The sequence below is a fragment of the Methylobacterium sp. WL12 genome (assembly GCF_008039475.1).
GTDB lineage: Bacteria > Pseudomonadota > Alphaproteobacteria > Rhizobiales > Beijerinckiaceae > Methylobacterium > Methylobacterium cerastii.
On the sequence record NZ_VRUW01000014.1, the window covers coordinates 1 to 55,968 of the forward strand.

The following is a 55,968-nucleotide window of genomic DNA, read 5'->3' on the forward strand; positions in this document are numbered from 1 at the left end:
GCCCCACCCAAGGAGAACGACCATGGACCAGCAGAACACCACCACCGCCACCGAAACCGCCGCCGAGAAGAAGGCCGGCCTCGCCCGCCTCTGGGCGTTCCTCATCGCGATGTACGAGGCGCTCCGTGCATTCGTGCGGGCGATGCTCGGCCTCGGCGCCGAGGCCGTCGGCGAGCTGAAGGGCGATGCCGTCGCCGTCGCCCGTGGCGCCCGACGCGGCGTCGAGGCGACCGGCCGCGTCGTCGGCCTCGGCCTCGGCGGCCCCGCCCGCGTGCTGGATGCCACCGCGAGCGCCGTCGGCTCCACGCTCGGTGCCTTGCTCCCCCGTGAGCCCGTGACCGCCGCCGCCGTCGCCCGCGGCGCCGTCGCCCGGGACGACCGTCGCGAGACCACCGCCGGCTACGCGCCCGTCGAGGCCGTCGAGGTCCCGTCCCCCGCTCCCCCGCTGACGACACCGCTCCTCGTCAAGGCCCACGCCGACGCGGCGCTGGATGGGACCGGCCATAGGACGCGGGGACTGCCCCCCATCGACGCGGAGCTCGCCACGTGGATCCGGACCCTGCCCAAGGGCCAGCTCCTGAAAGTCGCGGTCGCCACCCCGGAAGCCATCGCTCGGCACCTCTCCGCGCCGAACAACGATCAGCGCATCCCGGGCGTGCTGCCCGTCCCAACGCCCGCGGCCCTTCGAGCAGCCAAGACGCGTGTCGACGCGGCCATGGCCATCCTGAAATCCCTGCCCACGCGGCCGGATCTCAGCGCCGCCGACGCGTTCCGCGCCCTCGGCGTGAACGACGACCAGCCCGAGGACGAGCCGGTCGCCCGCTTCGGTCGCTGACGGGCCCAGCGCCCTCCCGACACGACAAGGCCCGCCGGATCGCTCCGGCGGGCCTTTCTTATGGGGCGCCCTCAGCGTGCGAGGTGAGCCGCGGCGGTGAGGACTGCCTGCTCCAGCCGGGCGATGCGATCCTGCGCCTCGGCGAGGGCGGCCTGGTGGACGGAGAGGGTTTCGCGGAGACGGGCGTTCTCGTTGGAGAGGGACGACGCCGCCGCCCACGCCTCGTCCTCGGAGGCGCGGGCTTCCTGCAGGCGGGCGGCGAGGTCGGTGACGGCGTCGACACCGGCGCGGCGGTGGGCCTCGATGTGACGGCGACGCTGGTGGAGGCCGTACTGAAGGGCGGTCCCGAGGAGGGCGCCGTGGCGGGCGACGTCGAGGGAGAGATCGCCGGCGATGCGGGTGGCGTGCTGGGACATCGGGGCCGTCTCCTCGGGGTCGTTCGATGACCCCAAGGTGTGCCTGGCCGGAGTCCCCCGTCAAGAATCCCGCGATCCATTTCAGACGGTATCCCTGGCCGAACGTTAAAACTCGGCCCGAGTGCTCCTCCCGTTACTCCTATGGACTGTAACGGCGTCGTCGAACATCGTAACGCGGAACCCAAAGTGACGTCGTCACGCGGGGATCTTCAGCCGGGCCTTCATCGCCTCGACGACGAGAGCCGGATCGTACGTGATGCCGGCCTTGCCGGCTTTCACGCGCCGGCGCTGCCGGGCACGCAGCTGGCGGCGGGTCTCTTCGAGCAGGGCGCGCAAGGTGATCGGTCGGGACAGGCTCTCCGAGGTTGAGTTGAGCATGACACGCAGGGCATCGCCCAGCGCCCGGTCGATCGCCCCGGCATCGGGCCGGCCGGCCTCGGCCTCGCGGGCGCGCTGGCGGGCCTTGCGAGTGCGGGCGCCCTCGCGGACGGCGGCGATCGGCTGCCTGGAACGGGTGCGGCGGGGGGTGGTGACGGCGTCGAGCATGGGGTTCCTCCTTGGACTACCCCCAGGATCACACTCCGCGACGCATAGAACCAGGACATGTCACGCCCCTGATGGGGCCCAAAAACTGGTAACGAGGAAACCAAAAATCAGGCCCTCAGGAAAACCGGTGTTTTCCTCCGCGATTATAACGACTTACGAGGAAGTGAATACAAAATACGCCGTAGCACATCTTAGCACGACGCTGTGCTCACAAGTGCCGACGTCGGGTCAGGACGTGCTGACGTACGGTCAGGCCGGCTCGAAGGAGACGATCGCCCGCATCCCGGGGGGCACGAGCGCGACGTAAACTCCCTGGTCGAGGGACGCGGCGACGGCGCAGAGACGCTCCCAACCCCACGAGGCGATATCCCCGGCGCGAAGATCGGTCCGCACGTGGGAGTCCCGCACGCCGACCGGGTAGGCCGGCTTCGCCATCCGGCTCGGCTTGGCCCAGGGACGGCCGCCTTGACCCAGCGGCAGAACGAATTGAGGTCCCCGCCGTGGGCGGAGGCGATCTCGGCGGCGAACCCATTGCGATTTTTGCTTGGGGGCCATGAATAATGACGAAGATTGCTTTTTGTGAATCCCAGATGTCGACGATGACATCCATGGGGGAGCCAGCGGAACGTCGCATGAACCTCATTCTGAATCATGCGCGCATCAAGGCTGGCGTGAATTTCCGTCCTGTCTGGCTGCGTGCATTGCGAGCACCGAACCTGATGGGACTGGCTCGGTGACAATGCCCCGGGTCGCCTCGCCCCGTCGCGAGTGTAGGGACAGCCACAGGCCATCCGGGAAGGGAAGGCGTCCTACAATACATAGCAAGAAGCCCGGCAGGTGATGAGTCGACTCACGCACGATGGATGCAATGCTCGTCAAATCCTTGCTTGAAGGGCTTGGCCGGTCCTCCGGATGGGTGTGCCAGTCGCCGAGATATTCGAGGCCACGGGCGTGAAAGGAATGGATGTCTCGTTGTTCGGAAGCCCGATCAGGCCAGAAGCCGTAGAGGCCACGTTGATCGCTCTTACGTGGCCCGGTCGCTTCGAGGATCGTCCAGTTCGACGGACGGATCGATCCGAACAGTTGGCCACCAGCTTCCCGGTGATAGCATCGCTTTTGGCGATGCCCGGCGAACGTAGCCAGGGCCTCGGCGGAAATGCGTACCCGGATGTCGCCCGCCTGCAGGGTTAGCGCGCTCATTAGGCCTGCCACCAGGGGCCCGCTGCCATTCCGCCCAGCGGGTCCGGGGTCCCGCGCGTCGCAAGCCACATCAGCGTCCACGAGCCCTCGGCGTCATCGAGGGTCGACGCATCGACGAGCCAGGATCGCCAGGCGCTCTCGGTCTGCCTGCCCCTGAGGAAATCCAGTGCGAGGCGGCTGGTGAGTGCCTCGGCTTGGGCAAGCTCGATCGCGCCGAACGGGGATGTCAGCGCGCCGCATTCGACCGGCGGAGGTTTTTTGCTTTTGGAGGCGACCATGCGGGCGTTGCCCGCAGCGTCGTATCCGGCGGCGAACGAGGTGCCGGGCATGAGCAATGCCGCATGGGACGCAAGCGCATGGGCTTCCATCCATCCGTACATCGCGGGAATACCGTTCCCCGGGGACGACAGGTGATGATCGAGGAAGGCGTTCGCCGCCCATGAACCCGTGCAGGCAATGACGAGGTCGAGGTCCGCCAAGGCCGTTGGATTGGACGCCAGAAGGGCCTGCAGGGTCGTATCGAATGCCTTGATCGAGCCGATGTCGGGATTCTCGCGAACGAGCGTCCGAGCGAGAGCTGAGGCCTTCGCGCGGTGGACGTCACCGGCCCCCAATTGATGGCGCCGGATGTTTTCCCAACCCAGCGTTTCGGGATCGACAAGGACGAGATGGCCGACGCCGGACTTGGCGATGAGCCGTGCGACACCCGACCCGAGGGCCCCGCATCCGATAATGCCGACGCGCTTACCCGTCAGGATATCGAGCTTCGCGTAGGGCAGCCGGGTATTGGCCGCATCGAGGGCTTGGCACCTAAGACGCCTCAGATCGTAGCGTGAGCAGAGAACGGAAGCCGGAACCTGACCGCGAGGGTAATCCCGTTCCATGACCTTGCGGTGCACCGTCGGTCGCTTCGGGTCGGGGGTGCGCGACAGCATGACGGCAACCGCATGACGTCTGCCGGACGGGGCCGCGCCGGTCAGCACGAGCGGAAGCGCCTTGGGCATCTGAAGGAGCAGTTCGCCCAACATCTCGCATCCCGTGTCGGAACGCTGCTCGACGAGGCTCCAGAGCTCCGCGCCGCTCGTCGGGTATCGATCGGGGCGAGGCAGGGTCGTCAGCTCTATGGTAGCCGTCCGACGGAGATGGACCGGGTCTGCGCCGTGCCGATGCCGCCACCACCTCCGCGCCTCGCCTCCCGATGCGAAGACGTAGGTCGTCACCCCGTTTCCGGTCCATGACGCGGAGGCGGTGCCATGCCCGGGCGGCAGCAGGATCGCAGCCGCGTGATCCGCGACGGCATCCTGCGCCCAGTACAGACCGAAATCTTCCTCGAAGTCGTCTCGCTCGCCACCGGCCGCGACGTCACGGAGCAGCTGCCGGGCTTCGCCCAGGGCCGAGGCCACCGCCATGACGGGATCGGATGGCACTTCCGGGTTGCGCAGGCAAAGCTTCCCGTCGCGTTCGACGTGCGGCATGCGCTCGGTCTCGCCGGCCAGGTGCACCGTCGGCTTCGAGTATGGAAAGTGGCGGTCGACCACCACAACGATTTCAAGGCCGAGGGTGCGGAGGCGCCAGCCCGCGGAGCCGGCGTCGCCGCGGAGGATCGGGTCGTCGGGCCGCACGCGACCGAGATAGTGACGCCCCAACCCCCGGAACCAGGCATCGATGGCGTCGTGGGGCTCGGTCACGACCGGGGGAACATGTACCGTCACGCGTAGCCATGCCCGCCGGATTTGATGACCGCAGGCCCGCTGGTTTTCCCGTCGAGGTCCTTCTCGTCGTCGGGATCGGGTTGAAGACCGAAGAAGTCGGAACGGAAGAACCTATCCCAGGCTCTCATCGCCTCTTGATGGGTACAATCGGAATCGTCGAGGATGCCGAGGTGGGCGAGCTTCTCGGTGATCTTCTTGCGCAGGAACTCCGTCTTGGCGTCCCCGGCCTCGACGATGCGTTCGTTCAGCGTCGGATGGTCGACCGCGCTGTTCCAGGCAAGCCGATCGCGAATGGCGACGAGAACGTCCCTGAGGGCTTCGTCGTCCCGGTTGGGACGCTCAATGAAATGATCGCTCACCAAGCGTGAGAGCGCGAAGCCGCTGGCGATCTTTCCCTTCCAATGCGGCCGGCTGCGGGCAAAGGCCTTGACCAACCGCACCACCCTGACGAACTGCCCACGATCGCCGTTCGTCGAGGAATCGCCGCACGCTTCGTTGTTGCGCCGCTTGAACCATTTTGTGACGTTGAGCGCGTCTGACGGCTTCCAGTCCGCGCCGGCAAGTTCGAAGGTTTCGGTAACGACGCCGGTCCATTGATCCTTCGTGCGGGTCCGACGGTAGACAGGGACGTCCACGTGATAGCCGCCGCTGTAGTAGACGCGGACGCAGTTCGTCCGCACCTCCGGCTTGTCGTTGAAGAAATCGTCCTGCAGGGCCGCGCAGACCATCTTGCGGACGTCCAGCGCGGATCTGTCGGCACCGCGATCGCCGACGAGCGCCGCCTTATCGAAGTAGGCTCCGTCGTCGATGTCGAAGTCCCCGTCCCCATCCTGGATCATGGTCCGCATGGCGTAGGAGCCCTGGGTTTGCGAACCGAACGGCGCCGGCTCGCCATCGCGGATCAGGCCGCGACGGAGGCGCTTACGATTGGTCTTGGCCTTGGACAGGATGTCCGAACGGCCGTCGTCGTCCATCCGCACCCGCTCCTTGTGGAAGCCGCGGACCTCTGCGTTGGCGTTCATCATCGCGTGCTCTCCCAAGTCAGGCCGTCCACCGGCATCGTCGGCAAATCCATCATGAGCGACCGGACCATCTGACCGTCGGGGTTGCGGGGATCGTCGCAGGAGCTTTTCGTGATGTCCGCATCCGAGCAGGCCTGCTGAACAAGCCGTGCGATGGCTCCCTTCCGCGTGTCGTCCAAGGCGAGGAACGGCATCATCTCGGCGGGGACGTCCTTCTTCGGGAAGCGAAGCGTGCGCACCGGCCTGCCCAGGTCTGTGAGTACGTTCGAGAGGAGCCTCGCCATATTGTCGTAGGCGAATTCCTGCGCGGAGATACTCAACGGGGCCACGTCCGCGCCAAGCTTCCATCCGAGGATGGATCGATGGGCATGCGCGCCGTCTATGTGCTCTCCCTCGGGCCTGGAGCAGGTTCCAAGGGAGAAGATCTCGATCGGCTGGTCCCGCTCGGCTACCATGAGCGCGTCGAGTAGGCCGACCAGGATCGGGTTGTTGGCCCAGAGTCCGCCGTCGGCGAAGACCTGCTTCAGTCCATGCGTCGCCATCGGATCGTCGATGCTCGCGAGGGAGCGATAGATCGGGGCGGCGCTCGAAGCGAGGCAGACGTCGGCCAGGGGGTATTTGTCGTCGCGAACGCCGCTTTTCGGCGTCTTCTTGAAGACCCAGGCGCGATGCGTCTTCATCAGCACGCTGGGGATCGAGAGCGAGATGCCGCGACGCTCGAAGACGTCGAGCATGGTGACGTCCCCCAGGACATCATGAAGGGCATTCCTGAGGGCGCGGTCCCCGGCGCGGACGAAGGTCCGTCCCCTGAGGGCCCGGTAGATCGCGCTGCCCGTTCCCTTGATCCGGTGCGGGAATATGGCCGCCCCGTGCTTCTCGTATAGGGCCATCACGTCGCTGAGCGGCTTTCCGATGGCCAGGGCGCACGCGACGATGGCGCCGGTGCTCGTTCCCGTGATGAGATCGAACCCCCCGCCGAGGTCGAGGGCATCCTTTTTTCGCGTAAGCGCGAAATGCGTGACCAGGCGATCGAGGAACGCGGCGGTATAAATGCCGCGCATGCCCCCGCCGTCGAGGCTGAGGACCCTGTACGGCCTCGGTCCATCTCCCTGCGGTTTGTCATCCTCGATCATGCCACATCCCTGCGAATCAGCTAATACGCTAATCAGCATATTTTGCTTTCGCCGAGAGTCAAGGAGACCGTGCGGGCATCAGCCGAACAGCGTCGGCTCCACGGGTCGAGCGGTCAGGTATCGTAGCTGGAGCAACCGAACGCGGGCGGCATCGCGCGAGACCTGGAAGGTCCGCATCACCACGTCCATCAGCGATGTCGCCGCCGCATCCGTGACGTGGAACGGGGGAAGCGCAGCGATCGCATCGAGACGTGGACGAAGGAGGTCCCGTAATGCGGTGCGGGGCATGAGATAGGCGCCCGAGGCATAGCCGGCCTGCCACTCCATCCAATCCGTGACGGGGGCATCGAGGATGCCGTCGCGCTTGCAGACGATCCGAAGTTCGGCCGCGGCTGGAAGGAGGTCGCCGGACGAGAAATGGGACTGAAACAGCCTATCATGCAGGCGGACGTGGCCGAGCTCGTGTGCCAAAGTCGTCCGATACCGGTTTGCGCGTCGATCCTCGGTGGACAGGCTTTCGGTGATCTCGATGATCGGGGACTTGCCGATGTGGATGCGGGTGACGCCTTCGACGTCCGTCCCATCCGCGGAGAGATCCGAATAGACGTCGAGATGCATGACATGCTGCTCGATCAGGAGGCAAAGATCCTCGGTCGCGAGCGGGTACGCGATCTTGCCGCGATGCTTGAGGAGAAAGGCCGCTGTCAGCGCCTCACTCTCGCGATCGATTTCCATGGGTTCGAAATGGGGGCGTCTAGGAAACCGTTTCGTGGCATCGGGCACCCACTGAACCATTGCTACCTCGTCGACTTACGGAAGGCGTTGAATAACTGAACGACATCGTCCTGCTTGGCACCGGCCGAGCGGATGTCTTCAGGAAATGTTCCGGCAAGATAGAAAAGATATTCGGATCTTACATTGAGCGCTTTTGCAAATTGCTCAATTATATGGTCCGAGGTCGGATTGCGACGGTTTCTCTCTATATCATTGAGATATTGAGGTGAGATTGGCTTGCCATCTTCTTCTCTCAATATCATCGCCGCCAGTTCCTTTTGACTTATTCCCTTTTCCTTTCGTGTCCCCAAAATAAAGGATCCGAACGTCTCTGGCATGCCCGTGCTCCCTTCGAGCTGATATGCTGATCAGCGTAGCACGCGGAGGATTCGGTGTCCGTTGCGAACATGTCGCGAATTGAAACTCGGTAAGTGCCCCCCGATCGGTAGCGTTGGCTGAGGACTTGCGAACAATGTCCGCTCTGAGGGCTCCGACGAAGCTCTGAACAAGCGCGCGGATCTCTCGAATTCTCTCGAACGACAGAAGGAGCACGTGCGGACGGTGAAGGCGCGGGGTTTCTGGCGACGGGTCATCCAGGACATGCGGGAGATCCTGCCAGAGCAAGAGGCGCTGCACGTGAGCGACATCACCCTGCGGATCGGCGCGGATCTTGTCCAAGAGGCCGGCGAGCACGTGCAGGTCTGGATCGTCGAGACGGTCAGGGGTGCGATCGACGAGCGGATGTACCGCAATCGCTACTTCGTGACCGAGGGCGGGGACCGCTACCGGAAGCGCAGGGCGGAGGATGGCGGGGTCGCGGGGTGACCCCGTCGCGCCCGGGTCGAGACTTTCCGGGGTCCCGGAAGGTGGGCTTCGTCACGGACGAGGTCCGCGGTGCCCCTCGCATCGTTTCATCGTGGGCGACGTTGACCTTGTCCTGAAGCATCCGATGCGGCGGAAAGCCTTGCGTCGCCCAAGAGCGGCCGGATGCGGGAACGGAAGGAAACGGTATGCCGACGCCCATGTTCGACGAGAGCAACATCACCTGGCGGACGCTCGATTGGCTGCCGCACATCGCGTTCTTCGTCTACAAGGTCGACGAGGAGAACCGCATCGTCGACGTGGTGTTCAAGTTCGCGGCGAACCAGAAGGTGATGCTGCACCGGCATAAGAGCCCGTACGTGACGCTCGTGATGCAGGGCGAGCTCCGGTTCTATCGCCCGGACGGGACGCACAAGGAGACCCGCCCGACAGGCAGCTATGTCTCGGGCGTCGCGAACGGCGAACCGCACCTGGAGGGCGGCGGCGACGAGGATGCCATCGTGTTCTTCAGCAACCGCAACATCGAGGACGCGCTCTACGAGTTCCTCGACCACGCGGGCAATCCGGTGCAGGTCCTCGGCATCGCGGACTTCAAGGCGCAGCTCGAAGAGCAGGTCGCGACGGGGACATACGAGAAGGTCACCGCCAGGGCCGCATGAAGGCGCGGCAACGCCAGGGATGTGGCAATCATCCCCGGCGTTCGTAGGCGACCGATCTAATTAGCTCGTACGGACCCGGACCGGTCCCCGGCCTCAGAGGCGTGTGGTGAGGTTGGTGAGCCAAGCCGGTGAGGCGTTGACCAAGGCGGTCTCGGCGGCCTTGTCGTAGCCCGAGGCGATCATCAGGCCGGTGGCGACGAGGATCAGGCCCAACGCCGCCTTCAGCCCCTTGCCCAGCCCCATCATGCGGTCGCGCCATCGCATCAGCACCTCGCGCGACAGGGTGCCGAGCAGGAGGAGCGGCAGGGCCGCACCGAGGCCGAACAGGAGCATGGTCAGGGCGACGATGCCGAGATCCCGGCCCTGCGAGGCGAGCAACGAGGCCGCCCCGAGGGTCGGTCCGACACAGGGGCTCCACACCGCACCGAGCAGCATCCCCACGCCGAACTGGCCGAGAAGGCCGGCGGTCGAGAAGCCGCCGAACCGGCTCTCGGTCCAGTTGTTCACCGGACCGGCGGCCACGGCCAGCCGCGTCTGGGCCGCCGGGACCATCAGAACCAACCCGATCAGGATCAGCATGATGGCCGCGCCGGTCCGGAAGATGCCGGCGTCGAGGCCGATAGCGAAGCCGAGCGTCGCCACGAACAGGCCGATGATCACGAACGACAGGGCCAGGCCGGCGGCGAGGGCCGCCGGTCCGAGCCTGTGCTCCGACGCCGCCGCGCCGAGCACCAGCGGCAGCAACGGCAGCACGCAGGGGGACAGCACCGAGAGGATGCCGGCGAGGAAGGCGAGGCCCAGGCTCGTGACCATGGCGTGGCCTCAGATCGCTTTGTCGAGGAGCGAGGATATCGCCTCGGGCTTGGTCTCGCCGGCCGAGCGCCCGGTCTCCTTCTCACCCTTGTAGGTGATGAGCGTGCTCTGCATCGTCGCGCCGAACTTCTTGACCACGTCCTTGCGGCTGTCGAAGTCGACGTCGAACACCTGCAGGTCCTTGAACTTCGGGTCGGCCTCCAGCTTCGACAGGATCGGCTTCTGGGCGGCGCAGGTGGTGCACCACGGGGCGGTGATGTGCACCAGGATCGGCTTGCCGGCCTTCTGGGCCGCCTCGAACGCGCCGGGGGTGTAGGCGCTCTCGGCGGCGCCGGCGGCGGTGCCGAACAGCATGGGGGCGACGGCGAAGGCGGCGAGCAGGATGCGGCGGGTGGTCATGGATGTCTTTCCTTCGTGGATCGGTCGAGGTGAAAGAGGGCTCAGTTCGAAACCTCGGTGATGGCGCGGTCGACGTTCACGCGGGCCGACCAGTCCTTGGCGCTGTCCTGGCCCTTGAGATCGATGAGACGGGCGGCGGTGACGTCGACGTTCTTAAAGTCGGCCCCGGCGACGGTCGCGCCGGTGAGGTTGGCCCCCGACAGGTCGGAACCCATCAGGATCACGTCGGTCAGGTCGGCGTCGGTCAGGTCGGCGTATTCGAGGCGCGAGCGCCCGAGGTTCGCCCCCTTCAGGTTGGCGCCCTTGAGGTTCACCGAGACGAACACGGCCCGCATCAGGCCCATGGACTGGTTCTTGATGTCAGCGCCGCCCTTGAGGTCGACCAGCGTCGCCCCGGCCATTTTCGCGCCCTTGAAGTCGCCGATGGGCATCGACCGGCTGAGGTCGGCCCCGCTGAGGTTCGCATCCCGAGCGGTGATGCCGAACATCTTGGCGCCGACGAGCTTGGCGCCCGAGAGGTCGGCCTTGATGAACCAGGCTTGCTCCAGGTTCGCGCCGGATAGGTCGGCGCCTCGCAGGTTGGCCTTGTTCAGCCGGGCGGTGCGCAGGTTCGCGCCCTTCAGGTTCAGGCCCGACAGGTCGAGGCCAGCGAGCGCCTTGTCTGAAAGGTCAATGGGCTTGCCGTCGGCCTTGGCGATCAGCGCCTCGACGTCGGCCCGGGTCATCTCGGCCTTGGTCATCGCCGCCGAGCCCATGTCGGCGCCCAGGAGCAGGTCCTGCTCGGCATGGGCGGGGGCGGCCAGGAGCACGGAGGCGAGCAGAAGGGGGACGAGGCGTCGCATGGTTTCTCCCGATTTTCCGCCTTGGCCCATCGAAAGCCTGCGCTTCCTTACGGACTTGCCGGACGGTTTTTTGTTCAGTGACCACAGTGGTATGGAGCGCCGACGCAAACGTCTGTGACCCAGGTCACCGAAACCTGCAGATTCCGGATCTATAACGCTTGGGTCATGGGCATGGCGGCATCCAACGACCGCCGGCCTCGGGAGGACGACCATGCAGACCGCCCATCAGATCGAACGCTGGATCGAGCGCTTTCCACTGGTCCGGAACTTCAGTGCGAGCCATCTCCAGATCGCGCGCGGCAACGTGCATTTCCCCGTGCTTGAGTCCGGTGCGATTGCCTACGAACTCCAGGGTGCGTGTGCGAATTACCTCATGTGCATCGATGGGAGGACCCGGGTGTTCCGGATGTCCGAGACCGGCCGGGAGATGCTCATTTACAAGGTCGGCGCAGGCGGGACCTGCGTCCTCACCACCCAGTGCCTCCTGTCGGGCGGCGGCTTCCCGGCGCAGAGCGTCGCCGAGGCCCGGACGGAGCTTGCCGCATTGCCGGCCGACACCTTCCGGCAGCTGATGCGGGAGAGCGACGAGTTTCGGGACTTCGTCCTCGACGACTACACCAAGCTCCTGACCGCCGTGTTCGACCTCGTCGAGGAGGTGGCCTTCGCACCGCTGGAACAGAGGCTTGCGCGACGCCTGCTGGTCGAGGCCGATGCGGACGGCATCGTCTGGAAGACGCACCAGCAACTCGCGTCCGACGTCGGCAGCGTCCGCGAGGTCGTCAGCCGCCTGCTCGGTGAATGGGCCGATACCGGTCTGGTCGAGATCCGCCGCGGGCAGGTCCAGGTCATGGACCGGGCCGGCATAGCCGCCGGAAGATTGAACTGACGGTTCTCCGAGCGCAGGCATCGACGGCACTACGGAGGTCGACGTTCACCCAGTGAATAGGACTTGGTCGTCGCTGCAGACGGCCAGGAGCGTCGTGACGACATCGTTGGCGGACCGGCACCACCAGTATCCCTCCTCGGCGTTGAAGCCGTGGATCGGGAACGTCGCGACGAACTCCTCGACGTGACCGGCGGCCTCCTCGCGGCTCGCGAAGCCACCCTTGTGGACGCCCGCCCAAGAGACGGGCTGTCCGGGTCCCAGCGGTCGCTCAAAACGATGCACGCACGCCATCGGTCATCTCCGCGTTCCGGGCGAGCCCGACCGTAGCCGATCCCCGTATCGTCGCCAGGGACCGAGCGAGGCATCTCAAGTGCCATCCACCGAGACAATGCCCCGCGCCGCGCACCGCCCCTGCCGCTTCCTGATGCCGGCCACGAGCGCATCGTGGCCGGGCCGGCCCCGCCGTTGCAGGCGACCCGCGATGTGGTCGAGGATCAGGATGAGGTCTCCCCTCCGGACGACGGCGGCCTCCAACCGATCCAGGACGAGGTCGAACCTGTCCGCATGGCCGGGCGTGTTCGGCGTGAGGCGTTCGAGCGCGTCCGCCCAGACTTCAACCGTCGTATCCATCGAGGCTCCCTGGATGACGGGCCCGGCCGGCTTCTCACGACCTGGACCTCGTGGCGCCTCGATTGTGGTGCCGAGGCACTACGGGCAACGGGTGAGCACGCGGTCCTACGGATGGACGTAGGTGAAGCCCATTCCCTGGAGCCGGACCAACTCGGCGACCCCGCTCGGGACGATGTCCTCCTCCGTCACGCCGTGCAGATCGTGCCAGTCGATCTTCCTCTGGATCAGGGTGTTCTTGCAAATCAGGAACTTGACGCCATCGGCTTTCAGGGCGTCGATTTGGCCTGCGAGCTTGGGGTCGTTCGAGGCCGTCTTGAACAAGTCGACGCCATCGCCGAAGTCGACCACCTGAACCTGGATGTGGTCCTTGCCCACGGCCTCGATATGGTTCTTCATGTTGCCGAGAATGTGCTTGAAGTAGGTGGCGTTGTCCGGCGCGCCGCCGTCGTTCTGGTAGACGACCTTCTGGTCGGAATAGTACCCCGCGGGTACCTCGCTTGCCGCCATGGCCGGGACCACCATCAAGGCGAGAAGGGACAGGGCCGCGGTGAACGTCCGGCGTCTCATGGGCATCTTCCTTCCGATGGTCGTGGTGTGGTGGGGGATCAGGCGGCGGCCTTCGGCTTGGCCATCCACTCCCGGCCCTTGAGTATCCGGTTCCCAGAAGCGGACGGGCAGAAACCACCCAACTTTGTCACTCACGGGTGTCCGGAAGACGATGGGCAAACGGACGTTTCCGTTCACGATCCAACCCATCCGCAAGAAGCGCTGTCGTCGTTCCCCCGAAGCAGACGTTCGTCGGCCGTCCGGCAACTTCAGCTTGGGGTGGGAAGCGGAAGTTGGCTCAATGCCCGGGAGCGGACCTTTGGCTTCGCGCGCTTTCCAGCCGCACGCCTCGGGCCAGGGAAAGGGTGTGAAGGTCGATGCAGCGGGGAATAGGAACCGCAGGCATCGGCTTATGGACTGCTCATAACCCCCCGTAGGCGATTGGTAATTTTAACATATGTCGGTAGGCTGATCGCGTCATCAGCATGCTCGTTCCAGTGCTAACGCTCCGGAAGCGCCTGCTTACGCGCTCAGGAGGGCGCAGCCTTATGGCCTCGGTAGAAAGCAAAACTGCACCTGGGCTGCTCGTGCGTCGCCTGGAACGTATCGGCCACCTCTCGGATGAGGAAAGAAGGGCTGTCGAAAATCTACCAATGAAAATTCAGCCGCTTCGAGCTCGGCAGGATATCGTCCTCGACAAAGAGAAGCCCGAGCACAGTTGCCTGATCGTGGAAGGCTGGGCGTACCGCTACAAGCTTCTCGGTGAGGGCCGCCGCCAGATCCTGTCGTTCCACGTGCCCGGCGACGTGCCGGATCTGCATAGCCTGCACATCGAAACGATGGATCACAGCCTCGGGGCTTTGACAGCGGCCACGATCGCCTTCATCTCGCACGAGGTCCTGCTAGACGTTACCCGGCGCTTTCCCGGTCTCGCGGGCATCATGTGGCGTGAGACCCTGATCGATGCAGCGATCTTCCGTCAGTGGATCGCCGGCATGGGGCAGCGCGACGGGTTCGGGCGCTTGGCGCATCTGATCTGCGAACTCTACTGCAAGCTGGAAGCCATCGGCCTTGCGGCCGAGCACCGTTGCACGCTGCCGATCACACAAAGTGAACTTGGCGATGCGCTTGGCCTTTCCAGCGTCCACACCAACCGCGTCTTACAGGAGATGCGGGCTCAGGGTCTTATCGAGCACCGCACGCGGGCGCTCAATATCATAAATTGGAACGGGCTCGTGCAGGTCGCGGAATTTGACCCTTCCTACCTGCAACTCGGCTAATAGGCTGGAGACGAACCGCTCCAGCATTTGGCGGCCTCACAAACACACGTTGTTGCCAGCATCGGTCGAGCTACCTACCGTTGATGCATCGTGGGTCTCGACACCGGCCGCCCGCGCTTGTGAGACACTTGTGCTCCCGGCCATGCAGCGTCGAGAGCTTTATGCCCCGCTACTTCTTCGACATCCATGATGGCATCAACAAGCGCGATGAGGTGGGCACCGTCTGTGACGACATCCAGGCGGCTGCGCTCGAAGCCAAGCGCCTGCTACCATCAATCGCCAGTGACGAGATCCCGAAGGACGGTGAGCGCCAGACCATCACCGTCGTGGTGACGGATGAGAACGGACACGCCGTCTACTCAGCGGCTTTGACCTACGTCGGCACGTGGCTGCTTCGGTAGCGACAAGTCGACGTTCGAGCCGCCTTCGACTTTTCAACTTCGAAAACGGAAGTGGCGGTCCTGCTTGTGGGGACAAAGGCAGGACCGCCGCAGCGGTTCGGGGGGAACAGCCGGCTGCTTAGGCAGCATCGATGAGAATGTACCAGACAGGTTGCTGAAGAATGAGCAACGGCCAGCATTTCGTAGCAGTCTCATCAGACTGGATCAGTCTCAGCCACGGTTCCGCGTGCAGCCTCCGACTCTACAAATGCGATGCAGAGAGGTGGTTCGGTTTGTCTGAACAGCGACCTGGACTTGGATAAGTGGAGTCCTGCCAGTTTCAGGCGGCCGCGGGATGCGGCAGCCTGTCGAAGTAGGCCTGGTCGGGTGTCTGCCGGCCGAGGCTCGAATGAGGCCTGCGCCCATTGTAGAAGGCGAGATATCGGCCGATCGAGGCACGGGCCGTGCTGACGGTATCGTAGGCGTGCAGATAGATCTCCTCGTATTTGACCGACCGCCATAGCCGCTCGATGAAGACGTTGTCGCGCCACGCGCCCCTGCCGTCCATGCTGACGGCGATATCGGCCTCCAGCAGTACGCTGGTGAAGGCGTGGCTCGTGAACTGCGAGCCCTGATCGCTATTGAAGATTTCCGGCTTGCCGTGCCGGGTCATCGCTTCCTCTAGAGCCTCGACGCAGAACTCAGCCTCCATCGTGATCGAGAGGCGCCAGGACAGCACTCGGCGGCTGAACCAATCAATCACGGCAGCAAGGTAGACGAAGCCGCGGGCCATCGGCACGTAGGTGATGTCCATGGCCCAAACCTGATTGGGTCGATCGATCGTCAGCCCGCGTAAGAGATACGGGTAGATCTTGTGCCCCGGCGCAGGCTTCGAGGTGTTCGGTTTGCGGTAGAGCGCTTCAATCCGCAGGCGCTTCATCAGCGTCACGACATGGCAGCGTCCGATCGCGATACCCTCCTTGTTCAGGAGATCCCGCAGCATCCGGCTTCCCGCGAAGGGAAGCTCAAGATGCAGCTCGTCCATCCGCCGCATCACGGCGAGATCGGCTACCGGGATCGGACGTGGCAGATAATAGACGCTGCCCCGGCTGATCCCGAGCGCCTTGACCTGACCGGCGATGGGGAGATCGTGACCGCGATCGATCATCGCTTTGCGCTCAGCAGACCGGCCTTTCCGAGCGCACCGGACAAAAAATCGTTGGTCAGCGTCAACTCGCCGATCTTGGCATGCAGCGTCTTCACGTCGATGGCCGGGGCCGCCTCCGGCCGGGCCTCTGATCCGAACACCCCGGCAGCCCCATCGAGCAGCTGGGCTTTCCAGGCCGTGATCTGGTTGGGATGGACATCGAACTGCTGGGCCAACTCGGCCAGGGTCTTCTCACCCTTCAGAGCGGCCAGAGCCACCTTCGCCTTGAAAGCCGGAAGGTGATTCCGGCGCTGTCGCTTGCTCATCGTCGCTCCTGATCCGCGGCCATCCTGGCCGCCGTCAGGCAGAAATTCCACTCAGCCCCCTGTGCAGATTCCCCGAGCCACCTCTGCAGTGAGCGCGAGACTGAGGGTTCGCAATGGTGTCAAAGGCTTGCACAAGCGCGAGCGTCTCGGCTTCCCGGAGAGCCGAACCACCCTCGCCAAAGAGAGCGGTCACAGGTTGGTTCAGAGCGCGAGCGATGCGCTCCAAATTATCGCGCACTATGGCCGGGTCGCGCGGTGTTTTTGACATGGATCATATATAGGGTTTGGCATACCAAAGTCCCGCTTAACTTAACGGCATGCCGGCCGCCTTCGGCCCGATCTCGCTAGCTAGGTGTGTCCCTATGATTTTGAGCGCCTTACCAATCGTCTCGATGTCAGTATCATCACCCGTTGCACAAGCTTCTAAGTAAGCAGCAATCAAATTATCAACGAGGTGGCTGATTGCCTCGTCATCCATTGCGAGTAGAGGGTTTTGGACAATTTCCTGTTCTGCGCCGTCTATTGAACGCTCGGGAAGTGATCTTAGTAACGTACGAGATTTGCGGATCGCCTCCCGGGATGCATCGATGATCGAGCGAGACGATTGCAGAACGCCCCAAGAGTGGTTCAGTCGCTTGCGCGAATGTTTAAGTTCGCTCTGAACAACTTGATCAATGAATACATGCTTAGGCATAAGCGATTTGTCCGCTGCTAGACTAGCAACATTCTAAGGCGCGTTGCTCTAGAGAGCCGCACCACAGTCAACATTATGGTTTTTGCCTTGTTCCCTCGCCTTTTGGATAAAGATCGGCAATGGGACCGGTAACTTAGTACAAGCGGTTATCCGGATCAGGCGAGGTCATGTTCCGCGCCAGCAGCCTCCCTGCCGTCATCAGCGGGATTACGAGCGACGAGCCTGCTCCTTTGCCGCCCTCGATCATGGAGCGGATGCGCGCGGCCATGTTGTCCATCGCGAACGGCTTCGTCAGCACCGCCATGCCCGGCGGAAGCGTCCCATTCCCGAGGATCGCGTTCTCCGCATAGCCGGTGATGAACAGCACCTTAAGGTCAGGGCGATGGTTCCGCGCCGCGTCCGCCATCTGCCGCCCGTTCATGCCGCCAGGTAGGCCCACGTCCGTCACCAGCAGGTCGATGCGCACATCCGATTGCAGAACCTTGAGACCCGTCGCGCTGTCACCCGCCTCGATGGCCACGTAGCCGAGATCTTCGAGGATGTCGGTGACGAACATGCGCACGGTGGGCTCGTCGTCCACGATCAGCACGGTCTCGCCGGCCTGCGAGCGCGGGAATTCCACCATCCGCTCGCCCACCGTCTCGTCCTCGACCGCTCCGTAGTGCCGGGGCAGGTAGATGCAGACGGTCGTGCCCTGGCCGACCTCGGAGTAGATGCGGAACTGCCCGCCCGACTGCTGGGCGAAGCCGTAGATCATCGACAGCCCTAGCCCCGTGCCCTCGCCGATGGGCTTGGTTGTGAAGAACGGCTCGAACACCCGTGCGACCACCTCCGGCGGCATGCCGGTGCCGGTGTCGGTCAAACTGAGGGCGAGATACTGCCCTTCCGGCATGCCGTGCTGGCTCGCCGCCCGCTCGTCCATCCACTTGTTGGCCGTCTCGACCGTGATGCGGCCGCCTTCCGGCATCGCATCCGGTCAAGCCTTCGCATGGTAGACCGCGAGAAAGATCCGGACCGCCTCGTCGACATGGCCTTGCATGCGCTCGGTGCCGACATCGTCCCTATGGGGAATGAACAGGCGCACCGGGACGATATTTCCGATGATCAGTCCGATGAACATATTCGCTGCGAGTTCTGGGTCGTCCCCGATGAACGTGCTGCGGGCCTGGGCGTCCTTCAGGTATTCTGTCAGCTTGTGCAGCGTACGACCGGGGCACATGGCGTAGAAGGCTTCACCCAGGGCGGGATTACGCGAGACCTCGGCGACGATGATGCGTGCAAGCGCCGACATTTCCGGCATGACCATCGATTCGTAGAGGTTCGTCCCGACAGCCTTGAGGACGGTTGGCAGCGGCCCGGTACTTTCGAGGTCGGTATCGATCCGCTGTCGGAGTTCGAGCGTACGATTGCCCACCACCTCGATGAACAGGTCATCCTTCGAACCGAAGTGGCGGTAAACCGTCTCGGTCGAAGCGCCGGCTTCGACCGCCACCAGCCGCATCGTGGTTTCGGTAAAACCGTGCTTGAGGAACACCTGTTCCGCGACCGCCGCGATCTCCGCACGACGCCGATCGCCGCGTGGAACACGAACTCGCGAGCGCTTTTCCGAACCGACCGTTTCGCTTGACATAACCACCTGTTTCTAGATTAGAAACGAAACGTTCGGTTCAGATGTTCCTATCGGCTTCGGATGGGCGCGTCCACATCATCTCGCTGAGAGCTTAGCGAGGGCAAAGGCTTACGTTCCCCGCCATGCGCGAAGACGATGTAGACGACTTCCGATCGCCGACGCGGTCCGCAAGCCGACGGGACATGCTTGATGTCGGCTCGATGCGGCGCGCAGGGGCCCGGTACGACGACAGCCATCCCGACGCCGTCGACGGGCGGCGGCGCCCCTCCGACGAAGGTGCGCGTCCGAACCGGGATAGGTCCGCTCGGGACGACGACGACCGATCTGCGGCTGACCGCCGTGACGACGAACGGCCCCACCGCAGCCGCGACGAGCAGGACCGTCGCGACCAGAGGTCGGACGCCGGACGTGACCGAGGCCGGAGCGAGGATGCCGACAAGCGAGAAGCCAAAAAGAAGTCGGACGCAGACAAGGGCGACGACGAGAAGGAGGACAAAAAGAAGTCGGACGACGACGAGGACGACCAGCGGGCTCGGAAGAAACGCCGGCCGCTGGTGATCGGGATCGCCGCCGTGGTCCTGCTGCTGCTGGCCGGGGGCGGTCTGTACTACTGGCTGTCCACCCGCGGGAAGATCAGCACCGACGACGCCTACACCGACGGCAACATCGTCAACGTCGCCCCGCAGGTCGCCGGACAGGTCATCGCCCTCGACGTCACCGACAACCAGTTCGTGCACAAGGGCGATCCGCTCTTCCGCATCGACCCGAGGCAGTTCGTCTTCAGCCGCGAGCAGGCCCAGGGCCAGCTCGACGCGAGCAACGCCCAGATCGCCAGTCAGAAACTGGGCGTCGAAATCGCCAAGAAGAACTTCCCCGCCTCACTTCAGCTTGCGCAGGCCAACCTCGATTCGGCCAAGGCCAACCTCGCGCTTCAGCAGGCCAACTACGACCGGCAGAAAAGCCTTCCGAAGCTCGCAACGACGCAGCAGGAGGTCGACACCACGGCGTCGAACTACCAACAGGCCAAGGCGCAGGTCGAGCAGGCCCAGGCCCGCCTCGTCCAGGCGATGCCGGTGCAGCAGAACATCGGCCAGTCCGAGCAGCAGGTCGACCAGCTGAAGGGCCAGGCCGAGCAGGCGAAGGCTCAGGTCGACCAGGCCAACCTCAACATCGAGTGGAGTGTGGTGCGCGCGTCCCAGGACGGCTGGGTCACGAAGCGCAACGTCAACGCTGGCGACTACCTCACCGCCGGGCAGCAGGTCATGTCGCTGGTCACCACCGACGTCTGGGTCACGGCCAACTACAAGGAGACCGAGCTCGACGGCATGCGCCCCGGGCAGCGGGTCAAGGTCACCATCGACGCCTACCCTGACCTCGACCTCCAGGGGCACGTCGAGTCGATCCAGCGCGGGTCGGGCTCGAAATTCTCCGCTTTCCCCGCCGAGAACGCCACCGGCAACTTCATCAAGATCGTCCAGCGCGTGCCGGTGAAGATCGTCATCGACAGTGGTCTGCGGAAGGACGAGCCACTGCCGCTTGGCGTCAGCGTCGAGCCCACGGTGTTGCTGAAGTGAGCGGTGCATCCGACGGTTGGAAGCCCGCCCACAACCCCTGGCTCATCGCCATCGCGGTGACGCTGGCGGCGTTCATGGAGGTGCTCGACACCACCATCGTCAACGTGGCCCTGCCCTACATCGCCGGGTCGTTGGCGGCCTCCAACGACGAGGCGACCTACACCCTGACGGCCTACCTCGTGGCCAACGGCATCGTCCTGACCATCGCGGGCTGGCTGTCCGACACCATCGGGCGCAAGCGCTACTTCCTGATCTGCATCGGCATGTTCACGGTCTCGTCGTTCCTCTGCGGGCTGTCGCAGAGCCTCGGCCAGATCATCATGTTCCGGTTGATGCAGGGCTTCTTCGGCGGCGGCCTTCAGCCGAGCCAGCAATCGATCATCCTCGACACCTTCCCGCCGGCCAAGCGCGGGGCCGCCTTCGGGGTGACGGCGGTGGCGACCGTCGTCGCACCCGTGCTCGGGCCGACGCTGGGCGGCTACCTCGTCGAGCATTCGACCTGGCGCTGGATCTTCTTCATCAACGTGCCGGTCGGGATCTTCACCCTCTTCGCCAACGCCTACCTCGTCCAGGATCCCCCATCCGAGAAGGAGAAGCGCTCACGCGGCCTAGATTACGTCGGCCTCGGGCTGATCATCCTCGGCATCGGCTGCATGCAGATCATGATCGACCGCGGCGAGGACGACGGCTGGTTCGGCTCGCCGTTCATCCGGACCATGGCGGTCCTCGCCTTCCTCGGGATCTTCGGCGCCATCTGCTGGCTGCTCACCGCGAAGAAGCCGATCATCGACCTGGGGGTGTTCAAGGACAGGAACTTCGCCGTCGGCTGCCTGCTCATCGGCGCCGTCGGGGCACTGCTCTACGCAGGGTCCGTGCTGATCCCGCAGTTCGCCCAGCAGGTGCTGGGTTACACCGCCCTCGATTCGGGCTTCATCCTGTCCCCGGGGGGCGTCGCGGTCATCGTGCTGATCCCCATCGTCGGCATCGCGATGAAGTTCGTTCAGACCCGCTACATCATCATGTTCGGGTTCGCCTTCATGGGCTGCGCGATGTTCTATTCGAGCCGGATCGCGCCCGACATCGACTTCCGAACACTGGTCCTGATGCGCACCTTGCAGACGGCGGCGCTCGCCTTCCTGTTCGTGCCGATCTCCACCGTTGCCTACCTGACGCTTCCCCAGAAGTACCGCAGCGACGGATCCGCCCTGTTCTCGATGTTCCGAAACGTGTTCGGCTCGATCGGGATTTCGCTTTCCACCGCCGCGGTGACGGAGCGGACGCAGTCCGATCAGGCCCACCTCTCGGCGTTCATGACGCCGCTACGTCAAGGCTACAACACGCTCATCCAGGAGAGCGAGCACACGCTCAGGTCGCTCGGACGCGCGGCCTCCGTGGTGCATCAGCAGGCCGTGGCGCACACCTACCAGACCTACATCAAGCAGGCTCAGGTGCTGGCCTACAGCAACGTGTACCAATACACGGCGCTGCTGGCGTTCCTCGTCGTGCCGCTGTGCCTGCTGATATCGGCCAAGACCGCGCAAGGCGGCGGCGGAGGACATTGAGATGACGCTTCGCCGATACCCTGAACGACGCACCTATGCGGCGCTCGTCGCCTCCGTGCTCGGCCTCGCCGGCTGCACGGTGGGCCCGGACTTCGCCACCCCGACGACCCCGCTCGCGGAGTCGAGCGACTACCTCGACACCGGACTTCCGGTCCGTCGGGCGGGACGTCTCCTGTCGCGCACGACCGAGGCCGAGCCTGACGTGGCGTGGTGGCAGGCCTTCCGGGACCCGGTCCTGTCCCAGCTTGAGGACCGCGTCGCCGCGCAGAACCTCGACGTGCAGACCGCGACCGCCCGCCTGTTCGAGAGCCGGGCCCAGCTCGGGAGCGCCGCCGCCGCCGGGCTGCCGACAATCAATGGCCAGGGCAGCGCGTATCGCCAGCAGTTCAGCAAGAACGGAACGATCGGCCTCCTGTCGAACTCGCTCGGAAGTCTTGGCGGTGGCACCGGCGGCAGCAATCCGACGGCGCCGCTGACCAACGGGTTCGAGAGCTACACCCTCGGCTTCGACGCATCGTGGGAGCTCGACCTATGGGGCAAGGTCCGCCGCTCGGTGGAGTCCGCTCAGGCGCAGGCGGACGCATCGGCCGAGCAGCGCCGCGATGCGCTGGTATCCAGCCAGGCCGAGCTGGCACGCGACTACGTTCAGCTGCGCGGGACCCAGGAGCTGATCCGGATCGACCTCGCCAACATCCGGGTCAACGAGCAGATCCTCGACGTCGTCCGGGTGCGTCAGCAGAAGGGTCTGGTCACCGGCCTCGACACGTCCAACGCCGCCCAGCAGGTCGAGGCGATCAAGGCGCAACTGCCGCAACTCCAGCAGCAGGAGATCCAGCAGATCAACGCGATCTCGCTGCTGCTTGGCGAGCCGCCGCTCGCCCTGTCCCAGGAACTCGTGGCTGGCCGGGCGATCCCGCCGGTGCCGCCGCGCGTGCCGGTTGGGGTGCCGTCGAGCCTGGTCCTGCGCCGCCCCGACATCCGTCGTGCGGAGGCCAACCTGCATTCGGCGGTGGCGGAAATCGGCGTGGCCGAGGCGCAGTTCTTCCCGAGCGTCACGCTCACCGGCAGCCCGACCGTGAACTCGGTCGATCCGGGCAAGCTGTTCCGGGGCTCGTCGCTGCAGTACATGAACATCGGACCGTCGATCTCGATACCGCTGTTCGAAGGCGGGCGACTGAAATCGAACCTCGTCCTCCAGCGCGCCCGCCAGCAGGAAGCGGCGATCGCCTACCAGAAGGCGGTGCTTCAGGGCTGGCACGACGTCGTCAACGCCTTGGCTTCCCTGCGCGGCGACGAGGCGCGCCGGGGCCGCCTAGCCAGGCAGGTCGCCGATGCGCGCCAGGCGCTGTCCCTGTCGCGGGCGCGCTACACCCAGGGCGTCGAGATCTTCACCACGGTGCTGCAGGCGTCGCAGACGGTGCTTCAGGCGGAGACCAACCTGTCCCAGGCGACGGCGGCGATCTCCACCGACTTCGTCGCCCTATCCAAGGCGCTCGGCGGCGGCTGGGAGACCACGTTCCCGAGTGGCCGGACGCCTCCGCTTTCCCTGGCGAAGGTGGGGATCCCCGTCTCGGATGTCGTACACGGCACGCCCTTCGACCAATGAGCGGATGCCAGGCGAAAGCGAGCGGGATGCACGCGCGGGACGGCCCGGGGCACCCGAGATGATGCCGTAGGCGTCACGCTTGAGGGGGCGGGACCATACGAGGCAAACATATCATGTCCTTCCGTCTAGCTACCCCGATCTTACTCGCCGTGACCCTGGCGAGCCCGTCCCTGGCACAACCAGGATCTTCGTCTTCCCGACCGACCATGTTGATCCACGGCAACTATTGTGGTCCGGGCAACAAAAGTCCCCTGGCTCCCATCGACGTCCTGGACGCCGCCTGCGCCCGTCACGACGCCTGCACACCGGACGATGCCCTGCCGTCAAAGGCCTGCAACCGTCGCCTTCAGGTCGAGGCGGAGCGGATTGCGGACGACCCGGGCCAGCCGACCGAACTCCGAATGGTTGCCGGTGTCGTCGCCGCCGGTGCCGCCATGATGCCCTTCGCCGAGGCGGGACGGATGACACACCGCGCCGTCACGGGCGGAGGCGGCGACTGACCGGCGGCGATGCCCCGAGGCGATTGAAGCGTATCGCACCTGATGCTCCTCGTCATCCAGTCAGACCCTCGATGGCGCTCCCCCGCCGGATCCCGAGACTCCTCCACCCGCCACGACCGGGATCTCGTCGAGCCGGGTCGTGTATCGTGGTGAGCGTATCTCGCATTTCGTGGACCACCCCCGCGTAGGAGCGAACCCTGCGGCGGCCGGAACGATCGATCCGCGCCCGAAGCGTCGGTTGCAGACGTCGAGCGCGGCCATCAGCGCGGCACCCTGCTCGCAGGCGATCTTGCCGAGGCCTGGCATCGCCCGCTGGGAGGCGTGGAGCGGCAGGAGGTCGGTCGTGACCACGCCGGCCTTGGAGTAGCGGAAGCCGCTCCGCCAGGTCCGCCGGACGCCGTGCAGTGCGGCCTTCACCAGAACCAGCGTGTCGTTGCTGGCTTCGTGCAGGGTCCTCACCGTCGAGACCGAGCGTTGCGGTCGGGTCCGGTCGTGCTCCGAGGTGTGTGAGCAGACCGTGACGTGGTCCGTCCCAAGCCCCCCGGCGCAGCTTCTCTCCGAGCCGGCTCGCGTGGGTTGCGATCGCCTGCTCCATGGTGGCGAGATCCTCGACCCGGTCCGAAAAGCTGCGGGTGACGGCGCACCCCTTGCGGGTGGCGGTTACCTCCTCAAGGTCGAGACAGGCGACGCCGTGCAGCTCCTGCACGAGGCGCTCGCCCATCACCGCCATGGCCTTGCGCACCACCCGGGTATCGAGGTCGCCCACGTCGGCGGCGCTCTCACATCCAAGCGCTTCCAGCTTGCGGGCGTTCGCAGGGCCGATAGGCGCCCCCATGCGCGACGCCGTCCAGGCTCCGCTTAACTTAGCGACCCGCAAGCGGACGTTCCCAGGTCCCGCTAAGGGTCGTGAACGGGCGCGGCGGCAACGTCTGCTCACGTACGTTGCCGTCCGAAAGCGGACCGGCGGAAATCCACCCATCCCGGTCGTAGAGCGGACGCACGGGTCGCGACCCAACGCGTCGGCTCAGTCCGTTTCCATGTCTGCCTGTAAGCGGGCGTTGTTTTGCATCCTGCTGTTTGGGTAGGATCAGTGGAGTGCCGCCCAATCGACCTTCGACAACGGATGTACCGCAAGTGGTATTTCGTCGGCGAAGGCAGGGGGCGCTATAGGAGGCGAAGAGCAGAACCGAGGGCATGGGTAATGAGCGTCTTCATGCAAAATATGGTCGTAATCTGTGCTTTTCTCCTGACGGAAAATAACCTGCCAGGGGATGATCCAGCGACAAAAGATCAACTTCGAGCTTTTGGAGCTTTAATTAGATCTGAAACTTACTCTTGCCCAATAGCAACGAGGGCGACCTTCCTGGGCAAGAGTGGAAATGGATACGCCGTGAGGGTGACTTGTTCTGATACGACCGTCGGAGCATTTTACGTTCCGACCGAGTATGTATTAATCATAGACCAGGATTTTAATGTCGCGATACGTCCGATGAAATAATATTAGAGGGCGAAACCCTTTGCTCTTAGATCGGTAAATGAGCGTATGGGCCGCTTCCCGAATGCGAAATCCTCAGGCATACGATCGACCGGATCGTCCCCTTCTAAATCAAATCCATCCAACCGGTAGCGACGCGCATCCAAACCTTGGTCGCCGGTCACGGCAACGCGTTGCGAGCCCTCGTAATGGTGCTGGAGGCCTTGGGCCGAGCCAGGTCGAGGCCATGGAGATCCCAACCGGATCGGTCCGGATGTACGGCTTCGGGTCCGACACGACCATCGCCTCGCGTAGGGTGATCGGCTGGTATCCGACCGGGTCCTAGACCTCTCCTCCGACCGTCGGACCATGCACCCAGGCCCCCCTGACGCTTCGGTGGATTTCGCCAGCAACCGGTTATATGAAGCGTCATACGCACAAAGAATCAAAACGATGCAACAATAGCTTTCCCAAGATCAATGCCCCCCCGACGGCGAAGGTCGCCCCAGGTTCATCGTGAGTACCGATGCGCTCGACCATCGTTGCCATCGCCTCGTTCATGCCGACGACGTCGACGGTGATCCCGTGGTGGCGGAGCTTGAGGACGACCCGGTCGAGGGCATTGATGGCCGAGATGTCCCAGAAGTGCGCCGCCGAGAGGTCGATCACGACGCCCTTCAGAGCTTCCTCGCGGAAGTCTGGATCGCCCTGATCTCAACCCCAAATCTCAATTCGCAAACCCGTTACTCGGACGGGCTACTAGCCTTCAAGGATAGGCGTGCCGCCGGTTCCGTTCGAAGGCCTGCTCGCAGGCCTGATCGAACAGGGCGCAGGGAGGCCTCTCGCCGTTGGGCTCCGTCAGCATCGGTTGACCGCCAATGTCGCCCAGGGAATGTTCCTGCGAATAGCGGGAGCGCGGATCGAAATATGGATCGCTCGTGTAACTGCTCATGAAGGCACCGCCTGCTGGCTGTTCGTTCCGGGCCAGAGCAGAAGTGGCCCATGGCGAAAGGATCGCCAGAGCCGCGAGGACGCGGATGGGCTGTCTCGACATCGGGAACTCCGAACGCGCAAGCCTGCCAAGCCGGCGCCGACGGAGAATGGTGGCTCACAAACTCTGATCAGGCAATCGAATAAACATTTGATCGCTGAAGTAAAATAGCTGTTTTTAATTTTTATTTATAAATTAAATTTTTGACTATTTTGCGCTTGAGCTGTCCCTTCGCCTCACGGGCTAGTTGCTTCCCACCTTTTAAAGGCTGCGTGGCGATTTTCTGTTTCAAAATATTTTTAAAAAATCAATCTCGAATTCATTCGTAAGACCTTTCGTCTAGCTCTATCTAGCGGTCGACTTACTTCGCTTCGTTCAAAGACCTCCAAATAGCGCCTTTCCTCTGTTCGTCCGAGCGCGCTTCAGGCGCTGGCCGCATGGTGGGTTGTGCCGGGAAGCCCGATTTATCGATGAATCTTGTTCGGTTCGCACTGAAATTCCGCAAGAGCTTCTACGTTTTGGCGATTTTGATGGCGTTGGGCGGCGTCGGCGCAATCGCCGTAGCGCCGAAGGACGTGCTGCCCTCGGTCGACATTCCCGTCGTTGTCGTGGTGTGGACCTATAGCGGTCTCGACGCCACCGACATGGTTCAGCGCATCACGAACTACAGCGAGTTCTCGCTGTCCAGCAACGTGAACAACATCAAGCGAATCGAGTCGACGTCCATCCAGGGGACCGTGACCGAGCGGATCTATTTCGATTCCGCCGTAAGCATCGACCTCGCCATGACGCAGGTCGATTCCGCCATGAACGCCATCCGCTCGCGCATGCCGCCGGGCGTGCAGCCGCCGGTGATCATGCGCTTCTCGGCCTCCTCAGTGCCGGTGATCCAGCTTGCGCTGTCCTCGGGCACGCTGCCGCTGACCAAAGTGTTCGATTACGCCCAGTACCGCACCCGCCAGCGCCTCGCCCAGGTGCCGGGCTCGACCTTGCCGTCGCCCTATGGCGGCGCCCCGCGCCAGGTGATGGTCGATCTCGACCTCGCCGAGCTCCGCGCCGTGGGCATGACGCCGCTCGACGTCACCAACGCGGTCCTCAAGCAGAACCTCGTCGTCCCCTCGGGCCTCGCGAAGATCGGTCGCCAACAATACACCGTGCGGCTCAATTCGAGCCCCCAGCTCGTCGATCAGCTTAACCGCATCCCGATCAAGGTCGTGAACGACCAGCCGGTGCTCCTGCGCGACGTCGCCCATGTCCGCGACGGCTCGCCGCCGCAGACCAACATCGTCCGCGCCGATGGCGAGCATTCCGTGCTGTTGCAGGTGCTGAAGAACGGCTCGGCCTCGACGCTGGACGTGGTCAACGCCGTGAAGGCGGCCCTGCCGGACATCCGCGCGGCCTCGCCCAAGGGCCTGTCGATCACGCCGCTGTTTGATCAATCGGTCTTCGTTTCCGACGCCATCGGCGATGTCGTACGCGAGGCGGTGATCGCCGCCGGGCTCACGGGACTCGCCATCCTCCTGTTCCTGGGCTCGTGGCGATCGACACTCGTGGTCCTCGTCTCGATTCCGCTCTGCATTCTCACCTCTCTGTCGGTGCTGGTGGCGCTCGGCCAGACCATCAACGTCATGACGCTCGGCGGCCTCGCGTTGGCCGTCGGCATCCTCGTGGACGACGCCACGGTGGCCATCGAGAACACTTACCGGATGTTCGAGGAGGGCTATCCCTTCCGCCGCTCGGTGCTGGAAGGCGTGGCTGGTATCGCCAAGCCGGCGCTGATCTCGACACTGGCTATCTGCTCGGCCTTCTCGGCGGTGTTCTTCCTAACGGGCGCCCCCCGCTACCTGTTCGTGCCACAGGCCGAGGCGGTCGTCTTCGCGATGCTCACCTCCTACCTGCTCTCACGCACCCTTGTGGCGATCCTGATCGACGTCCTCGTCGCGCCGGAATATGCAAGACATCATGGTGGGGCGGCTCCTGCGCTGGAAGTCGGCCCACGCCGCCGCTCGCTCCTGTCGCGCCTCCTGGCGCCGCTTGCGTGGCTGCTGCGCTTTCCACTGCGTGTCGCCTTGGCATTCCGCGAGGCCTTCGAGCGCGGCTTCGCACGATTCCACGCTGGCTATGTCGGGTTGCTCGGTGCGGTAATCCGCCATCCGAAGCGGGCGCTTGCCGGGGCAGCCTGTGTCTTCGCCGTGACAGCGGGGCTCTTCCCCTTCATCGGGCAGGACTACTTTCCGCAGATCGAGTCGAGCCAGATGACGCTGCACATCCGCACCCGGCCGGGAATGCGGATTGAGGAGGCGGAAAAGACCTTCGCGCAGGTGGAGGACATCGTCCGGCAAGTCGTCCCGAAGGACGAGCTAGGCCTCATGCTCGACAATATCGGCCTGCCGGCGTCGAATTACAATTACGCGTTCATGGACGCATCCTTCGTCGCCTATAACGACGGACAGATGCTCATCAATCTCAAGGGTGAGCACAAGCCGATCTCGTTCTACGAGCGGCGTTTGCGGAAGGTGCTACGTCGGGCGTTTCCTTCGGATGTCTTTTATTTCCAGCCCGCCGACATCATCACGCAGATCCTGAACTTCGGCACCGTGGCGCAGATCGACGTGCAGGTCTCTGGTCGGCACGACGCGAAGGACCTCGCCGTCGCCCGCGCGCTCGTGCGCCGGGTCGCGGCGGTGCGGGGGGCGGTGGACGTCCACCTGCACCAGATCGTCGATGCGCCGCAGATGTACGTAAACGTTGATCGCCGGCTCGCCTCGGAGATGGGGGTGAGCGAGCAGATCATCGCCCAGAACCTCAACGTCTCCCTTTCCGGCTCCTTTCAAGTCAGCCCTAACTTCTGGGCCGATCCGAAATCCGGCACGCCGTACCAGCTGTGGGTGCAGACCCCGGAATGGCGCAACGGAGACATCGCCCGGCTGATGAATACGCCAGTCTCGGTCCACGGCACCGGAGACGGCCAGCCGGGCATCCCGATCCTGCTCTCGAATATCGCCACGATGCAGCGGCAGCCAGAGCAGACGGTGATCAACCACGTCAACACCCAGCCAACCTTCGACATCCTCGCCAACGTGCAAGATGCCGACCTCGGAAGCGTGCGCAGCGCGGTCGAAAAGATCGTCGCGGAGGAGCAGGCGACGTTGCCCGCCCCCGACAAGATCCGTGTGCGTGGTCAGATCGAGAGCATGGAGGGCGCCTTCGCCCATATCGAGGTCGGACTCGGGATCGCGCTGATGGCGGTCTACCTGCTGCTCGTCCTCAACTACCAGACTTGGGTCGATCCCTTCGTAGTCATCGCTGCGCTGCCGCTCGCCTTCTGCGGCATCGTGATGAGCCTGTTCGTTACCGGCACGACCTTCTCCATCCCGGCCCTGTTCGGGGCGATCATGTCGGTGGGCGTGGCGAGCGCGAACTCGATCCTGCTCGTCACCTTCGCCAAGGAGCACCGTGAGGCCACGGGCTGCTCGGCCCCCGAGGCCGCGCTGATGGCCGGCAACACCCGGCTGCGACCGGTGCTGATGACCGCCTCGGCCATGTTCCTCGGCCTGATCCCGATGGCGATCGGCTCGGGCGAGGGCTCGGAACAGAACGCGGCGCTGGCCCGCGCCGTCATGGGCGGCATCGGCATGGGCACGCTCTCCACGCTGCTCTTCGTACCGCTCCTCTACACGCTTCTCCGCCGCAACCCGATCAAGCCCCTTGAGGACTATTGATGAGCCCGTTCATCGAACCCGACGACGCTGGGAACGACTCCGCGGAGCGGGCGCATGCCCATGCGGTCGAGATCGATCCTCTGCGGCAGGACCTGCTGGGCGAGGCCCTGACTCATTCGCACCTTCCCCCGCCGCGCAAGCGCCCGTTCGTGATCGCGCTTCTGGCGCTCGGCAGCGCCCTCGGCCTGGGCGGCTGGCACCATTGGCAGACCTACCGCACGTCGTTGGAGACGCAGGAAGACGTCATCAGCTTCGTACCGACCGTCCGCACGGTTTCGGCCGTCGAGGACGACAAGCCGATGAGGCTGACACTGCCGGGACAGACCGAGGCTTTCGACCACGCCGACATTTTTGCCCGTGCCACTGGCTACATCGCCGAACGCCGGGTCGATATCGGCTCCCGGGTCAAGAAGGGCGACCTCCTCGTGCGCATCGCCGCCCCCGACCTCGACCAGCAGAAAAGCCAGGCCGAGGCACAGCTCGGCCAGCTTCAGGCCCAGCTCGCCGTCGCCCATGCCGACGTGGAGCAGGCCAAGGCCAACGTCACCCTCGCCAACGCCACCGACGCCCGGACGTCGACGCTCGCCGGCCAGGGCTGGGCCTCGAAGCAGACTGCCGACCAGACCCGGGCGCAGATGCTCACCGCCACGGCCGCCCTCACCGCCGCCGACGCGAAGGTGAAGGTGGCCGAGGCGAACATCACTGCCCAACAGGCGACCGTAGACCGGCTGCGCACGCTCACCACCTTCGAGAACGTGACCGCGCCCTTCGACGGCATCGTCGTGGCGCGCATGGTCGATGTCGGCGACCTCGTCCATGCCGATCTCGGCAGCGGCGCGTCACTCTTCTCCATCGAAAGCACGGACTTGCTACGCGTGTCCGTCCAGGTGCCGCAATCGGCGGCGGTCCACATCCGCGACGGTGTCCGAGCGACGGTTCAGGTGGCTCAGATGCCGGAGCGGAGTTTCCAGGGCACGGTCTCGCGCAGCTCCGTGGCCCTGCGCTCGTCGGTGCGGACCCTCGACACCGAGGTTGACGTAGCGAACCCGGACGGGGCGCTGCGGCCGGGGCTCTATGTGAACGTGACCTTCGCCGTGCCCCGCGCCCATCCCGGCCTTCAGATCCCGTCCGAGGCACTCATCTTCGATGCCGCCGGAACCCAGGTCGCCGTGGTCCAGCCCGACGATACGGTGAAGCTTCATCCGATCACGATCTCGCGTGATCTCGGCACGACCCTTGAGCTGCGTTCCGGCCTGAAGGGCGGCGACACCGTCGTCCTCAACCCCCCAGCCGACCTGCGAGACGGCAGCCGCATCGTCCCGAAGGGCAGCGTCTCTTCAGGGGAACCCGTTGCCAAGCTCTCCGTGCAGGCAAGCGCGGAGTGACGAAATGGCCAACGACAGCGCCTATGTGACAAGCTTTGCCGACGATATGACGCACGCCCTGCCGCCTGATAACGCGCCATTTGACACCGACCGCGAAGAGCATAACTCCAGCGTCCCAGCCGAAGCGCCGAGCCCGAAAGGGGCTCAGCGTATCCATAATAAAAAGGATAAAAGGATGGCCAACGTTCTTGTGGTTGAGGATGATCAGCGCGTTGCTGCCGAAATCGGATTGGCACTGACCGAACACGGCTTTCGGGTGGATGAGGCCATGAACGGATCAATCGGTCTACGCAAGGCGATGGATGGTGACTTCGATGTCATCGTCCTCGACCGGATGCTGCCGGAGATCGACGGCCTCGCTCTGCTTACCAAGCTGCGCGCCGCCAAGGTTTCGACCCCGGTCCTGATCCTTAGCGCGCTCTCGGCCGTCAACGAGCGCGTGGACGGGCTGCGTGCCGGGGGCGACGACTACCTCGCCAAGCCCTTCGAGTTCATCGAGCTGACCGCGCGGGTCGATGCTCTTGCCCGGCGCAAAATGGCCGCCGAGGCGGTGAGCGAACTCGTCGTCGGCGACCTACAACTCGACTTGATCGAGCGTGTGCTCCACTGCGCAGGTCGGGAGATTGAGCTTCTACCGAAAGAGTTCGCGATCATCGAGTTCTTGATGCAGAACGCGGGCGTGCTGGTGAGCCGCAAAATGATCTTTGAGTCGGTTTGGGGCTACAGCTTCAACCACCAGTCGAGCGTCATCGACGTCCATGTCGGTAAGATCCGCAAGAAGCTTGATCCCGACGGGCTGAACCCGCGCATCCACACCGTCCGCAACACGGGGTTCATCCTCCGTGCGACTGCTTGAGGTCCGCCGCACAAGCGGGTTCCGGGTCGCGTGCCTGTTCTTCGCGACGTTCGGAACTGCCTCCCTCGCACTCTCGGGCTTCCTCTATCTTGACACCCGCAGCTACGGCCGCAAGGCCGCGTTCGAGTGGGTCGGGTGGGAGTCGAAGCATCTCCTGAGTCTCGCGCCCCACGCCCTGCGCGATCGTATCGACGCCTCGGAGGATTTCGCCGAAGGCGGCCGCCCCCTCGTGCTGTTCGGACCCGACCACGCTCGCCGCGTAGGGGCACCGATCCCGTTTCCTGAAACGGCCCCGGTCGGCCGACCATTCGTACTGACGCAGCCGGCGGAGCACGGGTCGCGCACCCTGTTCAGCCAGTTGAGCCGCCTTCAGAGCGGCGAATACGTCCTCGTAAGTCGCTCGGCCAAGGATCTGGAAGCCCTCGAGAAGGCCCTCGTCGAAACCTTCGTCTGGGGCATGGCAGCCACCATCGTCATCGGTCTCGTCGGAGCAGTGATCTTCGGCGCCGGATCGCTTCGCCAGAACGACGCCATCACCAAAGCCGTCGAGCGCATCATGCGGGGTGACCTCAGCGAGCGCCTGCCGACAAGGGGCGTCTCTGCGGACCTCGCGCACCTGACCGGCGTCGTGAACGACATGCTCGATCAGCTCGAGCGGCTGATGTTCGAAATCAAGGGCGTCAATGAGAACATCGCTCACGACCTGCGGACCCCGCTGACGCGAGTGGTGGGCATTTTGGAACGGTCGCTCCGCAAGGCCGACAACGTCGAAGCGTTCCGAACTTGCAACGAGGATGTCCTCGCGGAGGTCAAGGATATCGTCATCCGCTTCTCAGCACTACTGCGTATCTCGGAGATGGAAGATCGCATGCGCCGGTCGGGCTTTACGGACCTCGACCTCGCTCGCCTACTGGAGGATGCGGTCGAGTACTACGAGCCCCTAGCCCTGGAACGGGATATCGGGCTCCGCTGGGAGCAGCCCGAAGAGCCCTGTTCCGTAGAGGGCGACCGCAGCCTGATCTTTGAGGCGGTGAGCAACCTGATCGACAACGCCCTGAAGTTTACCCCTGCCGGTGGCGAGGTAAAAGTCACGCTGGTGCGCGATCCTCCGGGCATCCGCATCGACGATACGGGCTGCGGCATCCCGGTCGAAGAACTCGGTGCGGTGCGGGAGAGGTACCGGCGCGGGGCGTTGAGGACAGGCAAGAGCGGCTTCGGCATCGGGCTCAGCCTCGTCGATTCCATCGCCCGGTTGCACAGCGCCGCGTTCGACATCGCGAGCGATGCGGGTGGCACCCACGCCACCTTGGTGTGGAAGCCTGCGGTCACGGCGGCAGGATCCCCCGCTGTCATCCAAGCCCAGAGCGCTTGAAGCACCTTCCATCAGAGCGGTTGCCGGTTCAACGAAAGACAATGCGGCATCACAAAGAGATAGAGCATTTCCCATGATCCGAGGACCATGAAAAATGCTCTACACTGGTGCCGGGGCCAAGCCCTGTGGTTTCAGTAAGCGTCGCCGTAGGCCCGGCGCTGGCGCGACCGCAGGTGGCTCCATTGGCGGTCCGTCGGCACCGATCCGACAATGACCGGGCGCTGTGCCGCGAGCGAGCCGCTCGCTCCTATTGCGTTCCGCCACATGCCGCCGGAACGGTCGTTGCCCTGTGCGTAGGCGTCGGCGTCGAGACCATCGCCGCTGGTGCGGATGATGAGTTTCGGGTCGATGGACTGCTGCGTGTCCGCCGCAGAAGCAGCGCCGGATATCAGGATGGCACCAAGAGAGCAGGCCAGAACGAACGTTTTCATGGTCAATTCTCGTATCGATGGCGTCGCTCGCTGGCGACATGCCATCATAGTGTATCCGACGCTGTATAAATTCAACGTTTTATCAAACAATAAAATTTTCGTCTTGAATTCTGGATTTGAATTTGAAACGGAACTTTAAGTCCACTTTAGCGCCAAAGAAAAAGCCGACCGGTTTCCCGGTCGGCTGAGTCTAAGGGTCTGAAGCTTTTGTTCAGAGTCGATCGGCCCCGGTACCTGGGCCTGTCGGCTCTGAAACTAAGCGTCTGTTCTGCCGGCTGTGCACTGAATCGCCGAAGAACTATGGTATTTGTAGCAAAGCCACAGTATCAAGCAATCAAAATAAATTTTATCATTTTAATACCGATTTATCGATTTGGAAACAACAAAGCCCAGCCAGTGGGCCGGGCTTTGTCGATCCTGCGAAGGGTAAGAGAAACCAGAAGTTCTTCCGTTCTCCATTAATCTAGGAAAACACCCTGGTTGATAGTCGTGCGACTCTTTTACTCGCCCAGCTGGTATCAGCGTTGGCGGAACAGGCTTAGAAATCGCGCTGAATACGGAAACGGACCTGGGCCGCATCCTGCGAACTTATGTAGCGCAGGGAGCTCTTGGAGATGTCGGGGGTCACGCCGCTGTTGAGGGCGGTTCGGATGTATTCGCCCTCGACGCCGATATCCAGGTCCCTAACCGGGGTCCAGATTAGGCTGGCGCCCGTGACGATCTGGTTGTTGCCGCGCAGGACGGGGCTCGTGGCGAAGGCTAACGCATTTGCCGCATTAGCTCCGCTTGGCGCGAAACCGAAACCGAGGGCGCCGAGTGCGTTGCGGCCCCGCGTGTTGTAGTCGATCTGCGCGTAGCTCCCGAAAACTGCCGAGCGCCAAGTTGGCGACCAGTAATGCAGCAACGAGGCGACAGTTGAGAACGAAGTCGAGAGTTCTAGCTTGCCCGTCGATGGGTTTAATACAGCATCGGAGTAGTATTGCAGGAACGATCCTCCACTCACCGGGGCGGCAGCGAGGGCATCGTACGGCGCCGTGTAGTTGGAGATGCCTGTGTAGCTCATGGCGCCCTGGCCATAGGCGCCTTGAAGGTAGAAGGTGTCGCCCGGGGCGATGAAGGGCAGATTGACCTTCACGGCGCCTTGCACCGCGAACCCGTAGTCGCTGGATGCGCGGCCCGTCGGAGCGATGCCGAGCCCTGCCGTGGCGGTCGCGACACCCGCGACCGTGCTGGCGGCGTCGCCGGCGTTGATCTCGTGCACGGCTGCCGACAACTGCGCCGACCCCCAGGGCTGATCGATTCGAGCGACGCCGACGAAGTCAGGAAGGCGGCTCTTCTGCGTCACGTCCACGAAGGCGACGGTGCCCGGCCCTACGATGATCGGGGCGAGGAACGTGGACGGCGTAAAAGGGTTGAAGGCGTTGCTATAGCCTGCAAATCCGCCCGCCGCCGTGAAGGCCCCAGCGGCGGCGCCGGTGCCGAAGATTGGGAAGCGTCGAAAGGTCGGATCTTCCATCGAAGCCGTCAGGGTGATGCCGTTGCCGAGCACCGCCGAGTAGGCAAGCAGGTTGGTGCTGTAATTATCCGAACCAGCGGTGCCGCCGATCAACTCGAAGTCGTGGGCGTAGAAGTCGAAGAAGGACGATGCGCGACCGGCAGTGAGGCCGGCGAACTGGATAAAAGCCTTGTCGGCATTCACGAAATCCTGCGTCCGGCCGAAGGCGTCCGCGCCGAGGCCTGGGAAGGCCTGCCCCTCGCGCTGGCGGGAGGCCGAAGTGACGAAGGGGCCGCTGCGAGAGGCGACGTCAAGGCGCAGGAACGCGCGCAACGTGCCGTAATCAGTCTGCGTGCGCGCATCGAGGTTCAATCGGAGGAGGCCGACATAGCCCGACACGTCGCCTCCGCTTCCCGTGCGGACCTTGCTGGCCTGATACAGGTAGTCGTACCGTGCGCGCCCCGAGAGGCGGATACAGGTGTCGCTGCCAGGAATGTAGAAAAATCCCGCGCCGTAGGCGGTGCAGACGCGGACATATTCGACAGGGACTGCCTTTTTGACTGGAAGATCCGCGGCACGTGCGCCCCCTCCGACGGCTAGCAGGGCCGAGGAATAGAGCAGAATCGTCTTGAGGTTTTGCATTGTGTCCCCACATCCGACGCCATTTGCGCCCAAGCGCCAGCATCGACCCGAATCGGTGCCCAATCACAGTCCTCGTCAGTAGAAAGGACTATCGTTGCAGCTTTTTGGTGGCTTGGCCGCTTATCGATCGGCAGCTTGACTATATATTTGGTTGCATCTTTCGACAAATAAAAAGTTATTTATTTGAATAAAGGTATTTCGATTTTTAAAATAGGAATTTAATTTTCTAACTGATTTGATTTTATTAGTTTGAAGCAGACACCATTTTCTCCGTCACCAGAACGCCGATAAAGACCCGTAGAAATCGAAAGAATAGACGATAATCGATGCGCATCTTGTGAGATGCTTCGGCCAACGCTTGGACGGCCCTGCGGCCAAGACGAGAGTAGATCTCGTTCGCGGTCGCCAATAATGGAATGTTCTAGGTCAAGGATTGCTTTGCCATAGCCGTCCACAGCGGATCAGTTAAGTCAGAGGGTGCTTTCCAAGCTCTTTCTGCTCCCGGACTGATGGCACCGCCCCTCAATAACGTCAGCCTTGTAAGGTTCGCGGCCTGAGCAGACGTCCAAATTTTCAAACTTGACTTACGAAAGCAGACGGGCGGCTAACCACCCAACCCGGTCGCGGAGCCTTATTGCGAGGCGCCTGCGTCGCCGGCGAGGGAACGCGCTCGGAGGACTTGAGGCGCTCCAGCAAACTCGACGTGGTCTTCAAGCACTGGCCCGACAAGGCCTTCCCGCTCCATGCGGCCCGCCCCGATCGTCAGCGCCGCACCGCCAAGGTGGGTGCGTTCACAGCGTTCTGCTCGGCGTTGCTGACCGGGCGTGAGGAGCTCTGTCAGACGGCGGCCTTGCCGACCGACGCACCCCCATCGACGTAGAGCGTCTGCCCCGTCATGAATGCCGCCCCGTCCGACATCAGGAAGGCGATGGCCGCCGCGATCTCCTCCGGCTTGCCGAACCGCCCCATCGGCACCCCAGCGAGGTAGCGCCGCTCGCCCTCGCTCCCCTGCTGGTTGTTGGCCCGGAACAGCTCTGTCTCGGTCGGTCCCGGGGCAACGGCGTTGACGGTGATCCCGGTCGTGGCGAGTTCGAGCGCCCAGGATCGAGTGAAGCTGACCAGAGCAGCCTTGGCGGCCGCATAGGCCGTCCGTTCGACGCTGCCGAGGACGGTGAGGCTGGCGATGTTGACGATCCTGCCCCAGCCGCGCTGCCTCATGCCCGGCAGCGCCGCCTGCACGGCCTGGACTGCCGGGTGGAGGTTGACGCGCAGCACGTCGTCCAGCGCGGAAAGCTCGACCGCTCCGAGCCGTTGCGGTCGGACGAGGCCGACGTTGTTGACCACGCCGTCGATGACGAAGCGTCCGGTCAGGTCGGCGAGGACCGCATCGGTGGCCGCGCCGTCGGCGAGGTCGACCGGGACCAGCGTGCCCGGGAAGTCATCGGAGATGTTGCGCGCGAGGCCGACGACATGATGGCCGTCGCCGGCGAGACGGTGCGCGAGGGCCAACCCGATGCCCTTGCTGGCTCCGGTCACGAGAAAGGTGCGGGACATCCTGTGTCTCCTTGTGGGCGTTCGGCCGCTCATGCGGCCTTTTCGCCGCGTATGGTCAGGCGGGAACGGAGGCGGTGCGGCGAAGCGCCGGCAGCATGTCCTCGGGTTCGGGACGGCGGGTGTAGTCGGGGTTCACTTCGGCGTAGAGGATCGTCCCGTCCTGTCCGACGACGAAGCGCCCGGGCATCGGCAGCGTCCAGCTGGGATCGCCGTTGAAGGCCGGCAGATCGTTCTTCAGGCTCCTGTAGAGCTCGACGAGGTAGTCCGGCAGCGGGAAGCGAAGGCCGAACGCGGCCGCGACGGCGTTGTGCGGGTCCGAGAGAATCGGGAAACCGAGTTCATTCTGGCGGACCGACTTCCGGCTGTTGGCCGCCGTCTGCGGGGAGATGGCCACCAGCGACGCTCCGAGCCTTTCGAACTGAGGCAGCACCTCCTGCAGCGCCTGAAGTTCCATGTTGCAGTAGGGGCACCACACGCCACGGTAGAAGCTGATGACGAGCGGGCCGCGCTCCAGCAGGGTGGCGGAGGAGACAAGTTGCCCCTCCGGATCGGCGAGCGTGAACGTCGGTGCCCGGTCGCCGGCCTTCAGCGCCCGGGTCGCGGCCCCGGAGGCGATCAGTTCGGCGGTGGCCCGGTGCATCGTCAGGATCACCGATGGCGGGACGTTGTAGGGCGGCTTGCCGGCCTCGAAGTCGGCCTTGAACGCGTCGAGCTTGGATTGCAGGGTCATCGATCGGCTCCTGAACTGAGCGGGGTACTGTGGTGGCGTATCGGCCCGGGACGGCCGTCCGCATCGGTGCAGGACGGACCGACGCGGGATGGTTTCGAACAAGGGCGGTCGGTCAGGTCTGCGGGGCGAGCGCGTTCACGCGCTCGATCGCGCGCCGTACGGCGGGACGTGTCGCGACGGCGTCGAACCAGCGGGCGACATTCGGTGTGTCGTCGAAGCCGACACCCGCAAACTCGCGCCGCCAAAGCCAGCCGAAGTGAGCGATGTCGGCTACCGTGAACGCATCGCCGGCGACGAAGCGGCTTTCCGCGAGCACGCCGTCGAGCACGCCCAGCGTTCGGTGCGCCTCGGCCGAGAAGCGCGCGATGGCGAGTGGCTGCGGCTCGGAGGCCTGGCGCTTGAAGAAGCCCGCTTGGCCGAATGCCGGACCGAGCCCGGACGCGTGGAAGAACAACTGCTCGAACACGCGTGCCCGGGCCTCGCCGCTGGGCGGCATGAGCTTGCCGGTCGTCTCGGCCAGATAGACAAGGATCGCGGCGGACTCCGTCAGGACCAGCCGTCCGCCGGCTGCAACGGGATCGACCAGCACCGGCAACTTCGCGTTTGCGTTCAAGGAGAGGAACTCGGTCGCCTTCTGCTCCCCGCGGCGTACGTTCACGCCGTGCAGGACGTAAGGAAGACCGAGCTCTTCCAGCGCGATGGGCACCTTTATGCTGTTGGGCGTGGGGAAGGCGTAGACCTCGAACATGTCGACCGTACTCCGGACAAGCCAGCGCGGCAGCGCGGTGGGTATGGCCGGATTGATGCCCCTCCTCCGATGGACAGGGCAGATGGTGCGGAGCGATAACGCTCATTCCAGGGAGGAATGGCGTGGATCGGTATCAAGCGATGGCCACCTTCGTGCAGGTGGTGGAGGCCGGTTCGTTTTCGGGCGCAGCACGGCTCCTGAACGTCGGCCAGCCCGCAGTTTCCAAGACGATCGCGCAGCTGGAGAGCCGGCTGCAGGTCAGCCTCCTCATCCGCTCCACCCATGGCCTGAGCCCCACGGAGGCGGGTCTGCGCTTCTACGAGCGGGCGCGCGCGGCCATCACAGAGGCGGACGAGGCCGAGCTCGCGGCCCGCGGCGCCGGCGCCGGGCTCTCGGGGCGCTTACGCGTCTCAGCCGCGACAACCTTCGCGCGGATCCACGTCGTGCCGATGTTGCCCCGCTTCCTTGCCCAGAACCCAGGCCTCGACATCGAAGTCATCCTCGATGACCGGGTGATCGACCTCGTCAGCGAGGGGATCGATCTGTCGCTGCGCATGGGCGCCCTGCCGGACTCGTCCGCCGTCGCACGGAGGATCGCGACCGGCTCACGCTCAGTGCTCGCCACGCCCAGCTACCTCGCCCGGGCAGGTGAGCCGCAGAGCCCTGCGGATCTGCCCGAGCACGAGGCGGTGATCTACAGCCAGCTCCCTGACGTCTGGTCCTTCACCCGGGACGGCACCGAGATCTCCGTCGCGGTACACGGCCGCGTGCGGGTCAGCGCAGCCGAAGGCTTGCGCGCGGCCGTCCTTGCCGATGTCGGCCTCACGATTACGTCAGACTGGATGTTCGCTCCCGAACTCGCGAATGGGGAGGTTCGACGGTTGCTGCTTCCCTGGACGCTGCCCGCGATCGACCTTTGGGCATTGTTCCCCACAGGCCGCATGGCGAGTGCCAAGGCACGGCTCTTCGCAGGCTTCGTCGAGACGATCATGGCCGAGAACAGGGTTGCCCATTCCGCGGCGGCATAAGCCTTATCGCTCCGCGCTGTCGTCCGTCCCCCGACGGATACGCCTAACTCGTCCTCACGCCGACCGAACAGGGCCGGCCACCACGAGGACAGCACCGATGGCCCGTTTCGACACCTACCGTGACGCCTTCCCCAACGCCCGCCTGACCCGCAAGCCGAACGGCGTGCTGGAGGTCATGCTACACACCGAGGGCGGCAAGCTCGTCTTCAATGGCCACACGCACGAGCAGTTCGTCGACCTGTTTCACGCCATCGGCGAGGACCGCGACAACCGCGCCGTGATCCTGACCGGGACAGGCGACGCGTTCATGGACGCGATCGACCCGGACGGCTTCGATTTCTTCTCCCCTCAGGGCTACGACAAGATCCTGCGAGAGGGCCGCAAGGTACTCGGCAACATCCTCGACATCGAGGTGCCGATGATCACCGCGCTGAACGGCCCGGTCCTGCTGCACAGCGAATACGCGCTCCTGACCGACATCGTGCTGGCGACACCCGACACGGTGTTCCAGGACAAGCCGCACTTCGAGTTCGGCATCGTGCCCGGCGACGGCGTGCACATCCTGTGGCCGGAGGTGATCGGCTCGATCCGCGGGCGCTACTTCCTGCTGACGCGGCAGGTGCTGGACGCAGAGACGGCGAAGGATTGGGGCGTGGTCAACGAGATCGTGCCGCGCGACCGGTTGCTGGCCCGGGCACATGAGATCGCCGACGGCATCGCCGCTCTGCCGCCGCTCACCGGCCGCTATACCCGGATGGCATTGACCCAGCGCCTGCGCCGGCTCGTCGAGGAAGGCACCGGCTACGGCTTGGCTTTGGAGGGCATCAGCGCCGCCGACGTGGCCCGGAGCATGGCCTCCCAGGCCTGATCGCCAGTCGCTGCACAGCCGGTTGCACTCGCAAGGAGAGTCCAATGACCCAAGTCCGCTACCAGACCGTCGATGTCGACGGCTTCGAGCTCTTCTACCGGGAGGCCGGCGACCCTCAGCGGCCGACGCTCCTCCTGCTCCACGGCTTCCCCTCGTCCGGGCACATGTTCCGCGACCTCATCCCGCTCTTGGCGGACCGCTTTCACCTCGTCGCCCCCGACCTGCCCGGGTTCGGCCTGTCGGAGATCAAGCCGCGGGATGCCTTCACCTACACCTTCGATGCGCTCGCGAGGGTGATCACGCGCTTCACCGAGGTTATCGGGCTCGACACCTATGCGCTCTACGTCTTCGACTACGGCGCGCCGACCGGCTTCCGCGTGGCCATGGCACATCCGGAACGGGTGACGGCCATCGTCTCACAGAACGGCAACGCCTACGAGGAAGGGCTGAGCGAGGGCTGGAACCCGATACAGCGCTACTGGCGCGACCCGAGCGAGCCCAACCGTGAAGCCCTTCGCGAGCTGCTCACCCCGACCTCGATCCGTTGGCAGTACGAGCACGGTGTGCCTGATACCGCACTCGTCTCGCCGGACGGCAGTGCCCTCGACGCCTGGTACATCCAGCGTCCCGAGGTCGACGAGATCCAGCTCGACCTGTTCGGCGACTATGCCAGCAACGTCGCACTCTACCCTGCCTTCCAAACTTACTTCCGGGAGCACCGGCCGAAGCTGCTGGCGATCTGGGGCCGGAATGATCCGTTCTTCCTGCCCGCAGGCGCGGAGGCGTTCCGACGCGACCTACCGGATGCTCAAGTGCGCTTCCTCGATACCGGCCACTTCACCCTGGAGACGCACGCCGCGCCCATCGCTCAGGCGATCGCCGGGTTCTTGAATGACTGAAGCGCAGGCTGTTTGCGTTCGCGGGTGACGAGCGCGGCGCCAAACACCGGATACCGTGGCGTGCCAGCACGGCGACGCCGCCATCCGCCAACGCGGAACGCCCTGGCTTGTCCAGAACCTACTCTGACCAAGAAGGTGCCAGAGCCATGCCGACTAAAACCATCCTTGCAGCCGCGACCGCCCTGGCGCTCGGGCAGGGCACGGCACAGCCGATACCCTCAGTCTCGGCGACGACGACCTACCACCGGGTCGAGATCGACGGAGTGGGCATCTTCTACCGTGAGGCTGGCCCGCGTGACGCGCCCACGGTCCTGTTTCTGCACGGCTATCCGTCGTCGTCTCGGCAGTGGGACCCGCTTCTGCCGCTCCTCGCCGACCGTTACCACCTGATCGCCCCGGACTACCCGGGCTTCGGACAGAGCGACGCGCCATCACCGGCGCAGTACACCTACACCTTCGACAACCTCGCCAAAACCATCGAGGGCTTGGTCGCACATCTTGGCACAGAGCGGTACACGCTCTTTCTGCAGGATTACGGAGGCACGGTTGGCTTCCGCATGGCGCTGGCTCACCCCGAACGGGTCAGTGCGCTGATCGTCCAGAACGCTAACGCCTACGTGGAAGGGCTCGGGCCCAAGTGGCAGGGCATCGCTCGGTTCTGGGCCGATCCCGGTGCCCATCCCGAACAGCTTGATGCCTTCACCTCGCTTGAGGGAGCCAAGCAGCGCCACCTCGGAACCAGCCCCAACCCCGAACGCTACAACCCGGACACTTGGGCTGACGAGTACGCCATCCTCGCGCGACCAGGCGAGCGGGAGATCCAGGCAGCTCTTCTCTACGACTACCGCATCAACGTCGCGTGCTATCCCGCCTGGCAGGCCTGGCTGCGCGGCCATCCGCTGCCGACGTTGGTTCTGTGGGGCCGCTACGATCCGTCCTTCATCGTGCCTGGCGCCGAGGCCTACCTGCGCGACGTGCCGAAGGCAGAGTTGCACATCCTCGATGCCGGGCACTTCGCACTGGACGAGGCAACGGACGAGGTCGCCCGGCTCACACGTGACTTCCTCGGTCGCGTCGAGACATCGGCTCTCCCGTCATCGCCTCCCGTTGAGACACCGTCCTCGTCGTCGAGCGTCCGTCACTGGCATAACCGGGCCCGTGAATTGCCGTCAGGCGATGTTGGGTTCAGAGGAGCAGCCGAATGGCCGGGATGGGCGCGGAATTGCCAATCACCGATTGCCAGGTGAACGCCCCATTCTTCGATCGCGTACCCCGAAAGCGGACCAGTAGAAATCCACCGACCTGAGACGTTGATCAGATGGACGGGTCCCGACCCAACCCGGTCGCTTGGTTCGCCACAGGCGCTTCTAACAAGCGATCATTCATAGGCCGTCCGGCAACTTCGGCTCGGGGTGGCAACCGGACCTCAGGCTATTGTCCTCAAGCGGACGTTCACGGATCGAGTGGCTTCGAAGGGCTGGACGACCTGCCCTGTCTCGTACCTTGCGCGCGCGCCTTTTGAGTTTGAGCTAGCTGCCGATGATGCGCTTGTGTTTCTGCCAGGTGGCCACCTTCCGGAGGAGACGCGATAGCTGCTCGACCGAGTACGGCTTGTGCAGGAGCTCGAAACCGTAGGTGCCGTTCTTCGCCAGCACGTGGCTGTAGCCCGAGGCCAGTAGTACAGGCATGTCGTGGTGTCGGCGGCGGATCTCGTGTGCCAGGTCGATCCCGTTCATGCCCGGCATCACCACGTCGGTGAAGACCACGTCGAAGCGAGCGGCATCCTTCTCCAGCTCGGCCAACGCCTCCTCGGCGTCCGACGCCCAGACAGTGACGTAGCCGAGCTCGGCCAGGGTCTGGGTCGCGAACGTCCCGACATCCACGTTGTCCTCGACCACCAGGACGCAGGTGCCATGCCCATCGACGAGGGGCTCGGGCTCCGCCTCGGGCGCAGGGGCGGCGGCATCGACCCTCGGCAGATACAGCACGAACATCGTACCCTGGCCGACCGTACTCTGGACCCGGATCTCGCCGCCGGATTGCTTCGCGAAGCCGAAGACCTGACTGAGACCCAGGCCCGTTCCCTGTCCGACGCCCTTGGTCGTGAAAAACGGCTCGAAAATGTGCTCGATCCGGTCGGGATCGATGCCCGATCCGGTGTCTTCAATGCAGACCGCGACGAAATCCCCGGACACGGTGGGATGGCTGCGGATCGGCGGGATGGTTGAAACCGCGTGCACGGTAATGGTGAGAGTACCCTCGCCATCCATGGCATCGCGGGCGTTGACCGCCATGTTCACCAAGGCCGTGTCGAACTGGCTCGGGTCGGCGTTGATGAAGCAGGGCTCGTCTGGGATATCCGTGACGATCTTGACGCGTGAACCGCTTAGCGTCCCGACCATGTCGCCGATGGTGAGAACGCTCCGGCCAGCATCAAAGACCTCTGGCTTCAATGCCTGCCGGCGCGCGAAGGCGAGCAGCTGACCCGTGAGCTTGGCAGCGCGAGCGACGGTGTCGGAGATCGCACTGATGTATCGCTGGCGTCGCTCCTCCGGCAGGTCCGGTCGCTTGAGCAGGTCGGTGGATGACTTGATGACCGTGAGTAGGTTGTTGAAGTCATGCGCGACGCCGCCGGTGAGCTGGCCGACCGCTTCCATCTTCTGGGCCTGGCGCAACGCCTCCTGGGCGGAGGCGAGCTCCGTCTCGCGCGCCTTGACGATGGTCAGATCACGACCGACGGCGATGAAGTGTGTTCCGTCGGCCTCGGGCACGACCATCCACTCGATGGGCTTCCAACTCCCGTCCTTGGCGCCGATGCGGTTCTCGAAGCGCGTCGGTCGCCTTGTCTTCCCCATCCGGGCGAGGCCGTCCAGCGTCGGCCCCATGTCGTCCGGGTGCATGAAGGTGCCGTACGATCGTGACAGGAGCTCGGCCTCAGACCAGCCGAGGACCCGGGTCCAGGCCGGACTGACCGCCGACATCATCCCTTCGTAGTCAGCTACGGCCAGCATGTCCTCGGACAACGTCCAGAGCCGGTCGCGCTCGGCCGTTCGCTCCAGGACCTGCTGCTCCAGGGTGGTGTTCAGAACCTGGAGCTCTTCCTCCATGCGTTTGCGCTCGGAGATGTCGCTGAAGAGTACGGCGACCCGGCGTGCAGCTGGATCACCGACGCGCAGGGCCCGCACATCGAACCAGCGTCCGAACACGTCAGCCTTGTTCTCGAAATGGGCGGGTTCGCCCGTCAGTGCGACGCGCCCATAGGTGTCGAACCAGTGGCGTTCGAGATTGGGAGCGAACTCGCTGACCCACCGGCCAACCACGTCGGCGCCGGTCTGCCGCTCGAAGGCAGGGTTAGCTTCAAGGATGCGGTAGTCGATGGCTCGGTCCGCATCGTCGAACGTCACCTCGATGATGCAGAACCCGACGTCGATGCTCTCGAACAGGGTGCGGTAGCGGCTCTCGCTCTCGGCCAAGGCGGCCTGCGAACGGATCTGGTCCGAGACCTCGTAGCCACCGGCGAAGATGCCGGTGACGGCACCGTCCGCGCCGCGAATGGGCTGGTACAGGAAGTCGAGGTACCGATCGCTGTCCTCGTCCGCGAACCGGATGGGAACGGCACGGGCCGTGTACGGCTCGCCCGTCGCGTAGACCTGATCGAGAAGCTCGTAGAACCCTTGGTCGACCAGCTCCGGAAACACCTCGCGGACGTTGCGACCGATGTAGTCCCGTCGGCCGGCGACCACGACGTAGGCGTCGTTCACGTACTCGAAGACGTGGCCTGGGCCGCGCAGCACGGCGACGAACCCGGGCATCTGCTGGAGCAGAGCCTGCTGGCGCTGTCGTTCGGAAGCGGCCTGTCGCTCGGCAAGCACCTGGCGGGTTGTTTCGGTGCAGGCGCAGAACAGGCCGAGGATGACACCATCATCGCCGGGTACAGGGGTGTAGGAGAAGGCGAAGTGCGCTTCTTCCGGGTAGCCGTTGCGGTGGAGGATGAGCTGCAAGTCGTCCATGTGCACGGGCTCCCCCGCGAACACGCGATCCATCAGAGCGCCCACCTCGCCTTGGATTTCAGGCCAGGTCTCGAAGAACGGGCGACCAAGGGCTGTGGGGTGCCGCTCGCCTAGCATGGGCGCGTAGGCGTCGTTGTAGACCAGGGTACGGTCCGCCCCCCAGGCGATGAACATCGGTTGCCGCGAGTTCAGCATCACCCGCACGAGGGTCAGGAGCGGCTGCGGCCAGTGCTCCTGTGGCCCAAGCGAGGTGCCCGACCAATCGTAGGCACGCATGAGCGCACCCATGTCGCCGCCGCCGGCGAGGGCCGAAGTATCAACCATCGACTCAGCCCTGTCGCCGACTGAGAGACGCTGGCGCGCCGCGGGCTGCCTGACCGATGGCCTCGCCCTCGTCCCTGGTGCGCAGGACCCGGATGGCGGTGCGGATGAGGTCGCTGGTCGAGGCGTACTCGCCCTTGGCCACCTGGCTGTCGATCCAGGCAGCAAGCGCTTCCGTAAGGGCTATGTGGCGAGAGTGTTTGGCGGGCATATTCGCCTTCTAACACAACCGGCGGTTGGGGTGTTTCCTTCCAAGCCACCAGGGCGCAGGCACCTATCTGCAGCCCGCGCTGAGAAGCTGGAGCTGGCGTCCCGCCTGCTTGGCTTTGCGCCATCGAAACGCTCCCAGGGCTATGACCAGCGTTACGTTTGGTCTGACGCGGGTCGAGCGACGATGTCCGCTTCCGCCAACGCTCGCCTGGAAGCGGACGGTCGCAAATCCACCCATCCCGGTCGTAGAGCGGACGGGCGGGTCCCGACCTAACTACGCCATAGAAGCGGGCTGACGCTGTTCTCGAAAGCAGACATCGAGGCTGGGCTCGCGTCAGGGAGGCATTGTTTGAGATGTTCGCCTTCCGGACTGGCGACACCGCTCGATTAATCCGTGATCTGCACCTGCTCGACGCCGCCGAGTTTGCCGGGCTTGCCCGCCGCGACCACCAAGTAACGGCGGCTCGGGCCGGCGTCCTTGCGGGTGACTTGCCGGATCGGGCCGATCGCGTTGACGATGGCCGCGCCGGCCGGGTTGGTGGTGAAGGCGGCGAGTGGCTCCAGGCCGGTCGCGCCCTTCGGATCTGCAGACAGCGCCAGCACGAACGGCATCTTCGGCGCCAGTCCCGTGATCGCGGCCTGCAGCGTCTGCAGCACGCCCTGGTCGAACAGGGTGACCTGCGTCGCCGGCTTGCCGTCGCTGCCCGCGAGCGTCAGCGCACTGGTCTGGCCTGCGGCCCCCAGCGGCTGCAGGTTTTGCATTTCGTCGCCCTCCGGTACGGCGTTCGGGACGTAGGCGACGCCCTGCGGACCCTGCCCGATCGGCACCTCGGCGATCACCGTGTTCGACGCGGTGTCGATCACCGCGGCCTTGTCGGCGTTCTCCAGACCGACATAGACGCGGCTGCCGTCGCCCGAGGGCCAGAGCCCGTGCGGCAGGGCGCCGGTCGGGATCGTTGCGAGCTGGGAGAAATCGTCGGTGCGGAACACCTTGACCTGGTTCAGGCCGCCAATCGTCACGTAGGCGAACTGGCCGGCCTTGGTCGAGACGATGTTGACGTGGTTGGTGATCGGCCCGGTCTCGATCGTCTTCAGCGGCGCGAATGGCGGACGCGCCGAAAACACCTGGGTCCGGCCGACATCTTTGAGGGTGAACCACACCTGCTTGCCGTCCGGCGTGGCGGCGATGTCGGGGCAGAACGGGCTCTCCTGCTTCACGCGGCCGACGATGGCGTGGGTCTTGGTGTCGATGACGACGGTCTCGGGGCTGAAGCTGGAGCAGACGTAACCGTAGGTGCCGTCCGGCGAGAAGATCGTCATGCCCGGCCCGTTCGGTACGGTGATCCGGCGGGTCTCCATGGCGGTCGCGGCATCGAGCACGGCGATATAGTCCTCGCCGCGCACGCTCACCCAGACCTCTCGGCCGTCCGGCGTGAAGAAGGCTTCGTGCGGCGAGCGGCCGACATAGGCGGTGTGGCGGACCGCGTTGGTCGCCGTGTCGATGAAGCTCACGGAGTTCGAACCGATCGAGACCGCGAGCAGGGTCCTGTGGTCCGGCGAGAAGCCCATGCCGTGAACCAGAAGCTGCCCGCGATAGAGCGGGCTCAGGTTTATCGGCGTCGGGTCGCCGAGCCGGATCACCCCGAGCAGGGTGTTGGCGGCGGGATCGACCACAGAGACCGTATTGGAGAACTGATCGGAGGTGTAGAACCGGTCTTTGCTGCTGATGGGCACGTCGGGCGCCGAGGCGGGGCCTGGAGCCTGCCCGGCGAAGGCCGAGCCGGAGAGCAGCACAAGGGCGAGAACGGTCAGGGCGGTCTTCATCGGCGGTGCTCCGAAGGCATCTCGGCGGCAGGTGCCGCGCCATGGTGGTGAACGGGAGGGGCGCCGGCGGCCCGACCCGGCATCGCGGGGCGATCGGCGAGCGCGCGGCGCATCACATCGATCTCCTGGCCCTGCTCGACGACGATCCCCTGCGCGAGGCGGCGCAGGACCGGATCCTTGCCGTGGAGCAGCTCCGCCTTCGCCATCGCGATCGCGCCTTCGTGGTGCGGGATCATCATCGCGGCGAAGTCGCGGTCGGGGTCGCCCGAGGGCGGAACCATCATGTCGGCATGCATCTGCGCCATCGACTGCGCCATCATCGCGTCGAAGGACGCAGACGGAGCTGCCGCTGGCTCGGTGGCGGCCAAGGTCGGGCGCATCATCATACGGCCGCCGACGAGGCCGCTCGCCATCAGCGCCGCCGTCACGGCAAATCCCAGTGCTCCGCGCATGCGGCTTCCTTTTGATCCGGTGTCGATGGGAAGGATGCCTGGGGCGCGGCTTTATTCCGCGGATGTGGCTGAGAGCCCGTTCACGCCTTCGTGATCTGTCGTCGAGAAGACGCGTGGAATAGAGGCGCATCTTCGGCATCCCTCCCGATGCGGTCATGCTCGACCGCGGGAGACCTCACCCATGCGCACTCTGCTGATCCGCGGCGCCTTCGCGGCTGTCGCCTTCTCCGCCTTGGCCGCCCAGGCCGCCGCGCCTGCCATGACGGCCGAGACCGCCAAGGGGCCGGCGCTCGTCGATGCCAAGAGCATGACCCTCTACACCTTCGACAAGGACATGGGCGGCAAGTCGATGTGCAACGGCCCTTGCGCCACCAACTGGCCGGCCCTGATGGCCGCCTCCGGCTCGGCCGCCAGCGGCGACTGGATGATGGTGACGCGGGACGACGGCACGATGCAGTGGGCCTACAAGGGCAAGCCGCTCTACACCTTTGCCAAGGACACCAAGCCCGGCGACATCACCGGCGACGGCTTCCTCAATGGCGCGTGGCACATCGCCAAGCCTTGATCGGTGAATGCCTTGATCGGCCCCCTCTGACCGGGAAGCGTCGTTGGACGAGATCGCCGCCCTGATCGAACCACAAATCCCGGCCCTGCGGCGCTACGCCGTCGCGCTGCTGCGGGACCGCGAGGCGGCGGACGACCTCGTCCAAGACACCCTGGAGCGGGCCTTGTCCGCTTGGTCCGGGCGCCGCCGCGACGGCGACCTCCGAGCGTGGCTGTTCACGATCGAGCGCAACCTGTTCCTCGGCGCCGTCCGGCGCCGGGGCCGGCGCGGCGTCGGTTGCGGCGCGGAAGCGCTGGAGCAGGTGCCCGACCCAGGTATCGACCCGGAGGCCGCGATGGGGGCCCGCGACGTGCTCGCCGGCCTCGACGCCCTGCCCGAGGAACAGCGCTCGGTGCTGCTCCTCGTCGCGGTGGAGGATCTGTCCTATGCCGAGGCGGCCCAGGTGCTTGGCGTACCGCTTGGCACCGTGATGTCCCGGTTGAGCCGGGCGCGGACGCGGATGCGAAGTTTTCTGGAAATTGGCCGGACCGGCCTCTTGAGGAGGGTGAAATGAGCGGGGATCCACGCCCGGTCGGCGAGGACGACCTGCACGGCCTGATCGACGGCCGCCTCGAACCGGAGCGGCAGGCGCTGGTCGAGGCTTGGCTCAAAGGAAACCCCGCGCGTGCGGCCGAGGTCTCGGCGGATCGCGCCCTGCGCGAGCGCCTGCGTGCCCGCCTCGCGCCGATCGCCGAGGAGGCGATCCCGGCGCGGCTCCGGGTGGCCAACATTCGCCCGCGACGTCGGTTCGTCGGTGGGGGCTGGTTCCCCATGGCGGCTGCAGCCGTGCTCTGCCTTGCGCTCGGCGGTGCCGGCGGCTGGGTCGGCCATGCCCTGCGCGGCGGATCCGCGACGGCCATGGTGGCGGAGGCACCGGCGACGCAGGACGCGGTCGCTGCCTTTCGCACCTTCGTGGTCGAGGTGGCGCATCCGGTGGAGGTGCGCGCCGACGAGAAGCCCCACCTCGTGACGTGGCTCTCGAAGCGCCTCGGTCACGCGGTCGCGGCCCCCGATCTCGCGGCCCAAGGGTTTCGCCTGATGGGCGGGCGGCTGCTGCCGGCCGGCGCTGAATCCGCAGCGATGCTAATGTACGACGACGACCGCGGAACCCGCCTGACGCTTTACAGCCGCGTCGGAGACGGCGATGGGCGAACGCTCTTCCGCTTCGCCCGAGAGGGCGACATCGCTGCCTTCTCCTGGGTCGATGGTGGCATGTCCTACGTCGTCACCGGCCGTACCGACGAGGCCCGGCTGCTCACCGTCGCGCAGGCGGTCGATGCGCACGTCCGCGGCCTCGCGCCGGATCGTCGGCAGCCGTGACCCTCGACCAGCTTCGCATCTTCGTGGCGGTGGCCGAGCGGCAGCACGTGACGCGAGCCGCCGAGGCGCTGAACATCGTCCAGTCGGCGGTCAGCACGGCGATCGCCAACATCGAGGGGCGGCACGCGACGAAGCTGTTTCACCGGGTCGGCCGCGGGATCGAACTCACCGAGGCGGGGCGCGTATTCCTCATCGAGGCTCGCGCGGTGCTCGCCCGGGCGGAAGCCGCCGAACTGGTGCTCGCCGACCTCAGCTGCCTGCGACGCGGGACGCTGGCGCTCTACGCCAGCCAGACCATCGCCAGCGACTGGCTGCCGCGCCACCTCGTCGCCTTCCGCCGCACCTACCCTGAGATCGCCATCCGGCTGGCGGTCGGCAACACCACCGATGCCGCCGACGCGGTGCGCGCCGGGCAGGCCGAACTCGGCTTCGTCGAGGGAGCGTTGGACGACCCGACGCTCGCGAGCACCACCATCGCGCGGGACCAACTCGTCCTCGTGGTTGCCCCAACACATCCCTTCGCGGGGACGACCGCGCTCGCACCCGAGGACCTCGCCGGGGCCGATTGGGTGCTGCGCGAGGCGGGATCCGGAACCCGCTCGGCCTTCGAGGCAGCGCTCATGGAGGCTGGCCTCTCCACGGCCCAACTCCGGGTCACGCTCGAACTGCCCTCGAACGAGGCGGTGCGCGCCGCCGTCGAGGCCGGGGGCGGGGCCGCCGTCCTGTCCGAGACCGTGGTCGCCGCCGCGCTACGGGCCGGAACGCTGGTGCGGGCGGCGTTCGCCCTGCCGAGCCGGCCCTTCCGGGTGCTGCGCCACAAGGAGCGCTATCGCAGTCGGGCAGCCGACGCGCTGCTCGACCTGATCCAGGAGGCGGCTGCCGGATGAGGGAACCTGCGAAGCCCGTTCCCCCCGACGACCCGCGGGTCAGGCTCGCCGAGGACCGCACGGTGCTGGCAGCCGAGCGCACCTTCGTGGCGTGGCTTCGCACCGGGCTCGCCTTCCTCGGCGTCGGCCTGGCCGCGCAGCGCTTCCTGCGAGAGGTGCTGGCGGTCTGGCCACTGAAGGTGCTGTCGCTCACGCTGATCGCCTGCGCGCTTGCCTCGTTCGCCGGCGCCGCATGGCGGGACCGGGCGATCCGAGCGCGACTCGCCCATGCCGAGATCCCGATGATGCCGCGCATCCTCACCGTCGGGGTTGCGGCCCTACTCATCGCGATCTCGGGCCTCGCGGCCACTGCCCTGCTCTGGGCGTGACGGTTAGGCCACCGTTACCCGCACCCGGTGCCAGGCGGCGCTGAGGTAGCCCTTGTAGTTCCAGGTGTCGTCCGGCGCCGCAGGCTGGGTCTGGCCGGCGGAATCCCAGGCCCGCACCGCGAGTTCGTGCTCGCCGGTCGTCAGCTCGCAGTCGATCTCCCAGAACGTCCAGGCGTAGGGCGCGTCCGCATCGCGGTCGATCCGGGCCTGTGCCCAGCTGCGACCGCCATCCGTCGAGACGTCGACGCGGGCGACCGCTCGGTCGCTGGCGATGGCGTAGCCGCGGATCGCGTGCCGGCCGGCCTTCAACGCTGCGCCGCGGGCGGGCTCGCAGATCGCGCTGTTGAGCGGCATCGCCTCGATGGTGATGCCGTGGGCGGGGTCCGCGGTCTCGGCGGTCACGTCGGGCGGAAACAGCTTGTAGTCGTCGGCCTGCATCGGGTTGTTGGAGGGGTGATCCTGCACCGTGATGCGGGCGAGCCACTTCGGGCTGCGGATACCGGCAAAGCCCGGCACCACCACGCGCAACGGATGGCCGTGCTCGGGGGCGAGAGGCTCGCTGTTCATCGCGAAGGCGAGCAGCGTCTCGGGGGCGAGCGCCTTGGCGAGCGGGATCGAGGCGCCGAAGCGCGTGTCCGTATGGGCGATCCGGTCGTGGCTCTCGAAGGCGACGTGACGTGCGCCCCCCGCGTCGAGGCCGGCCGCGCGCAGGACGTCGGCGAGGCGCACGCCGGTCCATTCCGCGTTGCCGATGGCGCCGGCCGCCCACGGGTCGCCGGCGACCGGGGCCACCGCCAGCATGTCCGCCCGGCGGTTGCCGGCGCATTGCATTACTGCCGTGACGGTGATGGGTGCGAACCGCGCCTTGAGGTCGGCGACGGACAGGTCGAGCGGCGTCGCGACCATCCCGTCGACGGTCAGGCGGTAGCTGTCGGCGTCGATGTCCGGGATGTCGCCGTGGCTGCGGACGTAGAAGTCGGCCTGCTCGGTGATGAAGGTCGCGCGCAGGCGATCGAGCGGCGGCTCGGCGTTGTAGGGCGCCTTGCCGTGGACGATGAGGCGGTCCTTGCGCTGGAACAGGCCGAGCATGGGGTCTTTGTCCTGCGTTCGTGACGTGTCGACGACGAGAACGCGCCGGGGGCGATAAGGCCCCCGGCGCGCGTCGCCTCAGGGCTTCATCGTCGAGATGACCGCGTTCTTCGCCCGGTCCACCACGGCGACGCTGAGGTCGCGGTTGAGGACGTAGGCGTGGGCGTTGTTGGTCGAGAACGCGATCGCCTGGCGCGGCTCGTTCAGGCCGGTCACCGTTGCGACGACCTTGAGAGTGCCGGTGTCGATCACCGACAAGGAGTTGTCCTTGAGATTGCCCGAATAGACGAAGCGCCCGTCCGGGGTCAGCGCGGCGCCGTAGGGGTCCTTGCCCACTGCCACCTCGGAGGTGACCTTACGGGCGGCGACATCGACCACGCCGATGGTGTTGCGGCCGCTGTTGGCGGCAAACAGCGTCTTACCGTCCTTGGTGATCGAGATGGCGCGCAGCTTGTCGAACCCGGCGATCTCGCCGGTGATCTTGTTGGTAGCGGTATCGACCAACGTGATCTTGTCGCCGAGGAAGTTCGTCACGAACACGGTCTTGCCGTCCGGCGACAGCTTCACGCCCTGGCGCGGCTGCGCGAAGCCGGGGATCACGGCCTCGGCGAGCATGGTCCTGGTGTCGAACACGGTCAGCGTGCTCGCGGCCTCGTTGTTGACGTAGAGCTTGCCTCCGTCGGCCGAGAGCACCGTACCGAACGAGCCGGGGCCCGCGGCGAGAACGCCGGCCTCCTTGCCGGTGGCGGTCTCGTAGACCGTGATCCGGCCGGTGCCGCTGTCGGAGACGTAGAAGCGGGCGCCGTCCGGCGCGAACACGATGTTGCGCGGCGTGACGAAGCCGTCGAGGCGGCGCAGCACCGTGCCCTTGGCGACGTCGTAGACGACGACGGCGCTCTCCTCGCTGTTCGAAACAGCGGCGACGGTCCCGGCGGCGTTCAGCGCCAGGGCGTTGTTCTTGATCGCGCCGTCGAAGCCGGCGGCGAACCCGGGCTGGGCCTGGGCTAGGAGCAAGGCGGCTCCGGCGAGGAGGGTGCGGAGGCTGGTGCGGATATGGGTCATGAAGCGGGTCTCTCGGGCATGCGCGCTCGTTCGGCGGCCGGGGCCTGCCGTGAGGGCTGGTTCGAAATCGGAAATCCGTGGTGCAAGGCCGGGCCGGCCGTGCATCGCCCTGAGGAGACGCCAGAAGGCGCGGTTTATTCCCCGAGGCCGGCGAAATAGCGCGGCGGCCTCGGGATTCGGGGGTTCAGGGCGTCGGCTTCAACGCCGTGAGGTAGTCGACGATGGTCTGCACGTCGGCCTGATCGACGGGCGCCTTGTAGACGTGGACCATCTTGTTCACGGTCTCGGTCCACTGCGCCTTCGTGAGCTTGGGCTGGGTCAGCACCATCCCAGCCGAGTGGCAGGCGAGGCAGTTGTTATTGACCGCCTCGGCCCCCGGTCCGTCGGGGAACATTCGGTCGGAAGTCGGGAATTCGATCGATTGCGAGGTGAAGCGCATCGGCTCGGGAGCCGGGGCGGCGAGCGCCACCAGGGGAGACAGTATGAGCGCGGCGATGAGGGCCGCAGGGCGGATTGGGTTCATGGCTGTTCTCCTCAAGCGGCCTGGAAGGACACGGCCTCGATGCCGTTCTGCATGAAGCCGGCGCCGTTCCAGACCTGGTCCATGGGCTGCGCGACGCCGTTGGTGTTGGTGCAGCGGACCCTGATCGTGTGGGTGCCGGAGGCCAGCGCCGGTAGGCTGCCCTCGAAGCGGCGGAAGCTGTAGGGGCCCTCGTCCGCGCCGAGCTGCGCCGGGAACCACGTCGCTCCGCCATCTCCGGAGAAGTCGACCGTCTTCACCCCGCAATCGCCGCCGAAGGCGATGCCGCGAAGGGCCACCGGCGTTCCGGCTGCCACCTTGGCGCCATCGGTCAGGTTGGTGACGAAGGAGCGCGGCACCATCCTGTTGATCGGGACCGTTTTGAAGACGGTCTGGCCGGGCTTAATGTTGGCGCCCGGCACGTCCGGGATGCGGTAGGCGGTCTTCATCCAATATTGGTCGTCGGGCTTGTCCAGCACCTCGATGTCGGACAGCATCTTGACCCAATAGGTCGAGTACCAGCCTGGCACCACGAGGCGGAGCGGGAAACCGTTGAGCAGCGGAAGTTGCTCGCCGTTCATCGCGTAGGCGATCATCACCTCACCATTGTTGGCGTGGTCGAGATCGAGGGACTTCTTGAAGTCCGGCGCGTCGTCGACCACGGGCTCGTCGAGGCCGCTGAAGCGCACCTGCAAGGCACCAGACTTCACGCCAGCGCGTTCGAGCACGTCCTTGAGGCGCACGCCGGTCCAGCGGGCGTTGCCCATCGAGCCGTTGGCCCATTGCGCGCCGGGCACACGCGGCTCGAACAGCCCGCGTGAATTGCCCGAGCACTGGTTCACCGCGGCGATCTCGAAGCGGGGCAGGCCGGCGATGGCGTCGAGGGAGAGCGAGAGTTCCTTCTCGACATGACCGTGGACCTTGAGCCGGAAGGTGCCGGCATCGACCTCGGTCGGGATCGAGGCCCAGTGCCAACGGACGTAGAAGCGGTCGTTGGGGGTGAACACGCCCTCGTCGAAGACCGAGAACGGCGTCTCCAGCAGCGGCGGATGAGTGCGCTGCAGGATCATCTCGCCCTTGTCCGGAAAGGCCGTGGTCAACGCCCGCTCATACGGGCCGCCCGGCAGCGGAAGCTTCACCGAGCCCGCCGCCCAGGCCGGCATGGCGGCGCC

At 65.2% G+C, this 55,968-nt stretch carries 54 protein-coding genes and 4 pseudogenes (1 of these 58 only partly in view); 23 read left to right on the top strand and 35 right to left on the bottom strand.

The window, feature by feature from the left end; translation table 11 throughout:
* Nucleotides 1-22: 22 nt before the first annotated feature.
* A complete protein-coding gene (locus FV226_RS08075; RefSeq protein ID WP_147762501.1) occupies nt 23-835 on the top strand; it encodes a hypothetical protein in 813 nt (270 codons plus the stop codon).
* 71 nt (nt 836-906) lie between these two features.
* Here the strand turns inward: FV226_RS08075 and FV226_RS08080 are convergent, their stop codons facing one another.
* From FV226_RS08080 to FV226_RS08120, 9 genes are all read right to left on the bottom strand, one after another.
* Nucleotides 907-1,251: a hypothetical protein gene (locus FV226_RS08080; protein WP_147762502.1), complete on the bottom strand. Its 345-nt coding sequence runs from the start codon at nt 1,249-1,251 to the stop codon at nt 907-909.
* A gap of 195 nt (nt 1,252-1,446) precedes the next feature.
* On the bottom strand, nt 1,447-1,797 hold the full coding sequence (locus FV226_RS08085; RefSeq protein ID WP_147762503.1) for a hypothetical protein: 351 nt from the start codon (nt 1,795-1,797) through the stop codon (nt 1,447-1,449).
* A 249-nt stretch (nt 1,798-2,046) separates the two neighbouring features.
* Complete coding sequence (locus tag FV226_RS08090) at nt 2,047-2,232, bottom strand: hypothetical protein (RefSeq protein ID WP_147762504.1); 186 nt, start codon at nt 2,230-2,232, stop codon at nt 2,047-2,049.
* 225 nt (nt 2,233-2,457) lie between these two features.
* Nucleotides 2,458-2,997 (bottom strand): Mov34/MPN/PAD-1 family protein, encoded by a 540-nt coding sequence (locus FV226_RS08095; protein WP_147750316.1) that lies wholly within the window; start codon nt 2,995-2,997, stop codon nt 2,458-2,460.
* Nucleotides 2,997-4,685 (bottom strand): ThiF family adenylyltransferase, encoded by a 1,689-nt coding sequence (locus FV226_RS08100; protein ID WP_147762505.1) that lies wholly within the window; start codon nt 4,683-4,685, stop codon nt 2,997-2,999. The genes FV226_RS08095 and FV226_RS08100 overlap by 1 nt, the downstream gene beginning before the upstream one ends.
* A 20-nt stretch (nt 4,686-4,705) precedes the next feature.
* Nucleotides 4,706-5,734, bottom strand: coding sequence for a cyclic GMP-AMP synthase DncV-like nucleotidyltransferase (locus tag FV226_RS08105; RefSeq protein WP_147762506.1), 1,029 nt, complete (start codon nt 5,732-5,734; stop codon nt 4,706-4,708).
* A complete protein-coding gene (locus FV226_RS08110) occupies nt 5,731-6,864 on the bottom strand; it encodes a patatin-like phospholipase family protein (protein ID WP_147762507.1) in 1,134 nt (377 codons plus the stop codon). The genes FV226_RS08105 and FV226_RS08110 overlap by 4 nt, the downstream gene beginning before the upstream one ends.
* Nucleotides 6,865-6,942: 78 nt before the next feature.
* The gene (locus FV226_RS08115) at nt 6,943-7,599 is read right to left on the bottom strand and encodes an ImmA/IrrE family metallo-endopeptidase (RefSeq protein WP_246691529.1); all 657 of its coding nucleotides are present in this window, start codon (nt 7,597-7,599) and stop codon (nt 6,943-6,945) included.
* A 62-nt stretch (nt 7,600-7,661) separates the two neighbouring features.
* A complete protein-coding gene (locus FV226_RS08120) occupies nt 7,662-7,976 on the bottom strand; it encodes a helix-turn-helix transcriptional regulator (RefSeq protein WP_147762509.1) in 315 nt (104 codons plus the stop codon).
* A gap of 214 nt (nt 7,977-8,190) precedes the next feature.
* Between FV226_RS08120 and FV226_RS08125 the strand changes: the two genes are divergently transcribed.
* A complete protein-coding gene (locus FV226_RS08125; protein ID WP_147762510.1) occupies nt 8,191-8,463 on the top strand; it encodes a hypothetical protein in 273 nt (90 codons plus the stop codon).
* Between the two features lie 185 nt (nt 8,464-8,648).
* Complete coding sequence (locus FV226_RS08130; protein ID WP_147762511.1) at nt 8,649-9,119, top strand: regulator; 471 nt, start codon at nt 8,649-8,651, stop codon at nt 9,117-9,119.
* 93 nt (nt 9,120-9,212) lie between these two features.
* On the opposite strand, the gene FV226_RS08135 is transcribed toward FV226_RS08130, so the two are convergent.
* The 3 genes from FV226_RS08135 to FV226_RS08145 are packed head-to-tail and all read right to left on the bottom strand — an operon-like array spanning nt 9,213 to nt 11,173.
* Nucleotides 9,213-9,932: a cytochrome c biogenesis protein CcdA gene (locus FV226_RS08135; RefSeq protein ID WP_147762512.1), complete on the bottom strand. Its 720-nt coding sequence runs from the start codon at nt 9,930-9,932 to the stop codon at nt 9,213-9,215.
* Nucleotides 9,933-9,941: 9 nt separating this feature from the next.
* Nucleotides 9,942-10,331 carry a thioredoxin family protein gene (locus tag FV226_RS08140; protein WP_147762513.1) on the bottom strand — a complete coding sequence of 130 codons (390 nt, stop codon included), beginning with the start codon at nt 10,329-10,331 and terminating at the stop codon, nt 9,942-9,944.
* Nucleotides 10,332-10,372: 41 nt separating this feature from the next.
* The gene (locus FV226_RS08145) at nt 10,373-11,173 is read right to left on the bottom strand and encodes a pentapeptide repeat-containing protein (RefSeq protein WP_147762514.1); all 801 of its coding nucleotides are present in this window, start codon (nt 11,171-11,173) and stop codon (nt 10,373-10,375) included.
* 211 nt (nt 11,174-11,384) lie between these two features.
* On the opposite strand from FV226_RS08145, the gene FV226_RS08150 reads away from it, so the two are divergent.
* The gene (locus FV226_RS08150) at nt 11,385-12,059 is read left to right on the top strand and encodes a Crp/Fnr family transcriptional regulator (RefSeq protein ID WP_147762515.1); all 675 of its coding nucleotides are present in this window, start codon (nt 11,385-11,387) and stop codon (nt 12,057-12,059) included.
* Nucleotides 12,060-12,104: 45 nt separating this feature from the next.
* Here the strand turns inward: FV226_RS08150 and FV226_RS08155 are convergent, their stop codons facing one another.
* From FV226_RS08155 to FV226_RS08165, 3 genes are all read right to left on the bottom strand, one after another.
* Nucleotides 12,105-12,341: a hypothetical protein gene (locus tag FV226_RS08155; protein WP_147762516.1), complete on the bottom strand. Its 237-nt coding sequence runs from the start codon at nt 12,339-12,341 to the stop codon at nt 12,105-12,107.
* A gap of 84 nt (nt 12,342-12,425) precedes the next feature.
* On the bottom strand, nt 12,426-12,689 hold the full coding sequence (locus tag FV226_RS08160) for a hypothetical protein (protein WP_147762517.1): 264 nt from the start codon (nt 12,687-12,689) through the stop codon (nt 12,426-12,428).
* Between the two features lie 105 nt (nt 12,690-12,794).
* On the bottom strand, nt 12,795-13,256 hold the full coding sequence (locus FV226_RS08165; protein WP_147762518.1) for a DsrE family protein: 462 nt from the start codon (nt 13,254-13,256) through the stop codon (nt 12,795-12,797).
* Between the two features lie 527 nt (nt 13,257-13,783).
* Between FV226_RS08165 and FV226_RS08170 the strand changes: the two genes are divergently transcribed.
* Both FV226_RS08170 and FV226_RS08175 read left to right on the top strand, forming a co-directional pair.
* Nucleotides 13,784-14,515 (top strand): Crp/Fnr family transcriptional regulator, encoded by a 732-nt coding sequence (locus FV226_RS08170; protein ID WP_147762519.1) that lies wholly within the window; start codon nt 13,784-13,786, stop codon nt 14,513-14,515.
* A gap of 161 nt (nt 14,516-14,676) precedes the next feature.
* A complete protein-coding gene (locus FV226_RS08175) occupies nt 14,677-14,916 on the top strand; it encodes a hypothetical protein (protein WP_147762520.1) in 240 nt (79 codons plus the stop codon).
* Nucleotides 14,917-15,235: 319 nt separating this feature from the next.
* Here the strand turns inward: FV226_RS08175 and FV226_RS08180 are convergent.
* From FV226_RS08180 to FV226_RS28920, 4 genes and pseudogenes are all read right to left on the bottom strand, one after another.
* A protein-coding gene (locus tag FV226_RS08180) for an IS3 family transposase (protein WP_147762521.1) occupies nt 15,236-16,368 on the bottom strand; the annotation gives its coding sequence in 2 pieces (ribosomal slippage) (nt 15,236-16,113 and nt 16,113-16,368; 1,134 coding nt in all).
* Nucleotides 16,369-16,672: 304 nt separating this feature from the next.
* Complete coding sequence (locus FV226_RS08185; protein WP_147762522.1) at nt 16,673-17,062, bottom strand: hypothetical protein; 390 nt, start codon at nt 17,060-17,062, stop codon at nt 16,673-16,675.
* Between the two features lie 133 nt (nt 17,063-17,195).
* Nucleotides 17,196-18,479, bottom strand: a pseudogene (locus FV226_RS08190) (TetR/AcrR family transcriptional regulator C-terminal domain-containing protein).
* Between the two features lie 9 nt (nt 18,480-18,488).
* A pseudogene (locus tag FV226_RS28920) lies at nt 18,489-18,692 on the bottom strand (helix-turn-helix domain-containing protein); the annotation flags it as partial.
* A gap of 554 nt (nt 18,693-19,246) precedes the next feature.
* Between FV226_RS28920 and FV226_RS08200 the strand changes: the two are divergent.
* The 4 genes from FV226_RS08200 (at nt 19,247) to FV226_RS08215 (ending at nt 23,934) form a co-directional block, all read left to right on the top strand.
* Entirely contained in the window at nt 19,247-20,266 is a 1,020-nt protein-coding gene (locus FV226_RS08200; protein ID WP_238273269.1) for an HlyD family secretion protein, read from the top strand.
* On the top strand, nt 20,263-21,828 hold the full coding sequence (locus FV226_RS08205) for a DHA2 family efflux MFS transporter permease subunit (protein WP_147762524.1): 1,566 nt from the start codon (nt 20,263-20,265) through the stop codon (nt 21,826-21,828). The genes FV226_RS08200 and FV226_RS08205 overlap by 4 nt, the downstream gene beginning before the upstream one ends.
* A gap of 1 nt (nt 21,829) precedes the next feature.
* Entirely contained in the window at nt 21,830-23,434 is a 1,605-nt protein-coding gene (locus FV226_RS08210) for an efflux transporter outer membrane subunit (protein WP_147762525.1), read from the top strand.
* A gap of 113 nt (nt 23,435-23,547) precedes the next feature.
* Complete coding sequence (locus tag FV226_RS08215; protein ID WP_147762526.1) at nt 23,548-23,934, top strand: hypothetical protein; 387 nt, start codon at nt 23,548-23,550, stop codon at nt 23,932-23,934.
* Nucleotides 23,935-23,994: 60 nt separating this feature from the next.
* Here the strand turns inward: FV226_RS08215 and FV226_RS08220 are convergent.
* The 3 genes and pseudogenes from FV226_RS08220 to FV226_RS08230 all read right to left on the bottom strand — a co-directional run.
* Nucleotides 23,995-24,757, bottom strand: a pseudogene (locus FV226_RS08220) (DUF4113 domain-containing protein); the annotation flags it as partial.
* A 1,080-nt stretch (nt 24,758-25,837) separates the two neighbouring features.
* A pseudogene (locus FV226_RS08225) lies at nt 25,838-26,107 on the bottom strand (sodium-independent anion transporter); the annotation flags it as partial.
* Nucleotides 26,108-26,174: 67 nt separating this feature from the next.
* Nucleotides 26,175-26,462: a hypothetical protein gene (locus FV226_RS08230; protein WP_147762527.1), complete on the bottom strand. Its 288-nt coding sequence runs from the start codon at nt 26,460-26,462 to the stop codon at nt 26,175-26,177.
* Nucleotides 26,463-26,869: 407 nt separating this feature from the next.
* Here FV226_RS08230 and FV226_RS08235 point away from each other — a divergent pair, with 407 nt between their 5' ends.
* From FV226_RS08235 to FV226_RS08250, 4 genes are all read left to right on the top strand, one after another.
* Nucleotides 26,870-30,121 carry an efflux RND transporter permease subunit gene (locus FV226_RS08235; RefSeq protein WP_147762528.1) on the top strand — a complete coding sequence of 1,084 codons (3,252 nt, stop codon included), beginning with the start codon at nt 26,870-26,872 and terminating at the stop codon, nt 30,119-30,121.
* The gene (locus FV226_RS08240; protein ID WP_147762529.1) at nt 30,121-31,506 is read left to right on the top strand and encodes an efflux RND transporter periplasmic adaptor subunit; all 1,386 of its coding nucleotides are present in this window, start codon (nt 30,121-30,123) and stop codon (nt 31,504-31,506) included. The genes FV226_RS08235 and FV226_RS08240 overlap by 1 nt, the downstream gene beginning before the upstream one ends.
* A 175-nt stretch (nt 31,507-31,681) precedes the next feature.
* The gene (locus FV226_RS08245; protein WP_147762567.1) at nt 31,682-32,362 is read left to right on the top strand and encodes a response regulator transcription factor; all 681 of its coding nucleotides are present in this window, start codon (nt 31,682-31,684) and stop codon (nt 32,360-32,362) included.
* Complete coding sequence (locus FV226_RS08250; protein WP_147762530.1) at nt 32,349-33,734, top strand: ATP-binding protein; 1,386 nt, start codon at nt 32,349-32,351, stop codon at nt 33,732-33,734. Before FV226_RS08245 ends, FV226_RS08250 begins: the two co-directional genes overlap by 14 nt.
* Nucleotides 33,735-33,865: 131 nt before the next feature.
* On the opposite strand, the gene FV226_RS08255 is transcribed toward FV226_RS08250, so the two are convergent.
* The 5 genes from FV226_RS08255 to FV226_RS08275 all read right to left on the bottom strand — a co-directional run bounded on the left by FV226_RS08255 (nt 33,866) and on the right by FV226_RS08275 (nt 39,334).
* The gene (locus FV226_RS08255) at nt 33,866-34,165 is read right to left on the bottom strand and encodes a hypothetical protein (RefSeq protein ID WP_147762531.1); all 300 of its coding nucleotides are present in this window, start codon (nt 34,163-34,165) and stop codon (nt 33,866-33,868) included.
* Between the two features lie 538 nt (nt 34,166-34,703).
* Nucleotides 34,704-36,302, bottom strand: a complete 1,599-nt coding sequence (locus tag FV226_RS08260; RefSeq protein ID WP_147762532.1) for a porin — start codon at nt 36,300-36,302, stop codon at nt 34,704-34,706.
* Between the two features lie 837 nt (nt 36,303-37,139).
* The gene (locus FV226_RS08265; protein ID WP_147762533.1) at nt 37,140-37,856 is read right to left on the bottom strand and encodes an SDR family oxidoreductase; all 717 of its coding nucleotides are present in this window, start codon (nt 37,854-37,856) and stop codon (nt 37,140-37,142) included.
* Between the two features lie 55 nt (nt 37,857-37,911).
* Nucleotides 37,912-38,586 carry a peroxiredoxin-like family protein gene (locus FV226_RS08270; RefSeq protein WP_147762534.1) on the bottom strand — a complete coding sequence of 225 codons (675 nt, stop codon included), beginning with the start codon at nt 38,584-38,586 and terminating at the stop codon, nt 37,912-37,914.
* A 112-nt stretch (nt 38,587-38,698) separates the two neighbouring features.
* Nucleotides 38,699-39,334, bottom strand: coding sequence for a glutathione S-transferase family protein (locus tag FV226_RS08275; RefSeq protein WP_147762535.1), 636 nt, complete (start codon nt 39,332-39,334; stop codon nt 38,699-38,701).
* Between the two features lie 140 nt (nt 39,335-39,474).
* Between FV226_RS08275 and FV226_RS08280 the strand changes: the two genes are divergently transcribed.
* From FV226_RS08280 to FV226_RS08295, 4 genes are all read left to right on the top strand, one after another.
* Nucleotides 39,475-40,362 carry a LysR family transcriptional regulator gene (locus FV226_RS08280; RefSeq protein ID WP_246691530.1) on the top strand — a complete coding sequence of 296 codons (888 nt, stop codon included), beginning with the start codon at nt 39,475-39,477 and terminating at the stop codon, nt 40,360-40,362.
* A gap of 97 nt (nt 40,363-40,459) precedes the next feature.
* Complete coding sequence (locus FV226_RS08285; protein WP_147762537.1) at nt 40,460-41,230, top strand: enoyl-CoA hydratase/isomerase family protein; 771 nt, start codon at nt 40,460-40,462, stop codon at nt 41,228-41,230.
* 44 nt (nt 41,231-41,274) lie between these two features.
* Nucleotides 41,275-42,129 (top strand): alpha/beta hydrolase, encoded by an 855-nt coding sequence (locus FV226_RS08290; RefSeq protein ID WP_147762538.1) that lies wholly within the window; start codon nt 41,275-41,277, stop codon nt 42,127-42,129.
* Between the two features lie 107 nt (nt 42,130-42,236).
* Complete coding sequence (locus FV226_RS08295; RefSeq protein ID WP_348644092.1) at nt 42,237-43,376, top strand: alpha/beta hydrolase; 1,140 nt, start codon at nt 42,237-42,239, stop codon at nt 43,374-43,376.
* A 282-nt stretch (nt 43,377-43,658) separates the two neighbouring features.
* Here FV226_RS08295 and FV226_RS08300 read toward each other — a convergent pair whose 3' ends face one another.
* From FV226_RS08300 to FV226_RS08315, 4 genes are all read right to left on the bottom strand, one after another.
* Complete coding sequence (locus FV226_RS08300; protein ID WP_246691531.1) at nt 43,659-46,463, bottom strand: PAS domain-containing protein; 2,805 nt, start codon at nt 46,461-46,463, stop codon at nt 43,659-43,661.
* Nucleotides 46,464-46,467: 4 nt separating this feature from the next.
* Complete coding sequence (locus FV226_RS08305) at nt 46,468-46,671, bottom strand: type II toxin-antitoxin system ParD family antitoxin (RefSeq protein WP_147762539.1); 204 nt, start codon at nt 46,669-46,671, stop codon at nt 46,468-46,470.
* A 386-nt stretch (nt 46,672-47,057) separates the two neighbouring features.
* On the bottom strand, nt 47,058-48,494 hold the full coding sequence (locus FV226_RS08310) for a YncE family protein (RefSeq protein WP_147762540.1): 1,437 nt from the start codon (nt 48,492-48,494) through the stop codon (nt 47,058-47,060).
* Complete coding sequence (locus FV226_RS08315; RefSeq protein ID WP_147762541.1) at nt 48,491-48,946, bottom strand: DUF305 domain-containing protein; 456 nt, start codon at nt 48,944-48,946, stop codon at nt 48,491-48,493. The genes FV226_RS08310 and FV226_RS08315 overlap by 4 nt, the downstream gene beginning before the upstream one ends.
* A gap of 181 nt (nt 48,947-49,127) precedes the next feature.
* On the opposite strand from FV226_RS08315, the gene FV226_RS08320 reads away from it, so the two are divergent.
* Genes FV226_RS08320 through FV226_RS08340 form a run of 5 tightly spaced genes read left to right on the top strand, consistent with a single transcriptional unit; the run spans nt 49,128 to nt 52,125 of the window.
* Entirely contained in the window at nt 49,128-49,511 is a 384-nt protein-coding gene (locus tag FV226_RS08320) for a hypothetical protein (protein WP_147762542.1), read from the top strand.
* A 43-nt stretch (nt 49,512-49,554) separates the two neighbouring features.
* Nucleotides 49,555-50,064 (top strand): sigma-70 family RNA polymerase sigma factor, encoded by a 510-nt coding sequence (locus tag FV226_RS08325; protein WP_147762543.1) that lies wholly within the window; start codon nt 49,555-49,557, stop codon nt 50,062-50,064.
* The gene (locus FV226_RS08330) at nt 50,061-50,870 is read left to right on the top strand and encodes an anti-sigma factor (protein ID WP_147762544.1); all 810 of its coding nucleotides are present in this window, start codon (nt 50,061-50,063) and stop codon (nt 50,868-50,870) included. Before FV226_RS08325 ends, FV226_RS08330 begins: the two co-directional genes overlap by 4 nt.
* Complete coding sequence (locus FV226_RS08335; RefSeq protein ID WP_147762545.1) at nt 50,867-51,757, top strand: LysR family transcriptional regulator; 891 nt, start codon at nt 50,867-50,869, stop codon at nt 51,755-51,757. Before FV226_RS08330 ends, FV226_RS08335 begins: the two co-directional genes overlap by 4 nt.
* Complete coding sequence (locus FV226_RS08340; protein ID WP_056203338.1) at nt 51,754-52,125, top strand: DUF202 domain-containing protein; 372 nt, start codon at nt 51,754-51,756, stop codon at nt 52,123-52,125. Before FV226_RS08335 ends, FV226_RS08340 begins: the two co-directional genes overlap by 4 nt.
* 3 nt (nt 52,126-52,128) lie before the next feature.
* On the opposite strand, the gene FV226_RS08345 is transcribed toward FV226_RS08340, so the two are convergent.
* The 4 genes from FV226_RS08345 to FV226_RS08360 all read right to left on the bottom strand — a co-directional run.
* The gene (locus FV226_RS08345; protein WP_147762546.1) at nt 52,129-53,214 is read right to left on the bottom strand and encodes a sulfite oxidase; all 1,086 of its coding nucleotides are present in this window, start codon (nt 53,212-53,214) and stop codon (nt 52,129-52,131) included.
* A 78-nt stretch (nt 53,215-53,292) separates the two neighbouring features.
* Nucleotides 53,293-54,276 carry a beta-propeller fold lactonase family protein gene (locus tag FV226_RS08350; RefSeq protein ID WP_147762547.1) on the bottom strand — a complete coding sequence of 328 codons (984 nt, stop codon included), beginning with the start codon at nt 54,274-54,276 and terminating at the stop codon, nt 53,293-53,295.
* Between the two features lie 184 nt (nt 54,277-54,460).
* Nucleotides 54,461-54,799 carry a cytochrome c gene (locus FV226_RS08355; protein WP_147762548.1) on the bottom strand — a complete coding sequence of 113 codons (339 nt, stop codon included), beginning with the start codon at nt 54,797-54,799 and terminating at the stop codon, nt 54,461-54,463.
* Nucleotides 54,800-54,810: 11 nt separating this feature from the next.
* Nucleotides 54,811-55,968: the 3' portion of a molybdopterin-dependent oxidoreductase gene (locus FV226_RS08360; protein ID WP_147762549.1), read on the bottom strand. It continues 66 nt past the right edge of the window; only the last 1,158 of its 1,224 coding nucleotides appear in the window; the start codon falls outside the window, past its right edge; its stop codon occupies nt 54,811-54,813.

Bases quoted from the DNA above. Each gene is read 5' to 3' on its own strand.
- FV226_RS08075 (WP_147762501.1), top strand. From the start codon at position 23: ATGGACCAGCAGAACACCACCACCGCCACCGAAACCGCCGCCGAGAAG.
- FV226_RS08080 (WP_147762502.1), bottom strand. From the start codon at position 1,251: ATGTCCCAGCACGCCACCCGCATCGCCGGCGATCTCTCCCTCGACGTC.
- FV226_RS08085 (WP_147762503.1), bottom strand. From the start codon at position 1,797: ATGCTCGACGCCGTCACCACCCCCCGCCGCACCCGTTCCAGGCAGCCG.
- FV226_RS08090 (WP_147762504.1), bottom strand. From the start codon at position 2,232: ATGGCGAAGCCGGCCTACCCGGTCGGCGTGCGGGACTCCCACGTGCGG.
- FV226_RS08095 (WP_147750316.1), bottom strand. From the start codon at position 2,997: ATGAGCGCGCTAACCCTGCAGGCGGGCGACATCCGGGTACGCATTTCC.
- FV226_RS08105 (WP_147762506.1), bottom strand. From the start codon at position 5,734: ATGATGAACGCCAACGCAGAGGTCCGCGGCTTCCACAAGGAGCGGGTG.
- FV226_RS08110 (WP_147762507.1), bottom strand. From the start codon at position 6,864: ATGATCGAGGATGACAAACCGCAGGGAGATGGACCGAGGCCGTACAGG.
- FV226_RS08115 (WP_246691529.1), bottom strand. From the start codon at position 7,599: ATGGAAATCGATCGCGAGAGTGAGGCGCTGACAGCGGCCTTTCTCCTC.
- FV226_RS08120 (WP_147762509.1), bottom strand. From the start codon at position 7,976: ATGCCAGAGACGTTCGGATCCTTTATTTTGGGGACACGAAAGGAAAAG.
- FV226_RS08130 (WP_147762511.1), top strand. From the start codon at position 8,649: ATGCCGACGCCCATGTTCGACGAGAGCAACATCACCTGGCGGACGCTC.
- FV226_RS08135 (WP_147762512.1), bottom strand. From the start codon at position 9,932: ATGGTCACGAGCCTGGGCCTCGCCTTCCTCGCCGGCATCCTCTCGGTG.
- FV226_RS08140 (WP_147762513.1), bottom strand. From the start codon at position 10,331: ATGACCACCCGCCGCATCCTGCTCGCCGCCTTCGCCGTCGCCCCCATG.
- FV226_RS08145 (WP_147762514.1), bottom strand. From the start codon at position 11,173: ATGCGACGCCTCGTCCCCCTTCTGCTCGCCTCCGTGCTCCTGGCCGCC.
- FV226_RS08150 (WP_147762515.1), top strand. From the start codon at position 11,385: ATGCAGACCGCCCATCAGATCGAACGCTGGATCGAGCGCTTTCCACTG.
- FV226_RS08160 (WP_147762517.1), bottom strand. From the start codon at position 12,689: ATGGATACGACGGTTGAAGTCTGGGCGGACGCGCTCGAACGCCTCACG.
- FV226_RS08165 (WP_147762518.1), bottom strand. From the start codon at position 13,256: ATGAGACGCCGGACGTTCACCGCGGCCCTGTCCCTTCTCGCCTTGATG.
- FV226_RS08170 (WP_147762519.1), top strand. From the start codon at position 13,784: ATGGCCTCGGTAGAAAGCAAAACTGCACCTGGGCTGCTCGTGCGTCGC.
- FV226_RS08175 (WP_147762520.1), top strand. From the start codon at position 14,677: ATGCCCCGCTACTTCTTCGACATCCATGATGGCATCAACAAGCGCGAT.
- FV226_RS08185 (WP_147762522.1), bottom strand. From the start codon at position 17,062: ATGCCTAAGCATGTATTCATTGATCAAGTTGTTCAGAGCGAACTTAAA.
- FV226_RS08210 (WP_147762525.1), top strand. From the start codon at position 21,830: ATGACGCTTCGCCGATACCCTGAACGACGCACCTATGCGGCGCTCGTC.
- FV226_RS08215 (WP_147762526.1), top strand. From the start codon at position 23,548: ATGTCCTTCCGTCTAGCTACCCCGATCTTACTCGCCGTGACCCTGGCG.
- FV226_RS08230 (WP_147762527.1), bottom strand. From the start codon at position 26,462: ATGTCGAGACAGCCCATCCGCGTCCTCGCGGCTCTGGCGATCCTTTCG.
- FV226_RS08235 (WP_147762528.1), top strand. From the start codon at position 26,870: ATGAATCTTGTTCGGTTCGCACTGAAATTCCGCAAGAGCTTCTACGTT.
- FV226_RS08240 (WP_147762529.1), top strand. From the start codon at position 30,121: ATGAGCCCGTTCATCGAACCCGACGACGCTGGGAACGACTCCGCGGAG.
- FV226_RS08245 (WP_147762567.1), top strand. From the start codon at position 31,682: ATGGCCAACGTTCTTGTGGTTGAGGATGATCAGCGCGTTGCTGCCGAA.
- FV226_RS08255 (WP_147762531.1), bottom strand. From the start codon at position 34,165: ATGAAAACGTTCGTTCTGGCCTGCTCTCTTGGTGCCATCCTGATATCC.
- FV226_RS08260 (WP_147762532.1), bottom strand. From the start codon at position 36,302: ATGCAAAACCTCAAGACGATTCTGCTCTATTCCTCGGCCCTGCTAGCC.
- FV226_RS08265 (WP_147762533.1), bottom strand. From the start codon at position 37,856: ATGTCCCGCACCTTTCTCGTGACCGGAGCCAGCAAGGGCATCGGGTTG.
- FV226_RS08270 (WP_147762534.1), bottom strand. From the start codon at position 38,586: ATGACCCTGCAATCCAAGCTCGACGCGTTCAAGGCCGACTTCGAGGCC.
- FV226_RS08275 (WP_147762535.1), bottom strand. From the start codon at position 39,334: ATGTTCGAGGTCTACGCCTTCCCCACGCCCAACAGCATAAAGGTGCCC.
- FV226_RS08280 (WP_246691530.1), top strand. From the start codon at position 39,475: ATGGCCACCTTCGTGCAGGTGGTGGAGGCCGGTTCGTTTTCGGGCGCA.
- FV226_RS08285 (WP_147762537.1), top strand. From the start codon at position 40,460: ATGGCCCGTTTCGACACCTACCGTGACGCCTTCCCCAACGCCCGCCTG.
- FV226_RS08290 (WP_147762538.1), top strand. From the start codon at position 41,275: ATGACCCAAGTCCGCTACCAGACCGTCGATGTCGACGGCTTCGAGCTC.
- FV226_RS08300 (WP_246691531.1), bottom strand. From the start codon at position 46,463: ATGGTTGATACTTCGGCCCTCGCCGGCGGCGGCGACATGGGTGCGCTC.
- FV226_RS08305 (WP_147762539.1), bottom strand. From the start codon at position 46,671: ATGCCCGCCAAACACTCTCGCCACATAGCCCTTACGGAAGCGCTTGCT.
- FV226_RS08310 (WP_147762540.1), bottom strand. From the start codon at position 48,494: ATGAAGACCGCCCTGACCGTTCTCGCCCTTGTGCTGCTCTCCGGCTCG.
- FV226_RS08315 (WP_147762541.1), bottom strand. From the start codon at position 48,946: ATGCGCGGAGCACTGGGATTTGCCGTGACGGCGGCGCTGATGGCGAGC.
- FV226_RS08320 (WP_147762542.1), top strand. From the start codon at position 49,128: ATGCGCACTCTGCTGATCCGCGGCGCCTTCGCGGCTGTCGCCTTCTCC.
- FV226_RS08330 (WP_147762544.1), top strand. From the start codon at position 50,061: ATGAGCGGGGATCCACGCCCGGTCGGCGAGGACGACCTGCACGGCCTG.
- FV226_RS08340 (WP_056203338.1), top strand. From the start codon at position 51,754: ATGAGGGAACCTGCGAAGCCCGTTCCCCCCGACGACCCGCGGGTCAGG.
- FV226_RS08345 (WP_147762546.1), bottom strand. From the start codon at position 53,214: ATGCTCGGCCTGTTCCAGCGCAAGGACCGCCTCATCGTCCACGGCAAG.
- FV226_RS08350 (WP_147762547.1), bottom strand. From the start codon at position 54,276: ATGACCCATATCCGCACCAGCCTCCGCACCCTCCTCGCCGGAGCCGCC.
- FV226_RS08355 (WP_147762548.1), bottom strand. From the start codon at position 54,799: ATGAACCCAATCCGCCCTGCGGCCCTCATCGCCGCGCTCATACTGTCT.